The 57,671-nt window shown below is 40.3% G+C and carries 41 protein-coding genes (2 of these 41 running past the window's edge); 35 read left to right on the top strand and 6 right to left on the bottom strand.

From position 1 onward, the window contains the following. Nucleotides 1–263, bottom strand: partial view of a cold-shock protein gene (locus tag B4Z47_RS01850; RefSeq protein WP_159333099.1) — the start only. The gene continues 604 nt to the left of window position 1, outside the view; only the first 263 of its 867 coding nucleotides appear in the window; it begins with the start codon at nt 261–263; the stop codon falls past the left edge of the window. Between the two features lie 300 nt (nt 264–563). On the opposite strand from B4Z47_RS01850, the gene B4Z47_RS01845 reads away from it, so the two are divergent. The 15 genes from B4Z47_RS01845 (at nt 564) to B4Z47_RS01775 (ending at nt 19,128) form a co-directional block, all read left to right on the top strand. Beyond that, entirely contained in the window at nt 564–1,463 is a 900-nt protein-coding gene (locus B4Z47_RS01845) for an SPL family radical SAM protein (RefSeq protein ID WP_159333098.1), read from the top strand. Nucleotides 1,464–2,125: 662 nt separating this feature from the next. Next, a complete protein-coding gene (locus tag B4Z47_RS01840; RefSeq protein ID WP_201638956.1) occupies nt 2,126–5,392 on the top strand; it encodes a SusC/RagA family TonB-linked outer membrane protein in 3,267 nt (1,088 codons plus the stop codon). A 4-nt stretch (nt 5,393–5,396) separates the two neighbouring features. Continuing rightward, complete coding sequence (locus B4Z47_RS01835) at nt 5,397–7,139, top strand: RagB/SusD family nutrient uptake outer membrane protein (protein ID WP_070567962.1); 1,743 nt, start codon at nt 5,397–5,399, stop codon at nt 7,137–7,139. Nucleotides 7,140–7,622: 483 nt separating this feature from the next. Next, on the top strand, nt 7,623–8,864 hold the full coding sequence (locus B4Z47_RS01830; RefSeq protein WP_046675375.1) for a quaternary amine ABC transporter ATP-binding protein: 1,242 nt from the start codon (nt 7,623–7,625) through the stop codon (nt 8,862–8,864). A gap of 2 nt (nt 8,865–8,866) precedes the next feature. Continuing rightward, complete coding sequence (locus B4Z47_RS01825; protein WP_159333096.1) at nt 8,867–9,694, top strand: ABC transporter permease; 828 nt, start codon at nt 8,867–8,869, stop codon at nt 9,692–9,694. Nucleotide 9,695: 1 nt separating this feature from the next. After that, a complete protein-coding gene (locus tag B4Z47_RS01820; RefSeq protein ID WP_159333095.1) occupies nt 9,696–10,535 on the top strand; it encodes a glycine betaine ABC transporter substrate-binding protein in 840 nt (279 codons plus the stop codon). Between the two features lie 125 nt (nt 10,536–10,660). Then, nucleotides 10,661–11,425 carry a response regulator transcription factor gene (locus tag B4Z47_RS01815; protein ID WP_236560243.1) on the top strand — a complete coding sequence of 255 codons (765 nt, stop codon included), beginning with the start codon at nt 10,661–10,663 and terminating at the stop codon, nt 11,423–11,425. 10 nt (nt 11,426–11,435) lie between these two features. Next, entirely contained in the window at nt 11,436–12,794 is a 1,359-nt protein-coding gene (locus B4Z47_RS01810; protein ID WP_159333094.1) for a HAMP domain-containing sensor histidine kinase, read from the top strand. Nucleotides 12,795–12,918: 124 nt separating this feature from the next. Further along, the gene (locus B4Z47_RS01805; protein WP_159333093.1) at nt 12,919–13,401 is read left to right on the top strand and encodes a hypothetical protein; all 483 of its coding nucleotides are present in this window, start codon (nt 12,919–12,921) and stop codon (nt 13,399–13,401) included. Nucleotides 13,402–13,469: 68 nt separating this feature from the next. Beyond that, a complete protein-coding gene (locus B4Z47_RS01800) occupies nt 13,470–14,471 on the top strand; it encodes an ABC transporter transmembrane domain-containing protein (RefSeq protein ID WP_201638959.1) in 1,002 nt (333 codons plus the stop codon). Further along, the gene (locus tag B4Z47_RS01795) at nt 14,461–15,822 is read left to right on the top strand and encodes an HlyD family secretion protein (RefSeq protein WP_070567940.1); all 1,362 of its coding nucleotides are present in this window, start codon (nt 14,461–14,463) and stop codon (nt 15,820–15,822) included. The genes B4Z47_RS01800 and B4Z47_RS01795 overlap by 11 nt, the downstream gene beginning before the upstream one ends. A 7-nt stretch (nt 15,823–15,829) precedes the next feature. Further along, a complete protein-coding gene (locus tag B4Z47_RS01790; RefSeq protein ID WP_159333091.1) occupies nt 15,830–17,260 on the top strand; it encodes a TolC family protein in 1,431 nt (476 codons plus the stop codon). A 129-nt stretch (nt 17,261–17,389) separates the two neighbouring features. Next, nucleotides 17,390–17,908 carry a hypothetical protein gene (locus tag B4Z47_RS01785; protein ID WP_112376064.1) on the top strand — a complete coding sequence of 173 codons (519 nt, stop codon included), beginning with the start codon at nt 17,390–17,392 and terminating at the stop codon, nt 17,906–17,908. Beyond that, nucleotides 17,895–18,395 (top strand): hypothetical protein, encoded by a 501-nt coding sequence (locus tag B4Z47_RS01780; RefSeq protein ID WP_046675389.1) that lies wholly within the window; start codon nt 17,895–17,897, stop codon nt 18,393–18,395. The genes B4Z47_RS01785 and B4Z47_RS01780 overlap by 14 nt, the downstream gene beginning before the upstream one ends. Further along, nucleotides 18,379–19,128: a YoaK family protein gene (locus tag B4Z47_RS01775; RefSeq protein WP_201638960.1), complete on the top strand. Its 750-nt coding sequence runs from the start codon at nt 18,379–18,381 to the stop codon at nt 19,126–19,128. Before B4Z47_RS01780 ends, B4Z47_RS01775 begins: the two co-directional genes overlap by 17 nt. Before the next feature lie 10 nt (nt 19,129–19,138). Here B4Z47_RS01775 and B4Z47_RS01770 read toward each other — a convergent pair whose 3' ends face one another. After that, nucleotides 19,139–21,649, bottom strand: a complete 2,511-nt coding sequence (locus B4Z47_RS01770) for a kelch repeat-containing protein (protein ID WP_286726633.1) — start codon at nt 21,647–21,649, stop codon at nt 19,139–19,141. Nucleotides 21,650–22,011: 362 nt separating this feature from the next. On the opposite strand from B4Z47_RS01770, the gene B4Z47_RS01765 reads away from it, so the two are divergent. The 5 genes from B4Z47_RS01765 (at nt 22,012) to B4Z47_RS01745 (ending at nt 32,222) form a co-directional block, all read left to right on the top strand. Further along, the gene (locus B4Z47_RS01765) at nt 22,012–23,469 is read left to right on the top strand and encodes a glycoside hydrolase family 76 protein (protein ID WP_201638962.1); all 1,458 of its coding nucleotides are present in this window, start codon (nt 22,012–22,014) and stop codon (nt 23,467–23,469) included. Nucleotides 23,470–23,593: 124 nt separating this feature from the next. Beyond that, a complete protein-coding gene (locus B4Z47_RS01760; protein ID WP_286726631.1) occupies nt 23,594–26,773 on the top strand; it encodes a SusC/RagA family TonB-linked outer membrane protein in 3,180 nt (1,059 codons plus the stop codon). Nucleotides 26,774–26,877: 104 nt separating this feature from the next. Then, complete coding sequence (locus B4Z47_RS01755; RefSeq protein WP_201638964.1) at nt 26,878–28,938, top strand: RagB/SusD family nutrient uptake outer membrane protein; 2,061 nt, start codon at nt 26,878–26,880, stop codon at nt 28,936–28,938. A 156-nt stretch (nt 28,939–29,094) separates the two neighbouring features. Further along, nucleotides 29,095–29,907 (top strand): DUF3823 domain-containing protein, encoded by an 813-nt coding sequence (locus tag B4Z47_RS01750; protein ID WP_201638965.1) that lies wholly within the window; start codon nt 29,095–29,097, stop codon nt 29,905–29,907. A 137-nt stretch (nt 29,908–30,044) separates the two neighbouring features. Then, complete coding sequence (locus tag B4Z47_RS01745) at nt 30,045–32,222, top strand: hypothetical protein (RefSeq protein ID WP_201638966.1); 2,178 nt, start codon at nt 30,045–30,047, stop codon at nt 32,220–32,222. 230 nt (nt 32,223–32,452) lie between these two features. Here the strand turns inward: B4Z47_RS01745 and B4Z47_RS01740 are convergent, their stop codons facing one another. Next, the gene (locus B4Z47_RS01740; protein ID WP_286726627.1) at nt 32,453–33,220 is read right to left on the bottom strand and encodes a response regulator transcription factor; all 768 of its coding nucleotides are present in this window, start codon (nt 33,218–33,220) and stop codon (nt 32,453–32,455) included. Between the two features lie 2 nt (nt 33,221–33,222). Next, a complete protein-coding gene (locus B4Z47_RS01735) occupies nt 33,223–36,378 on the bottom strand; it encodes a sensor histidine kinase (protein ID WP_201638968.1) in 3,156 nt (1,051 codons plus the stop codon). Nucleotides 36,379–36,551: 173 nt separating this feature from the next. On the opposite strand from B4Z47_RS01735, the gene B4Z47_RS01730 reads away from it, so the two are divergent. The 6 genes from B4Z47_RS01730 to B4Z47_RS01705 all read left to right on the top strand — a co-directional run bounded on the left by B4Z47_RS01730 (nt 36,552) and on the right by B4Z47_RS01705 (nt 46,675). After that, on the top strand, nt 36,552–37,712 hold the full coding sequence (locus tag B4Z47_RS01730) for an aldose epimerase family protein (RefSeq protein ID WP_201638969.1): 1,161 nt from the start codon (nt 36,552–36,554) through the stop codon (nt 37,710–37,712). Nucleotides 37,713–37,908: 196 nt separating this feature from the next. Then, nucleotides 37,909–39,954 (top strand): beta-L-arabinofuranosidase domain-containing protein, encoded by a 2,046-nt coding sequence (locus B4Z47_RS01725; protein ID WP_286726623.1) that lies wholly within the window; start codon nt 37,909–37,911, stop codon nt 39,952–39,954. 40 nt (nt 39,955–39,994) lie between these two features. Continuing rightward, nucleotides 39,995–41,839, top strand: a complete 1,845-nt coding sequence (locus B4Z47_RS01720; protein WP_286726622.1) for a glycoside hydrolase family 2 protein — start codon at nt 39,995–39,997, stop codon at nt 41,837–41,839. A 90-nt stretch (nt 41,840–41,929) separates the two neighbouring features. Continuing rightward, nucleotides 41,930–44,404, top strand: coding sequence for a glutaminase family protein (locus tag B4Z47_RS01715; RefSeq protein WP_201638971.1), 2,475 nt, complete (start codon nt 41,930–41,932; stop codon nt 44,402–44,404). 53 nt (nt 44,405–44,457) lie between these two features. Beyond that, nucleotides 44,458–45,546, top strand: coding sequence for a family 43 glycosylhydrolase (locus tag B4Z47_RS01710; RefSeq protein ID WP_201638972.1), 1,089 nt, complete (start codon nt 44,458–44,460; stop codon nt 45,544–45,546). Between the two features lie 67 nt (nt 45,547–45,613). Beyond that, entirely contained in the window at nt 45,614–46,675 is a 1,062-nt protein-coding gene (locus B4Z47_RS01705; protein WP_201638973.1) for an acyltransferase family protein, read from the top strand. On the opposite strand, the gene B4Z47_RS01700 is transcribed toward B4Z47_RS01705, so the two are convergent. Continuing rightward, entirely contained in the window at nt 46,667–47,611 is a 945-nt protein-coding gene (locus B4Z47_RS01700; protein WP_201638974.1) for an alpha/beta fold hydrolase, read from the bottom strand. The two genes, B4Z47_RS01705 and B4Z47_RS01700, sit on opposite strands and share 9 nt — an antisense overlap. Before the next feature lie 424 nt (nt 47,612–48,035). Here B4Z47_RS01700 and B4Z47_RS01695 point away from each other — a divergent pair, with 424 nt between their 5' ends. From B4Z47_RS01695 to B4Z47_RS01660, 8 genes are all read left to right on the top strand, one after another. After that, nucleotides 48,036–49,541 (top strand): ankyrin repeat domain-containing protein, encoded by a 1,506-nt coding sequence (locus tag B4Z47_RS01695; protein WP_201638975.1) that lies wholly within the window; start codon nt 48,036–48,038, stop codon nt 49,539–49,541. 118 nt (nt 49,542–49,659) lie between these two features. Beyond that, nucleotides 49,660–50,145 carry a DUF2271 domain-containing protein gene (locus tag B4Z47_RS01690; RefSeq protein ID WP_070567915.1) on the top strand — a complete coding sequence of 162 codons (486 nt, stop codon included), beginning with the start codon at nt 49,660–49,662 and terminating at the stop codon, nt 50,143–50,145. A gap of 13 nt (nt 50,146–50,158) precedes the next feature. Further along, nucleotides 50,159–52,357: a PepSY domain-containing protein gene (locus B4Z47_RS01685; protein ID WP_201638976.1), complete on the top strand. Its 2,199-nt coding sequence runs from the start codon at nt 50,159–50,161 to the stop codon at nt 52,355–52,357. Between the two features lie 85 nt (nt 52,358–52,442). Continuing rightward, nucleotides 52,443–53,423 carry an FAD:protein FMN transferase gene (locus B4Z47_RS01680; protein WP_201303556.1) on the top strand — a complete coding sequence of 327 codons (981 nt, stop codon included), beginning with the start codon at nt 52,443–52,445 and terminating at the stop codon, nt 53,421–53,423. A 326-nt stretch (nt 53,424–53,749) separates the two neighbouring features. Then, complete coding sequence (locus tag B4Z47_RS01675) at nt 53,750–54,307, top strand: RNA polymerase sigma factor (RefSeq protein WP_201303555.1); 558 nt, start codon at nt 53,750–53,752, stop codon at nt 54,305–54,307. Nucleotides 54,308–54,319: 12 nt separating this feature from the next. Next, entirely contained in the window at nt 54,320–54,658 is a 339-nt protein-coding gene (locus B4Z47_RS01670; protein ID WP_046675405.1) for a hypothetical protein, read from the top strand. A 238-nt stretch (nt 54,659–54,896) separates the two neighbouring features. Further along, nucleotides 54,897–55,190, top strand: a complete 294-nt coding sequence (locus tag B4Z47_RS01665; RefSeq protein ID WP_070567901.1) for a hypothetical protein — start codon at nt 54,897–54,899, stop codon at nt 55,188–55,190. Nucleotides 55,191–55,265: 75 nt separating this feature from the next. Further along, a complete protein-coding gene (locus B4Z47_RS01660; protein ID WP_070567899.1) occupies nt 55,266–55,721 on the top strand; it encodes an Hsp20/alpha crystallin family protein in 456 nt (151 codons plus the stop codon). Between the two features lie 658 nt (nt 55,722–56,379). On the opposite strand, the gene B4Z47_RS01655 is transcribed toward B4Z47_RS01660, so the two are convergent. After that, on the bottom strand, nt 56,380–56,964 hold the full coding sequence (locus B4Z47_RS01655) for a DUF4126 domain-containing protein (RefSeq protein WP_112376080.1): 585 nt from the start codon (nt 56,962–56,964) through the stop codon (nt 56,380–56,382). A gap of 266 nt (nt 56,965–57,230) precedes the next feature. Between B4Z47_RS01655 and katG the strand changes: the two genes are divergently transcribed. Beyond that, a protein-coding gene (katG, locus tag B4Z47_RS01650) for a catalase/peroxidase HPI (RefSeq protein ID WP_112376560.1) crosses the window boundary here: on the top strand, nt 57,231–57,671 show its 5' portion. The gene runs 1,839 nt beyond the window's last position; 441 of the gene's 2,280 nt are visible here — the first part of the coding sequence; it begins with the start codon at nt 57,231–57,233; its stop codon lies off the right edge, out of view.

Here is a 57,671-nt window from a genome sequence, read left to right as displayed (position 1 = left end):
GGCCTTTTGAGAATCCTGCAGTTCTGAGCGAGATAACCGCGTCTTTTTGGGTCAGGTTTCTTGTCTCCGACAATAACTTCTCCAGGTTGAATAACATGTTCTGGAGGAACTTTAAACCTGCGTATATGCACAAAGAGTTCTTCTCCGGAAGGTAACGCAAGAGTACCAAATCCTTTGTTATTGTCGAACCATTTGACAGCGCCGATAAACATGGCTGGAGTTGAGTTTTGTTTCAATAGCATAAAGGTAATGAATAAATGCATTTATTATGCATTGAAAATGAAATATTTGTAATTATTTGCCGTGAAAGACTTTTAACGGATCCGATGGATTCTTAGTCTACATGGTTAAGAACGCTTTCTAAACAGCCAAAATGTTCGTAATTTCAATAGAAAGCGACAATCAAATTAGTGGGACGGAATTGGACAGGAGTCAAAAGGCGTTTTGAAAAATCGATTGAGAGAATAATTTCATAGCATTTTTTGTCGCCTAGGCGTAATTTTGAGTTAACTTAGTCTGTTGAAATCTGTTCTATAAAATCGTTCATTAATATAACGTACCCTATGCAGTCTGTAATTGTCAAATCTATTCTCAATAAAACAAAACAAAGAGATCCTTGGTTTCTTGACGATTACACCGTCAATCCTTATAGCGGATGCTCGTTCAATTGTTTATATTGTTATATCAGAGGTAGTAAATATGGTATTAATATGGCCGAAAAGCTAGGTGTAAAGCGCAATGCGGTGGATTTGTTGGACCGAGCCTTAGCGCTCCGTGCCCGTAAAAAACAATATGGAATAATTGTATTGTCGTCTGCAACGGATCCTTATTTGCAATTTGAGCAAACGGAGCTACTGACGCGCCAATTATTGGAAATTATAGTACATTATCGCTTCCCAGTGCATATTATCACCAAATCGGATCTAGTAAGTCGGGATTTTGATTTGTTGAAGCAGATCGATGCTGAAGCGATACTTCCATTGGATCTGCAGGGTAAATTGACACATCGCGCTTTTATTACTTTTTCCTTTTCAACCATCGATATGGAAATTGCCAGCATATTTGAACCAGGTGCACCATCGCCTGAGCTTCGTTTGAATACATTGAGTGAAGCACGTAAGATGGGATTGTGTAGTGGCGTAAGTTTAATGCCTTTGTTGCCCTTTATTTCGGATACCGGAACTCATCTTGATCAGATGTTTGGGACTTTTCGATCCATTGATGCAAATTATATTTTTCCAGCAACCTTGGCCTTGTATGGTTCTGATCCTGGTGACAATCGGACGTTGGTTATGCGTGCGGTTGAAAAACACTATCCACAACTCGTGGAAAAATATCAACGATTGTTTGGTGCGGACGGCAAACTTCCTAGCTATTATCGACAGGCATTTGCGGAAAAGGCTAAGGGACTATGTCTGCAATATGGACTTAGGGACCGGCTGACGAATAATGATCCCTTATAAATTCCTGGGTATTTTTGGCGGTTGATCAATACCAAAGTAGCTTTTTCTCCTTCTCTGTGATGTGTGTTAAGTTGAGCCTTTTGCATTTTTTCCTTATTGATAGGCCATTTAAGTTGAATGTGACGGTCTTGATTCTAATCTTTTTAATAAGCAATCTTATTCCGTAGTAAATACAGGTTTTTAGGTATGCTAACTGTTTGAATTTTAGCTTTTAATTGTATGTTTTCGCCCTGACTAAAACCGATAGAAAACAGATGTATTGGATAAAGGATTTTTTATGACGAAGTTTTACGTTAAAACGAAGAAAATAATTAACCTAATTGTTTAAGTGTTTTGTGAAATAAGTGATCCCTCTCTTTGTTGTTTTTTGTATTGTATTGTTTCAAATATGTTACATTTTATTTCGTATAAGGTTTTTGTGAATATTATTTGTTTAATATTATTTAACATGTTGATTGATAGTGTTTTGATTCATTATGTCAAACTGATTGGTTCTTTGTTTTATTAAAAAATTAAAAAAGACATTCTGTTTCGTGTTAAAATTGTATTATCTTAATATTGATTTAACCAATTGTCGTTTAATTGTTTAGTAATGCTTTGTTAATAATTTACAAATATTAAATAACCTTTCTTTGTAACCGAAGAAAAACAAAACCAAATTCATGAAAACGAAACACGTATTACTTCCTGTAATGATCGGGATGTCTCTCGGCGCGTGGGCCAAGAGCAAACCTGTCTTTCTGACATCTATTCCGGATGTTGAAATTTCCGCCAAATTTCAGGGGCCTATTCGAGGCATTGTAAAAACAGCAACCGGTGAACCTATCTCGGGTGTGTCAATTTTTAATTCAACTACTGGCAAAACTACGCAAACTGACCAAGAAGGTGCTTTTGTCATCGAAGGGAAAACTGGGCATACATTGCGCTTGTCGATGATCGGTTTTGAAACACAGCACGTAAAAGTAGAGGCAATACCTTTAACCATTCAGTTAGTTTCGACAGATCAATCCCTTGATGAAGTAATTGTTGTCGGGTATGGTAAGCAAAAAAAGGTAAACTTAACAGGTGCTGTTACACAGATTGATGCGAAGATACTTGAAAATCGCCCAGTTGCCAATGCAACTCAAGCTTTGCAGGGAGCAATACCAAATTTGAATATTACATTTACCAATGGCAGGCCAGGAGGGGAAGGAAACGTTAATATCCGGGGTTTCGCTTCGATAAACTCAGCTAATGCTCAACCTCTTATTCTCATAGATGGAGTTCCAGGAAATATCAATACGATCAATCCCCGTGATATTGAATCGATATCCGTTTTAAAGGATGCTTCGGCAGCAGCGATTTATGGCGCTCGGGGGGCATTTGGTGTTATGCTCGTAACAACTAAAAAAGGAAAGGCCGGAAAAATGAACATTAATTATAGTAATAATTTTGGTTGGTCTGGACTGACGGTGCGGACAGATTTTATGACGAGCGGTTATGATGCTGCTAAACTAAATGATGAAGCTTTTATTCGTGCCACCGGTAATAGTTATACGGGATATACAGAAGATGACTATGCTGAACTATTGAAACGAAAAACAGATCCTAGTCTGCCTTCCGTAGTGGTTCAGAATAGAAATGGAAAAGATCAATATGTATATTATGGCAATACAGATTGGTGGAATGAGATGTATCGAAAAACACAGACCTCAATGGAACATTCGTTAAATTTCTCTGGCGGTAGTGAAAAAATTGATTACTATGTGTCGGGGCGACTTTATGAAAAAGGGGGGCTAATGAAAATTAACCAAGATAAATTCGATGCTTATAATGTTCGATCGCGCATAAATGCGCAGGTGACCCCTTGGTTGAAGGTAAGTGCAAATACCCAGCTGAATTACCAAAACTACACCTATCCAGGATGGGCGACAAGTCCAGATAATAACAATAATTTTATTTCAACAACGGTACACGCTTTACCATCTTATGTGCCCATGAATCCCGATGGTACCGCAACCTATAGGACGGAACTGAACAATTATAATATTGGCGATGGTATATATGCAGATTTGTTGCATGGAAAGTCAAAAGGTGGCGAGGATAAATATGAGTTTATCAATATGTTTGAGACTGTATTTCAGTTGGCGCCAAACTTGACCTTAACGGGTAATTATACCTTTACTTATAATCCGATCCATAACTGGAATAGAAGAACGGCCGCTCCTTGGTCTGTTTTTCCTGGTGTGATCAATTACTTGGGAAATGATACATATACCGAAACGATCATCAATAGGCCAAAACATTCACTCAACCTATTCGCCAATTATAGCAAGCAATTTGGAGATCATCAGTTTGCCGCCACGGTAGGCTTTAACCAGGAAACCACAGGATACAAACGAATCGGCGGTACGCATACTAATTTGCTGTCGGAGGATTTGAATGATTTTGCGCTGGGGACTGGTCAAATGCAGTTACTCGGGAATGCAAATACCTGGGCATTACGAGGCTATTTTGGAAGGTTGAATTACAATTATAAAGGGAAGTACCTGTTGGAGGTGAATGGTCGCTACGATGGAACGTCTAAATTTCCATCCAGTCAGCGATATGGTTTTTTCCCCTCTTTCTCGGGCGGATGGCGGATTTCGGAAGAGTCGTTTATGGCTAATCTGAAACCAGTTTTAAATGAAGCTAAATTTAGAGTCTCCTATGGGGCGTTGGGTAACGCACAGGAAGCTACTGAGTATGGTTACATCCAATTGTTGAATGCGGGATTGTCCAATTACATAACCAATGGTACAAAAACACAATATCTGAGTGCACCAACTCCAATTTCGGCTGATTTAACCTGGGAGAGAACGAATACATTAAATTTCGGAACAGATCTCGAATTTTTTAGAACTCGATTGAGTGTATCTGCTGACTATTTTATTCGAAATACGCTCGATATGTTGATCCCGGGCAAAACCTTGCCAGCGGTTTTTGGTTCGGCGTCGCCTCGGACAAACGCTGGAGACCTAAGAAATAAAGGCTGGGAGATTTCTGTGGCTTGGCGTGATCAATTTGACTTGGATGGAAAATCTTTTGGCTATAATATTGGGCTGGGATTGTCAGATTCTAAAGCGAAGATCACACGTTTTGACAATAAGGAAATGTTGCTAAGTAACTATTATGTCGGCCAGACTTTGGGCGAAATTTGGGGGTATAAGGCTGATGGTTTTTTTCAGTCCCAGACGGAAATCGACAATTGGAAAGTTAACCAGGATTATGTGGATAAACAACGGTTGGCAGCACCGGGAGACTGGTCCAAACTTCATCCTGGAGATTTGAAATTTGTTGACATTGGTGGAAAGGATGGCGTTCCGGATGGAAAGGTTGATGCTGGAGACAATACATTGATGAACCCTGGGGATCAAGTGATCATTGGGAACAACAGAGCCCGTTATACATTTGGTTTTAATTTGGGGGCAAATTGGCAAGGATTCGATATTTCGGCCTTCTTTCAGGGGATAGGTCGACAACATTGGTGGCCTGGAGCAAATGCAGATAAGTTTTGGGGACCATACTCAAGACCGTACTATTCGTTTGTGCCGAAGGATTTTGAACAGGATATTTGGACGCCAGAAAATACAGATGCCTATTATCCATTGTTAAGAGGCTATATTGCCTTGAATGATCGTGGATCTTTGAACGTCAAATCGGATCGTTACTTACAGGATTTGGCCTATATACGACTAAAAAATCTAACCGTAGGCTATACGGTTCCTCAGGCCTGGCTAAAGCGCGTGAAATTGGCCAATGCGCGGATTTATGTGTCTGGTGAAAATATTTGGACGGCGACTAAGCTCCGTTCCAAATATATTGATCCCGAACAGTCGGCTCAAGAGGTCAACGGAAGATCATATCCAATCTCTAAAACATTTTCATTTGGTCTAGATTTAACATTTTAATAGTATGAAAAAGATAGTATATATATATGCATTGTTGAGCTGTGGCATGATGGCTTGTAGCAAAGATTATTTGGAACGTTTGCCTGAATCGTCGGTTACTCCTGAGGCTTCCTTTAAAACAGAAAAGGATTTGGCGTTATTTACAAAGTCATTTTACGATGCCGCACTACCTTCGGCCGAAGGAGTTTATAACGAATCGGTCGATAATATCGTTAAGACAACATTGGATGATGAATTGACCGGAAAAAGACAGGTTCCGATAAGTGGCGGTGGATGGACTTGGGCAAATCTTCGTAATATCAATTACTTTTTGGCGAATTGCTTTAATACAGTTTCAGAAACGACTGCTGCGCCCTATGCTGCCGAGGCGCGCTTTTTTAGGGCATATTTTTATTTCGATAAACTGAAACGTTTTGGAGATGTGCCCTGGTATGACAAGGTCATTGATCAAAATGACGAAGAACAACTTAAGAAGGCGAGGGATCCGAGAACTTTGGTTGTATCAAACATTCTCGCTGATCTGGACTATGCGATTGCCAATCTACCGGCTACCAAAAGTGATGAAAAAGTGACCAAATGGACTGCATTGGCCTTAAAGTCCCGGGTCGCACTTTTTGAAGGAACATTTCGTAAATATCATACAGAATTTAATTTACCCGATGCAAACGGCCTGTTGGAGAAGGCGGCCGATGCAGCCAGCAAGCTTATGGAGGGAGCGCAATACAGCGTATACAATGCCGCGGGAACAGACTCTTATGGTGCATTGTTTTATAGTGTTAATAGTTTGCCACAAGAGGTTATTTTAGCGCGGAAATTCTCGGATGCTTTGCAAATCTGGCACAATGTAAATTATTATACGATTACAGCTTCCTACGGAAAACCCGGATTGGATAAAAATTTGGTGGATTCTTACCTGATGAAAGATGGAACGAGATTTACCGATAAATCAAATTACCAAACAATGACGTTTAAGGAGGAGGTCCTAAATCGCGATCCACGTCTAAGCCAGACGATTCGTACGCCGGGCTATAAGCGTATTGGAGGTGCCGCTGCTGTTGCTCCGAACTTTGGGAATTCAGTGACGGGATATCAATTGATCAAATTTGTGGGAGATGTAAAGTATGATAACTTCAATCGTTCTGAAAATGATATGCCGATTTTTAGGTATGCCGAGGTTTTATTAAATTATGCTGAAGCGAAAGCAGAGTTAGGCACATTGAGCCAGGCCGATTTGGACAAATCAATTAAGTTGTTGCGCGATCGTGTAGGCATGCCAAATCTAAATCTGCAGGCGGCTAAATCAAATCCAGATGCATTTTTAGCGAAAGACTATCCGAATGTAGTTGGTGATATGAAGGGGGTACTATTGGAAATAAGAAGAGAACGCCGTATTGAATTGGTGATGGAATCTTTCCGTTGGGATGATATCTTAAGATGGAAAAGCGGCCAGTTGGTCACGAGACAATTTAAAGGGATGTATTTTCCGGGTACAGGCAAGTTTGATTTAGATAATGATGGTAAAGATGACGTTTGGATTTATGAAGGTGACAAGCCGAGTGCCTCGGGAATTCAGCTATTGAAATTGGGCTCGGAAATCTTATTGGAAAATGGGAATAAAGGAAATGTGATTATTAATGCGCATATCAAAAAAGTTTTCGATGAAAAGAAAGATTATTTATATCCAATTCCTGTCCAAGAACGACAATTAAATCCTAACCTTACCCAAAATCCAAACTGGGGAGAATAATACACCTTAAAAAATGCGATCAGTGGTCGAGTGCTTCTCCCGCTGATCGTATTTTTAATATTACTATATATTTTTTTTTAACTAGCTGTATTTTAACTATATAGGTTGTGAAAAATGCGTTTAATTTATTTTTCGTACCTTTGTATCGTCAAAAGACAGAATGGCGTGAGTTTATTCCGCTATGGCTTTGTGCCTTTGGCACAGCCTAGGTTGTTCGTTATACTTGTTGAAGTATATTTTGGAGATGCTTTATAAATGGAGCATTTCGTCTTTAAAAGATTAGTTTCTTTTTCATCATTGCTCTTACCGAACCGAGAGTAAAGTATGTTAGTTAATAAGTTGATTGAACTGTACGAGTAAGATTTCGATCAAACGGACTCAACTGTAGGGATATTTTTTATTTGTAAGAAAATAGCGTAGGCGTATGGCCTTAGTGGATCACTTATGCCCTTTTGGTTTATTTATGTTTAAAAAAATTAAAGAATGGATAAAACAAGCAAGGTAAAAGTAAAAGTTGAAGACTTGGTACTTGTTTTCGGAAAGCAAAAGAAACAAGCTCTGCACTTACTGAACGAGGGTTTCTCGAAGAAGGATATTTTAGCGAAAACGGGCTGTACTATTGGGATTAACAAAGCTAATTTTGAAATCTTCGAGGGGGAATTTTTCGTTATAATGGGGCTTTCGGGAAGTGGGAAATCTACCCTGCTCCGTTGTCTGAATCGATTGAACGAACCGACATCAGGAAAGGTTTATATCAATGGTGAGGATATAACAGGGAAAAATAATAAAGATCTTCTTGAAGTCCGTCGAACAGAAATGAGTATGGTCTTTCAAAAGTTTGGTCTGTTGCCACATCATACCGTGTTGAGCAATGCTGCTTTCGGTTTAGAACTACGAGGGGAAGAACGGGACAAACGGGAATCTAAAGCGCAGCAAGCGCTTGATGTCGTCGGGCTCAGTGGATTTGAACAACAGCTACCTTCTCAGTTATCGGGTGGTATGCAACAGCGGGTTGGACTGGCTCGGGCACTTGCAAATGATCCTGAAGTACTACTGATGGATGAGGCATTTTCAGCTCTGGATCCCCTGATTAAAACAGAAATGCAAGATCAGTTACTGGAGTTGCAGGATAATCTACAAAAAACAATCGTATTTATTACCCATGATCTCGATGAAGCGATCAAATTGGGCGATCGTATTGCTATTATGAAAGATGGTGTCATCGAACAGATCGGTACTGCGGAAGATATCTTGACAAATCCAGCAAGTGAGTATGTTAAAGCCTTTGTTGAAAAAGTGGATCGCAAGTCGATCATTTCGGCAGGTTCACTGATGTTTGAGAAACCTACTGTTGTACGTTTCAAAAAAGATGGCCCTGAGGGGGCGCTGCGGAAAATGCGGGCGACAGGAATTGAAATTCTCCCTGTAGTCGATGCGCATGATACTTTCCTTGGTTTTGTTCATATGAGTGAAGTCATTCAATCGGCAAAGCGTAGGGAACCCACCGTAGAATCCATTATACATGCCAACGTTCCAACCGTATCAAAAGAGGTGACCGTTGAAGAAATGTTGCCCCTGATATCGGAGATCCGGTCGCCAATCGCTGTGGTGAACGAACATAATCGTTTATTGGGGATCGTAACACAGACGTCGTTGATTATTGAAGCGACAAAGTATAATGAAGAGGAAATTATTGAATTAAAAGAGAAAGCAAATAATCAGTAGAAATGAATAAAGTAATCGATATAGGACAATACATCACTGTAGCCGTCAATTGGCTGACAGATCATTTAGAGCCATTTTTTAACCTGATAAAAAATACAGGGAATGCATCCATTATTGGACTGGAATGGGTGTTAACAACGATACCTTTTTTTATTATCATCGCATTATTTACAGCATTAGCCTGGTGGAAATCTGGGAAAGGGGTCGCACTGACGACATTGTTGGGATTAACATTGATCTATCTGATGGGATTTTGGATTGCAACAATGGAGACTTTGGCGCTGGTATTGGTCGCTACCTTGACAGCCTTGGTTATATCAGTTCCTTTGGGTGTGTGGGCTGCAAAAAATAAGCTAGCGGCCAAGATCATTCGTCCCTTGCTTGACTTGATGCAGACAATGCCGGCCTTTGTCTATTTGATTCCGGCAGTGTTATTTTTTAGTATTGGTAAAGTCCCAGGAGCTTTTGCGACCATTATTTTTGCTATGCCACCTGCTGTACGTTTGACGACCCTAGGGATTGATGCGGTTCCAAAAGATATCGTGGAAGCTGCACGTTCATTTGGAGCAACCAATAGCCAGATCTTATTTAAAGTAGAATTGCCCTTGGCTACCAAAACAATTTTAGCAGGGATCAATCAAACCATATTACTGTCTTTATCGATGGTTGTTATTGCCGGAATGATTGCTGCCGGTGGTTTGGGAGAAAAAGTACTTGAAGGTATAAACAACTTGGATATTGGTCTTGGTTTTGAAAGCGGTTTGTCCGTTGTGATTCTCGCTATTATTTTGGATCGGATCACACAGGGCTTTGTAAAAAAGAAAGCATAGTATGAGGAAAATAAAAAGTATGGTATTGTGCCTGATGGTGTTATTACTTGGGGCATGCAGCAAGGGCCGGAATAAAAATATTATTCATATCGGCATGGTCGATGGCTGGGCAGAAGGAGTTGCAATGACAGAGGTCGCAAAAGTAATTATGGAAGAAAAGGGGTATCATGTCGTTATCCAACGAGCTACGCCTGATATGATCTTAGCCTCTATGAACAATGGCGATACAGATCTATATATGGATGTTTGGCTGCCATTGACCCATGGAAGTAAAGTGGCTAAATTTCCAAATATTGAAGAGCTCGGAACGAGTTATAGCCATGCGCGAAATGGACTTGTTGTGCCAGATTATGTAACAATTGATCGGATTGAAGAGTTGAGAAAACATGAACGAGAATTTGATAAAAGGATTATCGGTATAGAAAAGGGTGCTGGAATAACACGTGCTGTAGATCAAGTGATCAAAGAATATGAACTCGATTATAAACATGTGAATTCATCTACGGTTGCCATGATTACGGAATTGCAAAACGCGATTAAAGCAAAACGATGGATTGTGGTAGCTGGCTGGCAACCACATTGGATGTTTGCTAAAATGAAATTGAAGTTTTTGGAGGATCCTAAAAAGACATTGGGTGATGCCGAGCAAATCAAAATTTTTGCACGAGGAGACTTTCGCATGGAGCAACCGGAGCTTGCCCAATTTTTTTCCAAAGTCTACTTTGATGAATCGACAATGGCTGATTTGTTGTCACAAATGCAAGGAAGCCAAAACAAAACAGATACGGCAAAAGAATGGATCAAGAAACATAACGATCTCGTAAAGGGCTGGTTAGAGTAAACTGCGGCAATTCATAGTTATGGATGAACACAGCGCTTTTGCTTTTGCAAAATAGCGCAAGATTCTTTTCGTGTGGATTTTGGCAAAAATGGGATTTGTGTCTCTTGAGTCAAAACGTTATTTTTATGGTTTGGATCGTAGTTCCTTACTGCGAACTACACATCATGACGAATATGGAGGAGCAAAAAATTATTTTGGTTGAAGATGAGCAGGATGTTGCCGATTTGATCGTACAAGGCTTAGGCGAGGATGGTTATAGGGTTATTCATCTGGGGCGTTCGGAAGGTCTGGAACAGCTCTTGGCGAAGCAAGATGTCTCCCTTGTGTTACTGGACATTCTTTTGCCAGGAACTAATGGACTGGATATTTGTAAGCAGATCAGGCAGTGGGGCTATACAGATTTACCTGTTATGATGCTGACTGCACTTGGAACTCCAGAGAATGTGGTGCTCGGACTCGATAATGGTGCTGATGACTATCTTTCCAAACCCTTTAAGCTCATTGAATTGAAGGCTCGGATACGTTCATTGATCCGCAGACAACAGTCTATCGTACAGGCAACGCAACGTGAATTGCTACCTTCGAAAGACACATTTAGTTATGGTTTTCTGCGTATCGATGATTATAAAAAAATAGCCTATTGTGACGGGCAGGAACTCAATTTGACAAGTACCGAGTATCGTTTGCTTTTGTTGTTTATTCAGAGCCCCAAAAAGGTATTTGAGCGCACGGAGCTTTTGGACAAAATATGGGGTATAAATTTCGATATCGGATCAAATGTTGTCGATGTTTATGTGAATTATCTGAGAAAAAAGATTGAAAAAGTAACGAGCAAAAAAGCGATCCATACGGTTATTGGTATGGGATATGTTTTAAAAATAGAAGACTGAATATTTAAACATGCACAATTATAACCGAAAGCTTACTTATCTCATTGCAATTCTAGTCATTTATGTGAGTTGTTTTGTTGGCTTTATTTTTTATTCCATTACGAATTTTGCTTTTACAGATTTTTATAAGCGGCTGGACCTGCGGCGAAATATTGCTGCAGAGAAATTTCTGAATAGTAAATCTGCCTCCCAAACTGATCAGTGGAGCCTTGATTTTATTGAAAATCTCAATAATCAGCATGAATTTTTGGTGGAATTTGATAGCAATGGTGCTATTGTAAGAAGCCAGGGATTCCATCAAGAGCTTTGGGATAAAATCAATAAAAAGGGAAGCTCAAATTTCAAGTCGGGCAATCAATTCTATTCAACTAAATACTTTTCGCAAAATGGTCGAAAGTATATCGTGGGCGCTTCTGCTGAAAATTACTTTTATACACACCATTTGGCCTATCTTCGTAATCTCCTTATTATAAGTCTGATTTTGGGAATTCTCTTTATATTCGTTGTTTCGGTTTTTATGAAGCGCTCGTTTTTAAAGCCCATATTGACCATGATGAAAGAGGTGCAGGAGATTGGTTCTGAAAATCTCTATAAACGATTGGATGAGGATAAATATAAAGGGGAGCTTCATGGTCTGGCACTCACCTTTAATCGGATGTTGACGCGCTTGGAAACCTCTTTCGAAACACAAAAGAACTTTATCAGCAATGCATCACATGAACTGAATACGCCATTGACATCCATCATAGGACAGGCAGATCTTGCTTTATCAAAAGAACGCACAACGGAGGAGTACCAACGAACATTATTTAAGATCATTGAGTCGGCAGAGCATTTGGAAAAGAAAACAAAAGCACTTTTATTGCTGGCGCGTACAGGTTTTGTTAATAATGCGACTGCATTTAGCCCCGTTCGTATTGATCAGATTGTGATGGATGCCGAACTAACAGTTAAGGCCATCAATGACAAGTTTAAGATTATTACAGATTTCAGTCTATTACCAGATGATAGTATGCGACTTAAGGTGAATGGAAATGCAATTTTGCTACAGCTTGCGCTATCCAATATTATCAGCAATGCATGTAAGTATTCATCGGATAGAACAGCATACATTGCTTTGGGTGCATTGGACAATAAAGTCTTTATTCTAATAAAAGACAAAGGTATCGGAATACCTTCCCGTGAATTGGACCATATTTACGATCCCTATTTTAGAGCTTCCAATACGAGTGGGATAGATGGTTATGGTATAGGACTTCCCTTAGCCAGAAATATTATTAAGCTGCATGGTGGGACATTGAAAGTCAATTCTGTTGTGAGTGAAGGCACCACTGTAGAAATTGAACTACCCACTTACCTTCGATTCTAATGTAGTTTTAATTTAGATGGCATTTCTAATCTCATTTTAATACAGTTGCGAGCTTTCTAATGGAAAGCTAATTTTAGATTCATTCCGTTGCCATATGTGCGTTTTAACTTTGCTAAAAAAAAGCATGGCTAAAACAACGCGTATATTAATACCCAGTGATTTTACAGTCGACTCCCTTCATTTTGTGCGTCAAAGTATTGAAGAGTCAACGGCAGATTCTATCGATATTATCCTTGTGTATGGCAATAAAAGCAGTACTTCTGCGAGTGAATTACTCGGAATTGGATTGGAAGATCAACTGGAGACACTTCAATCGGATTCTTTTTTAAAAGGCTGCAGCGTAATCTATCAGCGCTATAAAAACCGTGGGCTCAGTATTTTTGCAGATATCTTGGGTACCGATAACAGTCATTATTTGCAGCATTATCTTAGGGGACAGTCTGTTGATGAGATCATAATACCGCGAGATTATACCTATAAAAAGAAAACACGCAATTTTTTTAATGTCGCTAATGCACTCCGTAAGGTTGAGGGCCAAATTTGTTCTACGATTATATTTAAAGAGCAATCAAGTATCGGAAACAGAGCAACCGGACTAGTTGAATGATCGCTCGGAGTTTTTTACTATTGTTTTAGCTGAAATTATCATTTCTAACTTATCTTCTATCTATTTTTATGGGGCATATACAAGGCGGACCATCCCCCTTACAGCGGTTGGCAAGCCTATTACATACTGAACGGAAAACGATCAATTATATATTTATTTATGCTATTGTGATCGGTATTTTTAGTTTGACTATTCCAATAGGGATAACAGCAATATTTAATTTTTTAAGCAATGGAGCGATGTATAGCTCTACCTATATCTTAATTGCTTTTGTGTTATTTGGCGTGATCGTAGGTGGAGTATTATTGATCGGACAATTGACCTTGGTCGAGTATTTGGAGCAGAAAATCTTTCTAAAATCAGCGATTGAATTTTCGTATCGACTGCCAAGAATTAAACCTAAAAAGTTACTTGGAAAAAACCTAGTGGAGTTGGTCAACCGATTTTTTGATGTCATCATTATTCAAAAGGGAATTATCAAACTTTTGATCGATATCATCGCCGCGGTCGTGACAATTTTCTTCAGCGTGGTTTTATTATCTTTTTATCATCCCGCATTTTTGGCCTTTGGCCTTATTGTCATTTTTTCTGTCATTACGATACTTGTTTTATATTATAAAAGAGGCTTGAAAACAAGTATTGAAGAGTCTGAATACAAATATGAGACGGTAGCCTATTTGGAAGCTGTTGCCGGACAAATCGACCATTATCGTGGAGATGAGATGAAAATGAACGAAGTGACGAGAACAACAGATTCCATTGTCAGTAAATATTTATCGGCGCGAAACGATCATTTTAAAGTTTTAAAGCGTTTTTTTCTAGGGTCTGTCCTGCTTCGGACCCTGTTGTTTGGAGCGATGCTCTTGCTTGGATCCTATTTTGTTGTCGAGCGGCAAATGACTTTTGGTCAATTTGTAGCTGCTGAAGTTGTGATCGTTCAAATTGGTTATGCCATTGAAAAACTGATGACTAACTTAAATACGATTTTTGATATGCTTACGGGAGTTGTCAAACTGGCTGCTGTAACCGATCTTGCGTTGGAGGAGGACGCTGCGGTTTATGTTGATTAATAAGGATCATTCGAATCGGACAACGCTCTCTTGGAGAGATCTTTCTCATGATGCTGTTGATAGCTTATTGAAAGAGCGGGGATCCTTAGTTTTGGGGCGGATCCTTGTGTTATCTGGGATTGTTTTTGTACTGGCACTTTTTCTCCCCTGGCGGCAAACAATTCTTGGAGTAGGAACGGTTACCGCTTTACGTCCACAAGATAGACCGCAGACTATCCAAAATCAGATTGGTGGCCGCATCGAGTATTGGGCAGTTACCGAAGGGCAGGAAGTGAAGAAAGGTGACACAATTTTGGTCCTTTCGGAGACTGCACAATCCTATTTTGATCCCATGCTACCTGTAAGATTAGAAGAACAATTGCATGCCAAAAGGAGTGGAGAAGATGCCGCTAATCAAAAGATGCAAGCTACCCAAGCACAGATTGAAGCATTGAAAAATGGGCTGGATTTTCAGCTTGCATCAGCTAAAAATAAGGTGGTTCAAGCACAAAATGTGGTAAAAATAGATAGTGCAGAACTTGTCGCTGTCATGAGCTTTTTTGAGACCAGTGAAAAGCGGCTTAAACGGTACGAAGAAGGGTATCGTGATGGCTTATTTTCGTTAACGGATATTGAGACAAGACGCTTAAATCTACAAAATGATCGAGCTAAAGTAGTAAGTGCAGATAACAAATTATCAAATTCAAGACAATCACTAACAAATGCGAGCATCGAATTAAACAACATCCGTGCAAAGTATAATGAGTCATTAGCGAAAGCGCAGTCTGATTTAAGTTCCGCTTTTTCTTCCAAGGCCTCAGTACAGGGCGATATCGCTAAACTGAGAAATGAGATCTCCAATATCGATGTCCGACGAGGATTATATGTCGTGAGGGCTCCACAAGATGGTTTTATTGTTAAAACCTTTAAAGCTGGAATCGGTGAAAATATGAAGGAAGGGGAGTCCGTTGCGACATTGCAACCTAAAAAACCACTGCTGGCCGTAGAGCTTTATGTAAATGCAATGGATGTACCATTGATAGCGCCGGAGAGTGATGTAAGGCTGCAATTTGATGGCTGGCCATCAATCCAATTTTCCGGATGGCCTTCTGTCGCGGTGGGTACCTTTGCCGGAAAAGTTTCAGTCATCGATAAAGTGAGCAGTACGAATGGTCGATTTAGGATTTTAATACGCGCGACCGATCCGGTTCCTGAGGGTGACGAGCCTTGGCCAATCCAGTTAAACCAAGGTTCAGGTGCTTATGGAAGGGTTATTTTAAACAAAGTTCCTTTGTGGTATGAGATATGGCGACAGTTGAATGGTTTTCCCCCGAGTTTGGAACGAGAACCAAAAGAAAGTGAGAAAAAGTAATTGTTATATGAATAAATTGAATTTTATTTTTATTGTGTTCTGCTTTTTTTTCTATTCTCATCTTTTGGCTCAGGAAAAGGAATATGGAGCACCGAAGACTTTTACAGTTGATGACATGGAAGAGCTTTTAATGGCTAATCATCCCATTGTTAAACAAGTAAATCTACTGAGTGAAACTGCAAAAGCCCAAGTAACACAAGCGTTAGGGAAGTTTGATCCAACACTAAATTCGAGCTTTAAAAATAAGCATTTCGGTCATACGGATTATTACAATGAGTGGAATAGCGAGTTGAAAATCCCACTTTGGTTAGCAGGAGCAGATCTGAAAATAGCTTATGATCGAAATGTAGGTGAATATACAAACCCACAATCCCGAACGAATAATGCGGGGCTCTCTGCAATCGGTTTAAGTATTCCTTTGGGGCAAGGTTTAATCGTCGATAGCCGAAGGAATACGTTACAGCAGGCAAAGGCGATGATCAGCTATCTGGAAGGCGAAAAGATCAAGCAAATTAATGCCATTTGGTTTCAGGCACTTTCAGATTATTGGAACTGGTATTTTGCTTACCAGCAATACCAACTTTTATTAGAGGGCGTTAAATTAGCGGATCAGCGGTTTAGCGCAATCAGTGAGCAGACTATGCTGGGGGACAAACCTGCAATCGATTCTATCGAAGCTTCGGTCGTCGTAAAAGAACGACGGATAGAACTTTCAAAGTATGAAGTAGAACTTAAAAATGCGAAAATTGTATTGTCCAATCATTTGTGGAATGATCAACAATTTCCGGTTGAACTTCCCGATCACGCCATACCACATAAGCTCGAAGACCAAGTTATTTTGCCGGATAATCGTGTGATCGAGGCACTACTGGATTCGGCAAAAATTGCTCATCCCGAAATGATCAAGTTGGCTAGTAAAAATCAGCAACTGCTATTTGAAGAACGTTATCGAAAAGAAATGCTTAAACCTAAATTGAATGTGTCGGGTACGCTCATTTCTAGCCGTCGCGGTTTAAATGATTTTGTACCACCGCAGTATGATTTTAATTGGCAGAACTATAAGCTAGGTTTTGAATTTGCATTTCCACTTTTTATTCGCGCCGAACGTGGGAAGCTCAAAGAGGTACGGATTAAGCAAGATCAACTACGATTTGAGCAGGTAGCGACTGAAAGAAATATTTACAATGACGTCGTTAAAAAGTACAATGATTTAAATGCTTACAGTAAACAGATTGAACTTCAATCGATCAATATAAGTAACCAGGAATTGCTCCTTAAGGGTGAATTAAATAAGTTTGAGCTGGGTGAATCAACCTTGTTTGTTGTCAATAGCAGGGAAAACAAGCTGATTGAAATGCGTATCAAGCAAGAGAAGCTTTTTACGGACTATCGGAAGGCACTGGCAGAGTTATACTACAAGGCCGGAACTAAATTTTAATCCCATTTTAATCTACATTTTATTTTTAATCTCATTTTAATACAAGTCCTAAAATTCTAATAGAAAGTTAATTTCAGATTCATTCGGTTGCCATGATGACCTGTTAATTTTGTATAAAAATAATTGGATATGGCAAAGGCAACGCGTGTATTGATTCCAAGTGATTTTACGATTGATTCGCTCTTTTTTGTGATTCATAGTATAGAACAATCGTCAGCTGAAGAGCTAGACATTATTTTGGTCTATGGCAATAAGAGCAGTACTTCGATTAGTGAGTTATTAGGGATTACACTGGAAGATCAGCTTAATAAGCTGCAATCAGAAGATTTTTTGAAAGCCTGCCAGATGATCTGTCATCGTTATGAAAATCGTAAGCTAAATATCTATACAGATATTATCGGCTCTGACAATCTCAATTATTTACAACATTATTTGCGCGGAGCTCGGATTGATGAAGTCAAGGTTCCCACAGATTATGAATTTGAAAAAAGAACAAGGCATTTTTTTGACGTCGGACGGGCTTTGCTTCACTTGAGTAAAAGTAAGCAGAAGAATGTCTCGATCGTAGAAAAACCCGGGACAAACAAAACCGGCAGAAATGTCTTGGCGGATTTATTTTTTAACAAGAAATGGGATGTTAATTATTAAGAGAAAAATATTGGCACAATTCAACTTTGTCTTGTTGTCCTTTTTGCTTTTAGGGGCTAGTTCAATGGTTATGTTTTATGAAAACCCTGAGCGGCTTTTAGAAGGGGAGTGGGAAGAGCAGGGTTGGTACTTTGAGAAAGTGGAGAAGTCTCCAACATTCAAAAAACAGGCGGTTATCCATGAAGGAATAAAAGATGCTGCAATCGCGCACCTTCCACCCCTGCAGGATGGATTATGGCATTTTGAAAAAATGGGTGATAAAAATTTTATTGCCCATCATGAGGACAAACAATACAATTGGTTTTTGAAGGGACGAGGCCATATTCTTGAGCTTCGTAAGAATGACGAGCTAATAGAGAGTTTCGTTATCCAAAAGTTGAATAAAAACCAGTTGGTGCTGCATCTTAATTTGGATATGCAGACGAAAGGAATTGCACGTATCGTGCTGAAAAAAGGAGGAAAGGAAAAGTATGCTGAGAAAATATAGTAACCATAGGACGATTCAAGATAACATTAGGCTGGGGGGAATTACCGCGTTTTCTGCAGGAATGGTCAATGTCGCATCTGTCATTGTCTTTTTCTCGTTTACCTCGAATGTAACGGGTTATTATGCTGTTTTTGCACAGGAGATAGCGAAAGGGAATTGGTACCAAGGTGCTGTGGTGCTTTTTTGGATTTTACTTTTTCTAGTAGGGAGTATGCTTTCTAATCTGATCATCATTCATGGTAAAGGACGTTTTAGCTCCTATTTGACACATTCCATTCCCTTGGTATTGGAAATATTGAGTATATTATTTGTTGGGATATATCTTGATGTATTTTATGAGGATTCTTTGAAAGAAACTGAGATACTTGTCGGTGCATTGCTCTTTGCGATGGGGCTACAAAACGGTTTGACTGCGAGCATATCGAATTCTGTTGTGAAAACAACACATTTGACCGGGCTAACGACAGATTTGGCCATATTGATTTCGATGTTCACCAAGGAGTCTAACCGGAGCAATAAGGCATTGGTCGACAAATTCCATTTGCTATTGAGCATCGTGAGCGCGTATGTCGTTGGCGGACTTGTGAGCGGTATTTCATTCACTTACCTATCAAATAAAACATTTTACGTGGTTTGTTTTGTTCTTTTAGTCATCGGTTTATACGATCACTACAAATTGTATCTGTTGAAAAAGCAATTTGTGAATCGTCATCGTGAGAGGGTGGCGACTTAAATTGGAGGGACTATATAATTTTATCCAGTTGGTATGGGAAATCTTCGTTCATGAGCTGTTTATAATTGAGGCAGAATTGTTGAAATTTTATACGGGCATCCTCTTGCTGATGTAAAGCAAACATCGCTCTTACTTGAGAGAATATAGCCTGTTCATTTAAGGGATCCAATAACAATATGGCATGTGCTAACGCAATGCTTTTTTTATGTTGATGTTCGAGATCCGCTTGCTGAAGTTTCGCCAGAAAAATAGGAAGCAAATTTTGTTCAACTTCAGTTTTTAGGGTATCAAATACAGGGTGATCCAATCCCTGCAAGAACTTTCCCCGCTGGATGACTTGAGTTAATTTGCTTTCATTGATGTACGAAGGATCAGCCATTAACTGGATACATGCTACATAATCACAATAGAATTCTTCCGTTGTTTCAATAATAAATCGGCCCTTCTTATGCACAAGTTTTATTCCTGTAAATTCGTTTAGTACTTTTCTTAAATGGTTGATCGTCACTCCTCGTGAGTTCTTGACCTTATCTTCTGATTTGTCAGGCCACATCATCTGGCTGAAATATGGAGAACTTATACCCGATCGGTGGGATAGAATGAGACAAAATGCCTGCTTAAGCTTTGTGCTAAATAAATAGGAGACATCCCGTTTGTTTCGGTCAAACGCACGAAACTCACCGAATAGAAAAATTGCATTCGGACGAACAAAATCGTCTTTTTTTGGCAATTCAGCGGTTACTGCTATTGGATTAATGATAAGGGCGGTTTCTTCTAATAGATTAGTTAATTGTCTTTTTCCTTTTCTATGCCTCCAAATAAAGTAAGTACTCAATCCAACTATCCCGAATATCATCAAGAATAGGAATGCCTTGCGGTGAGAGCCATATCTAGGAAAGCTGTTTAGCTCTTCCAAAGTTATAGGAGTCATGTTTAATGAATAAACCTTTAATGTCGATTGGATATCATCCTTTGATTCCTGAACCAACACTAGGAGTCTGCCTAACTGCTTATCCATATAAAGTTGGGCATGCGTACTTATTTTATCCGAGTAGATCGGGACGGAGTCGCCTACTATGGCAAAACTTCCGTCTTGAATCGAAAAGCGATAAAGTTGAATATTGGATTTTGTTAGATACTCTGGGTAGCATAGAGCATAAAAGTGCGCCTCATCTGGAAAGACCAAACCTCGGGCTGGCACGATATGCTTGTCTTTCCACATGATGTCCCATTTTTTAATGATTTTCTTACTGTTCAAATTAATCTGATAAAAATCATACAGATATTTTCGCCCAACAATATGTTCTCCCGATTCATTGCCCATACCTCCGAATATATAGGCGGTATGATCTTCGGTACCTTTTCCAGCGGTAAGAAAATAACGCGGGAAGATTTTATCACCTGACCATCCCTCTACGGTTTGCCATTTGTTGGAGTCGACATCGTAACGTCTAAATTCATCACTGTATGTCATATTGCCATAGCCCCCGAAAATATAGAACTGCCGACTTCTTTCGTCATAAAAAGAGCCATGATGATTTAGCTCCTTCTTGATCAGGTCGTAACTCTCGACTTTCCATTCGAAATTTTTTAGATCAAGACTGGCAACTGTAGGACCTAAATAAGATTGCGTATAAAAAAGTTCATAAACATAGAGTTTATTTGTCGTAGAGTCGATGAAATTATTTCCTAAAACCAGTTTAACAGGACAGGGGTTTTGAAACGCAACCTTATTCGTTTGATTGGTTTTTACATTGTATATGGTTATGGAATCCTGATTAAAATAATAAATCTCTTTCGTTCGCTGATTGTAACATGAGCCAGCTTGTGACGGTGAACTGTTCGAAAAAATATTTTTCCATTTGTAAGAATCTAGAATCAGCCATGTTGGATTGGAAACACTCCCGTAAGCATTGCCGTCTTCATCGTGGACAATATGTCCCGCATTCTCCTTTAGCGGAAAGAAGTACTGATGCGTTGCATTTCCAATACGTACATTTTTGATCGACATCATGGGTACATCAATCAGATAATCACTTTTTCCAAAAATAATCCGGGGACTGTATACTCGCGGTAGCTTGACCTTTGGCGATTCAAAGGCCTGATCCTGAATCTCGAGCTTAAAGACTTGCCCTTCAAGATCAAAGGTCAACTGAATGTTTATCCATTCCTCCTTAAATAATCGTTGTTGATTTATTTTCGCGATGATCAGACTAGTTTTACCTTCTTCATTCAGGCGGAATATACAGTTTTCTCCCTCTTCATCATAAAACAGATTATAAATTGTGTTGTTGTCTTTATTCTTGACACGGAAAATATTACCTAATGAGTTTGATGCGTAAATGGATAATTGAAATGCTAAGGTAAACTGCTTCTCGAATGAAATCTCCTTTTTATTAAATAATTCATAGGAGGTTCGTTTATCTATAGGTTCATGGCCGGCGCTAAACCTGAGCCCCTGAGATAGGGATAGTATCGGAATTAAAAGCAAAAAAACAATATATAGTATACAGCGTGGCATAGCACAATCAAAAACTTAAACCAATTAGTCGTCGACAATGAGCTGCTTGATATTACATGTTGTCCCTTGTCGGCTTTTAATGAAATCGTAACGGTTAGGATATCCCTTATCAATATCTAACAGCGTTAAAAGTATGCAAAAAAATGCGGCCAATAAAATAAAAGCTATGTTACAATCAACAAGTGGTATTTGTATCATTAATGATAATATAAAAACAAATAGCGGTTAGGGTTATCGTTTTATTTTTGCGTTTTAACCCAAATTTAACCCAAAAAATAATCATTCAATACTACCTTGCGTTCGAATTCCTACAGGTATTTCCGGTAGTAACTCGAACTAATTATAAATCGAAAATCTTACTTATGAAAGTCTTTAAAAAGCTGCAATTTTTGATTGTTGCTTCCGTATCAATGATGATTGTTCCGTATGGATATGCGGAGGCGCAAACATCTTTTTCCGTTGCCGATATCAAAAACAGTCACACTGTTCAAGAGCAAAACTTGCTCCGTGCGATGGAACTTTTTGACCGATCAATGGAAGTTTATTTCTCGTCCGATCGACAAGCTATGTATCGTTTTTATAACCCGGATACAAAGGTGCGCTCCCAAGAAAAAGCAAGTGTATGGATGTATTCCGCTTCGATAGAAGCTGTCAATGCCATCTTAGGTGGGCTCAAATCGCAAAAAGAAAAGGGGAACCATCGTTTATTTGATCACAACTATAAACGCTATGTTAACCTTTTGGCCGAGCTCCATGGTAATGCAGCTTATTATTTAGGTTCCTTCAACCTTATTTCCTTCACACAAACAAAAGACTGGACAGTGTACGCTGTGGATCGTGTCGGAGAAAAAGGCAAAGCCAATGTAACAGGCGTACTCAATGTTTATGACGATCAGATGTGGATGATACGGGAGTTGATAGAGGGATACCGTCTGACTGGTAAAGATACTTATCTAAAGGAAGCTGAGTATCTGACTGCTTATGTCCTGGATGGATGGGACTGCACGCGCGATAATCGGGGGCATGAAAATGGTGGAATACCTTGGGGACCGGGCTATGTCACAAAACACGCCTGTAGCAATGCACCAATGGTTAGCCCGCTGGTTTGGTTACACGAAATTTATAAAACCAAGAAGGACCTGATAACATATCGATATATTGATATAGAAGACAAACAATCCCGCCGTTCGAAAACGATTCGGAAGAGCGAGTATTATTTGGATTTTGCTAAAAGGATTTATGCTTGGCAAAAGGATCATCTATTGAACGATAAAGGTGTATATGATGATATGCTGGGCGAATGTTATCCAGATTGCAGTGTTGCCTACGAAATTGTGGATGGCATAAAGTACCGAAAAAATACCCAATTGAGGAAAGCCGTTGGGACCTCTTTTTCTTATAACAGCGGTACAATGATTTCTGGAGCTGCCGATCTGTATAGGGCGACTCAATCAAAAATCTATTTGGAAGACGGAGAGCAGTTGACCGATGCGAGTTTCCAATATTTTGCTACACCGGGTTCGCAGGTTCCTGCACACTATACTTATGCGTCGGATGGGTTTAACAACTGGTTTAATGGAGTATTGCTTCGAGGATTTCTTCAGATTTCTCCAGTTTTCAAAAAAGCTGGAAGCTATAAGAAATCCTTTCAACAGAATTTAGACTATGGATATACACACTTTTTGCGTTCAGGCTTATTACCGCAAGATCTTCTCGGGGGGTGGCATGCAGACACAGGTAAAAACAACCTAGAGGGGATGTTCATGTTTGCCTATGCGGCACAGTACGCAATGCTGGCTCATGATCATGGGGGGAAATAACCGGAAGAGATGGAAGATCAACAGAAGCAAGATTTATTTGAGAAACAATAACAATAAAAACCGAGCATACACGCTCATGAAATACTTCAAGAGCACAATCACTATTTAAAACCAATTTATTAAGATGAAAAAGGATATAGGGAAATCGAGGCGGCGACTCAGCACACTGCTTGTGCTGATGGCGCTGGGTATTCCGTCCATCGGATGGGCCCAACAACGGAATGTCAGGGGAAAAGTATTGGATAGTAACAATAAGCCGATTGCTGGAGTGACGATATCGGTTCAGAACGCAGATAGTCGTATAGAGACAACGACCAACGCGGACGGAAGCTATTCTATTAATGTTCCTGAAGGTAAAAAACTATTATTTAAATCCCTCGGCTTCAGTGCAAAGGAGGAGGTTACTGATGGGAAGTCCACGATTAATGTCGTATTGCAAAGCGATGACATGCAGCTGGAAACAGTTGTCGTAGTCGGTTATGGTACGCAGCGTAAACAATCACTAACCGGTGCCATTGCATCTGTGAAGGGGACAGAAATGAGGCAGACGAAGAACGAAAATCCACAGAATATGCTAACTGGTCGGGTGGCCGGTGTACGCGTTTGGCAGAAAAGTGCAGAGCCAGGAGCGTATAGTGCTAATTTTGATATACGTGGTATGGGAGCTCCCTTAGTCGTAATTGACGGGGTACCCCGTACAAGTGAAGACTTTCAGCGTCTCAATCCAAGTGATATCGAAGACGTTTCGGTACTAAAGGATGCATCGGCGGCTATTTATGGAGTGAGATCGGCAAATGGTGTTGTACTTGTAACGACAAAAAAGGGAAAAGAAGGGAAGACGATCGTCAATTATAATGGATCTTATACTTTTCAAAGGCCTTCGGGACTGCCTGTATTGGCTGATGCAATCAGTGCCATGACGGTCTACAATGAGAAATCAATGAACAATATCAATGGTGGTAGTCCCATATATACCGAAAAGGATTTTGAAGATTTTAGAAATGGTACACGACGTTCGTCCGATTGGACGGGTCTGATTTTTTCAAAATATGCGCCGCAGACTCAACACGATGTTAGCTTTTCTGGTGGAAGTAATAAAGTTCAATATTATATTGGGGGTGGTTATTCCTACCAGCAAGGCTTTTTTAAATCAGGCGATCTCAATTATAATAAATACAACTTGCGGTCTACTATTTCTGCAGAATTGGCCAGGGGATTGAAACTTGACTTAAATATCAGCGGCATGGCCGATCAGCAAAATAATCCTTACAACAGTGCTGTTGATATCATTCGGAATTATTGGCGTCAGGGTGTCTTGTTTCCTGCATACGCAGATCCCGAAAATACCATGTTAAATTATGAGGGACTAGATTTAGAACAAAATACAGTCGCGATGATGGATGCATCTATTTCCGGCTATCGCAAATTTAAAAAGAAAACCTTTCAATCTTCCGCCGCGTTGAATTATGATCTGAGTAATTTATCTCCTTTTCTTCAAGGATTTTCGGCGAAAGCATTGATTAGTTACGATTACCGTGCAGATAACAATTCCCTATTCAGAAAGGAATATTATCAGTATGCGTTGAATAAAACAACGGGTAAATATGATCAGAAACTCTATAACTTGAGTAGTCCAAATCAAATGAAGCGGGAGTTTTATGATAAGCAACAGGTATTGGGACAATTTATTTTGAATTATGATCGAACTTTTGGGGATCAACATAAGCTAGCTGCACTTGTCGGCTGGGAATCACAAAAAAACGATGGCGATAACTTCTATGGATTGAAAAATCTTGCTTTTGGTTCAGATCAATTGCTCGCTGGCGTAGAAGATGGACAAATGACTTCCATGTATGGTGGGATAGGTGATTATTATAATGAAGCGAAGTCTGCGCTATTTGGACGTGTTAACTATGATTTTGCTGGACGTTATATTGCCGAATTCCAGTTTCGCTATGATGGATCTTCCCGTTTTGCAAAAGGGCATCAATGGGGTTTTTTCCCTTCCGCTTCTGTAGGCTGGCGTATCTCTGAAGAGCCGTTTTTCAAATCGATTGACGCTCTCTCTTTTGTTAATCAGCTGAAATTACGAGGCAGTTATGGTGTGCTGGGCGATGATTTGTCAGACTCATGGGATTTTGGTTGGGTACCAGGTTATGTTTATCCTGCAACCAGCGGAAACGCTGAAAATGGATACAACAATCAATATGCACCAGGCTATATGTTCGGTGATAAATACATTACGGGTGTAAGTCGAAAGGCTATCGCCAACGAGTTAATTACTTGGTATAAAGCGAAAACCTTTAATGTAGGTTTAGATTTTGAAGGCTGGAACGGATTGTTCGGTTTTACCTTGGATTATTTTGAACGTACGCGATCAGGATTATTTCAACGGCGTACAAGTGAATTCCCTACAGTAATTGGGGCCATAGCCCCGATGGAAAATGCCAATAGTGATCGTCATATGGGATTAGAATTGGAATTGAAACATCGTAATAAAATCAACGATTTCTCCTATAATATTCGCGCGATTGCCACGGTGACTAGAAATAAATATCTCACAGTTGTTCAAAATGGCCCATACAAAAACTCGTACGACCGTTGGCGTAATGACAACTTCAACGACCGGTATCAAGGGATACAATTTGGCTATGAATCGGCAGGACGCTTTGAAAATTGGGCCGATATCTGGAGTTATCCAATTTACAAGGAACGTGATGTATTGCCTGGAGATTATAAATACCTAGATTGGAACGGGGATGGTGAAATCAACGATCAGGATGAACATCCATTTGCCTTTGACCAGACGCCATGGGTAAATTATAGTTTGAACCTCGAAACCGCGTATAAAAATTTCGATATGAACCTCTTGTTTCAAGGCTCAGCATTGGGGTCAATGGAATATAAGGAACCTCTTTATGCAATATGGGGCACAAATGGTGGCGGAACGCTTGAACAATATCTTGACCGTTGGCACCCTGTTAATCCATTGGCAGATCCTTATGATCCCACAACTGAATGGGTTCAAGGCTATTATGGTTTCACCGGACGATATCCAAAATCCAATTCTGAATTTAATCGGGTGAGTACAGCTTATTTACGTCTCAAAAGCATTGAATTGGGCTACACCTTTTCGAATTTAAAACAATCCTCATCGATGCGATTACGTGTTTATGCAAATGCTTACAATTTATTTACAATCACGGGCGTGCGATATGTGGATCCCGAACATCCAGACGATAATTTAGGTCGGATGTATCCATTGAATAAAACCTATTCATTAGGCTTATCGCTTACTTTTTAGCACGCAAAAAACTGTTCCGATGAAACCATAATGATTCATTCAATCTTATTGGGGAATGAATAAATCGGATAGGTTCATCACAATTGAAAAGCAAATTTATACAGATGAAAAAATTACTTGTTATATTATCGTTAGCTGGCTCCATCGGATTTATAGGTTGTGCCGATCTGGATATCACGCCCAAAAATATTGTCACAGACCAAGATCTATTAAATACCCCAGCCGGTATGGATATCTATATGGCTCGGATGTACAGCCTAATGCCATTTGAAGATTTTAAATATATGGCACAATGGGGGATAGAGTTCAATGGTTGGCTGGCTGCCATTGGCATTGAAGGAACGGGGGAAGCTGTGACTAGAGATGGGATCAGTACTTCGTTTACTGGCGAGCGGACAGCTTATTGGGAAAGAGCGTTCGAATTACTTCGGGATGCCAATCATCTCATTGAAACTTTACCCAATTACAAGGATAAATTTTCTGAAGAACTTTATAATCATTACTTAGGTGAGGGATACTATGTTCGGGCAACCGTATTTTACGCCATGGCACGACGCTTCGGGGGAATTCCTTTGGTGACGAAAGAACTGCAATATCCGAACACATTGGATAAACTGGAAATACCTCGTTCCAGTGAGGAAGATACGTGGAACCAAATTCTTAAAGACTACGATGAGGCCATTAAATTACTGATGACGAAGAGCCCGAAAACAGGTTATTCCAACAAGTTTGTAGCACTGTCTTTTAAGTCCGAAGCCATGCTTTATGCTGGAAGTGTGGCCAAATATAATGAAACTGTTTCTGGTCGCTTGACTGGTCTTGGAAGGAAAACTGGTGTACGTGTGATCGGTTTCGATGTCACCACAGCAAGGGCTGCATCACAAAAGTACTTTGGAGAAGCTTACGCCGCAGCTCGACAGGTAATAGCAGCTGGGGGCTATTCGCTGTATAAAAAGAAATGGGCAGCGAACGATAAAGAAGCTCAGTATCAAAATATGGTGGATATGTTTAGTGACCTCAGTAGCCCGGAAAATATTTACGTCAAACAATATACTTATCCGACATTGACACATAGTTTTGATGCGTTTAGTTCGCCCTTCACTTTTCGATCGCCACTTTCTGCGGGTACTTGTCCAACGGTAGATTTTATGGAACTGTTTGATGGATTTGACAAATACGCCGACGGGACAGTTAAAGTGACTACCGGACAAAGCAGCAAGGACGGGGAGTATAGACTTTACGACAAACCGATGGACTTCTTTAAAAATGCGGAACCCCGCTTGCGTGCTTATGTTATCTTTCCTGATGATATCTTCAAGGATCGAAAAATGGAAATACGGGCAGGCATATACACCGGTTCAGCACCCATAAAACCATTGTTCACGGATTATTCTTATGCAAACGCGGATACACGTTACCAACAGCTGGGTGCTTACACAGGCTCACCGAAGACGCTGTACCTGAGTCCAAGAGATGGTAGTGGTCAGCAAACTGTTGATTATAATGGACAAAAAATGAATGCTGCCGGAAACGAAGGGCCATTCTTCGATAATGGTGAAGCGACATTAACTGGTTTTTATGTACGTAAATGGCTGAATACAAATCCTGCAAAAGAAGTGGGGGAAGGGAAGTCTGATCAGCCCTTTATTTTAATGCGTTACGCTGAAGTTTTATTAAATGCAGCTGAAGCAGCTGTCGAACTCAAAATGCTAGGTGCTAATCCTGCTGATGGAAGCGACCCTTTACAGATAGCAACCAGTGCTGTCAATGAGATTCGCTCGCGGGCGGGAGCAGATTTGCTAACAGGTGCGATCTCCGGAGATAATACCGGAAGAGATATTGTCCGAAAAGAGCGTCGCAAGGAACTTGCGTTTGAACATAAAGCAAAATGGGATTTGCGTCGATGGCGTGTGCTGCATTTTGAAGGCCGGGATGGATTTTGGGGAATACAAAAGGATAAAAATCTATATAGCAACAATGAAAATTTTAGGTTCAGGGGTTTATATCCATTTTTTTCCACCTCAACGGGTAAATACTTCTTTGATGCACGATTTCAATGGGTAAGTACCAAAACATTCCGGTATACACCTATAGACTATTATTTTGAAATTCCCGGAGGAGAGGTAGCGAAAAGTCCAGTGATTGACCAGCAACCTAACCGATAAACAAGTATGCTGTGCTGAGCGCTTCGAGGCGCCAGGCACAGGTCACTTGCAAGGCCTGAAATTCTAATAACAAAGTGAATTACTGATGGAGCAGCGTTCCGGAAAATAGCAAGCAAATAAATTCGGAACATTCAAACCATCATTAAACGTAAAGAGATGAAAAATAGTGTTTTCGGCGCGATAGGCGTCATATGTATGCTAAGTTCGTGCAGCCTTTTTGAGGCAGATAATTATGAAGCCCCTTCGGTGGCATTAAAAGGTATTGTGGTCGACGCATCGACCGGCGAACCCATATTGACCGATCAGGGAAGTGAGGGTATCCGCGTTCGATTGACAGAGCTCAGTTGGGGTGACAATGTGGAGCACAATCCTGATTTTTATTGCATGCCTGATGGAACGTTTCAAAACACGAAATTGCTTAAAGGTAATTACAATATCACTGTTGATGGACCTTTTATTCCATTGGTGCGTACCGATGGCGATGGGAAGGTGCTATCAGATGACAGCAAAAACATGGAGCTGAATGGCTCGCATGAAATCAAGATGGAGGTACATCCTTTTCTCAAAGTCGAATGGGTAGGAAATCCGGTTGTGGAAAACGGAAAGGTAAAAGCCAAGGTAAAAGTTACCCGCGCTATAACCGAACAGTTTTTTCGGGATAAAATTGAACCTCTAGGAAATTATAATGTGGATTTTTTAAATGTGACAGATATACAATTCTTTGTCAGCTATTCCTCCACGGTAGGGTATAGAGCGCGGGACGAACGTTGGTCTAGCAAGATCGAGTATGGGGGCAACAGTTTTAACGCAAAATTAGGGCAGGTTATTGATCTCGAATCTGTGGGAGAAATCCCAAAAGGGCGGACGGTTTTCATTCGGGCAGCCTCGCGAATTAATTACGATACGCCCCGCGGGACGGGAACGCGCAGATGGAATTATAACGAAGCCAAAAGGGTCGATATTCAATAAGCACATCTTTCCATGTTGAGCGAGCCTGTTAAAATCATAGGCTCACTCTTCATTTGCTGGATCTAATGGATTAAACCTGTTGAATAGTAGGGGGAATATAGGCGTAAACCTTACGTAATAGAAATAGACAATAAATTATGATAAAAACGAACATACTCTCGTTAATGATGTTGGCGGCGCTGACGACAGTCGCCCAAAAGAAAGATCCCGTAAAGACGACATTTCAAAGCGCCAGAGAGTGGCGTCCAACAATTGATAACCGGGCGGATGCGGTAATGGTCTATGGAACAGGAGGGAATCCTTCCGACAAATCCCGAAAGGTACCCTTTGAAGAACGTGTAAAATCTTGGCGTGATAAGGGATATATTGCTCATTTTATGACTGGGATTGCTTGGGGCGAGTACCAAGATTACTTTACAGGGAAATGGGATGGGAAGATGCACCTGGATGAGGGACAGGTCGATGTCAAAGGCGATACGATCTGGCATGGTCATATGGTCCCGTATATCGTTCCCACTGAAAATTATTTAAAGTATATTAAGGAGATGCATGTCAAAAGGGTCATTGATGCTGGCATCGATGCCATATTTATGGAAGAGCCCGAATTTTGGGCACGTGCCGGATACAGCGAATCGTTTAAAAGTGAATGGAAAAGGTACTATGGTTTTGATTGGCGGCCGCAACACGAATCGCCTGAAAACACTTACTTGTCGAATAAATTGAAGTATGCTTTATATCTCCATGCGCTGAATGAAGTCTTTACTTATGCTAAATCCTACGGTAAAACCAAAGGGATGGACGTAAAATGTTATGTGCCGACACACTCTTTAATCAACTATTCGCAGTGGATGATCGTTAGTCCCGAAGCCAGTTTGGCTTCTCTTCCCTGTGTGGATGGTTATATAGCGCAGGTATGGACAGGAACTTCACGTGAGCCTAATTATTTTAATGGCGTCGCAAAAGAACGGGTTTTCGAAACGGCATTTTTGGAATATGGTGCAATGGAATCGATGACTGCACCAACTGGACGGAAGATGTTTTTTTTGACAGATCCGATCGAAGATTGGCCTCGGGATTGGGCCGACTACAAGAAAAACTATCAGGCGACATTCACAGCACAGCTTTTATATCCGAATATCGCCGATTATGAGGTGATGCCCTGGCCAGAACGTATTTATGAGGGGCTGTATAAAACAAGTCCTAATAGTGATCAAAAAGAAAAAATACCAAGACATTATTCGACACAGATGCAGGTGATGATCAATAGCCTGAACAGTATGCCCAAATCAGCCGGCAAGGTCTCTGGGTCGACAGGGATCAGTGTGCTCTTGGCAAATTCACTGATGTTCCAGCGTTTTCCTACACATGAAGGATATGATGATCCACAATTAGCCAACTTTTATGGACTCGCCCTTCCTTTCCTAAAACGCGGGGTACCTATAAAAACAGTTCATTTGGAGAATTTAGCTGTCAAGAATGCCCTCGCGGACACGAGAGTCCTGCTCATGTCTTATTCCAATATGAAGCCTTTAGCCCCTGAAGCACATCATCACCTCGCGGATTGGGTGAGAAATGGTGGCGTCTTAATTTACTGTGGAACGGATCTCGATCCTTTTCAATCGGTACAGGAATGGTGGAATAGCAATGGTAGACAGTATCAAAGGCCATCCGATCATCTATTTGAGCAGATGGGACTGAAGGACGAAATGGCAAGAGAGGGAAAATACAGGTATGGGAAAGGTACTTTGTACGTATTACGATCCGATCCTAAGGAATTTGTGATTAAACCTGATAACAGTCAGAAACTGCTGGATGTGACCAAGAATCTTTATGAAAGTATTGGTCAAGGGAAAAAGCTGCAATTTAAAAATTATTTTACACTGACGCGAGGCAATTACGATCTGGTCGCTGTATTGGATGAGAGTGTGAGCAATCTTCCTTATCAGGTTAAGGGAAATCTAATTGATCTTTACGATCCAGCTTTGCCCATTATCACGTCCAAAAGTATACAGCCGAATGAGCAGTGTTTGTTTGTGAATATCGATCACATAAAGAACAAACAACAACCACAGGTGTTAGCTTCCGCAAGTCGTATCGACAACGAAAGAACGGCTAATCATCGGTATTCATTTACTGCAAAAAGCCCGATTAATACGACTAACATTTCGCGTATATTATTGCCTAATAAGCCAAGGCGTGTTTTGGTAGGTAAACACGATATGTTTTTGGAAGTAAATTGGGATACGAGGACAAAAACCTATTTACTGGAATTTGAAAATAGCCCTGATGGCGTGCAGGTAGATATTGAATGGTAAACTCGATAGCAAGATAAAAATGCCAATCTGTATCAGGAAAACCTGAGCCGAAATATGCTTCAAATAGCAGATCCAATTCTTAAAAGAGAACCAGATTCCTAGCGAATCTGGTTCTCTTTTTATTCAAATTGAAGAGCAACTTGAATAAAATTTTGGACAGATGTATTGGAAGGCTTACATGTTCACCTAAGTTTTGTATCTAGAATGTAGGTTATGGCTCAAATAATAGGTCACCTCGATTGTGATTCCTGAAATTTAGTCGGGCTTTGGCCAAACTGTTTTTGAAAATTGCGCGAAAAATGTGTTGCGGAACTGTAACCTAGTAAATTTGAAATTTCGTAGACCTTATGCTGCTTTTGGATAAGTAGTTCTGCCGCTTTTCGGAGCCGAGTTAAATTAATCAGTTCATTGGGCGATAGGCTCGATACCACATTGATTTTGCGGTAGAGTGTAGGTCTGCTCATACAGAGTATATCGGCCATTCGGTCCACATTAAACTGTGGGTCATCGAGGTGTTGCATGATGATTTCTTCAATCTTCAACAAAAACTCTTGTTCACTTTGATTTTGACCGATTTGCTGTATTTGCGACATCGGATTTTTAATAAAAAATTCCTTGACTTTAACTCTATTCTTTAATAAACTCGCAATTTGTGCTCTTAAAAAGGCAGGTGAAAAGGGTTTTTCAATATAAGCGTCGGCACCATACTCCAAACCCTGAATTTTTGATTCAATACTGTTTTTTGCCGTTAAGAGTATAACTGGAATGTGTGCATATGCGATATCTTCTTTAATTTTTTGACAGAGTTCAAAACCATCCATTTCTGGCATCATCACATCGCTGACGATCAGATCAAAATATTCAGTGGCTAATAAATCCAGCGCTTCCCTACCATTGGAACTCGTTGTTATCTGATAATCCTCATTGAGATCATCCGCAATGAATTCAAGTAGTTCAGTATGATCATCTACTAATAATAAATTGGATTTGGCATTCATAATTATGGGTTTGTATTGTGATTCAAAGGCAATGTCAAACTAAATACGTTCAATTGGAGGTCGTTTGTACTGTATAACAGGGTACCTTGGTGTTTTAACGTTAAGGACCTTGTCAATGCCAAGCCTAGGCCGCTTCCAGGAACATTCTTATTTTGTTTTAAGCGATTGAATGGTTCAAAAATTCTTTCCCTTTCTTCTGAAGGAATTAAAGCTCCGTCGTTTTTCACGGTCAATATAAAGATATTTTTCTGTTTATCCATATTCAAATTCACTTCAATATAGGATGAAGAATATTTAAGGGCATTATTCAAGAGGTTGTAACATATCTTGTCGAAAGCATCGGTATCTACTTGACCTATTATATCTGGCATAATGTGCGCTACCATCTGCTTTCCCTGAGCCTGGAGTGTAACTGTAAAATTGTTGATAATTTCCTGTACCGTTTGGCTTATGTTTTCCGATTCAAAGTGTAATTTGAAACCTTCCGTTTCGACCTGTCTAAAATCCAGTAATTGATTACTAAGGGCAATCAACTTCTCCGTGTTGTTTTGCATGGTCAATAGTAGCTTGTCTGTTACAGGATTATGATCTACTTTGTCCATAAGCTTCTCTAAGGGGGCCTTGATCAATGTTAATGGTGTGCGTATCTCGTGAGCAACATCGGTGTAAAAATTTATTTTTGAACGATAGAGTTCTTGCTCGCGTAGATTTTGTACGGTTAAAATGTGCTGTCGATTGCGCTGCTTGATCTTTTCATTGAAATGATAAATAATAAAGGCAATCAGTCCGGTAAAAAACAGTGCGTAGCAGATAAAAGCCGGTACACTCGCCCAGATTGGGGGAAGAATGGTGATTTTAAGAATGGCAAAAGTAGGAATCGTATTCCCATTGGGGTCTTCCGCTTTTACGGTAAAAACATAATTTCCTGGAGCAAGTTTGGTAAAATAAGCCCTTTGATTGCTTGTAATGTCTATCCAATTGTCGTCAAGACCGTCCATTTTATAACTATAGTGAATAGAGTGGGGGGCTTGGTAATGTAATGCTGCAAAATCAAGACTGAAGGATGATTCGTCATGTTTTAGTTTGATATTCTCAGTGAATAAGATTGATTTGGATAGAATATTTGGATCCGTATATTGATTGATTGCTCTATTGTTGATGTAAAAATTAGTAATATAAATCGGTATTTGATTCCTATAATCAATTTGGTTTAGCTTTTCCGGGTTGAAACGAATAAGCCCATTGATGGTACCGAAATAGAAGTTCCCATTGTCGTCATCAAAAGATGAATTGTAATTAAACTGAATTGTCGGTAGACCAGACTCCAAGTTGAAGATCCGTTTTCTTCCGTTGGGAAGATGGTAGCGTACCAGGCCTTTAGAAGTACTTACCCAGAGATTGTTTTGTTTGTCCTCTAAAAATGCGAGCGTGACGTTACTAGGCATTCCTTCCTCCAAACCAATGTTCTCAAAACTGTCCTGATTTGATTTTTTCTTTGCCATTCCGCCTTCTGTGGCTATCCAGATCTGGTTGCGCGAGTCCTCAAATAAGCTATTGATCCTATTGTTAGGCAAGGAATTGGAATCATTCTGACGATGTGTATAATGTTTGAAATAACGCGTGGACGGATTATAACAAAATAGTCCATCACGCCATGTTCCGACCCAGATATTACCCGTTTTATCTTCCAAAATAGTCGTATAAAACATGTATTCAGGGACATTGTCAATGAGGTGAAAAGACTTTTTTTCAAGGTTGAACTGGTATAAGCCACGAGTAGATGCAGCTATAATGTCTCCTTTTCGAGTTTTATAGAGATAGAAAAGAAAATTGCTTTGTAGATCAGAGGGGTTTGCATTGTTGTTGCGATCAATATGATAAATAACTTTTTGAAGCTTGGGCTCAAAAATGTCCAGGCCATTAACAAAGGTGCCAATCAGTAGATTGTTACCAATAGGAAGAACACCATGAATATTATTGTTTGCAAGATTCCCCTCTTTATCGGAGAAATTCTGGATATAACCAGATTTAGGGTCCAGTTTAGATAGACCTCCGTTTTCGGTACCTATCCATATATTTTGGTTGATGTCTTTTTTGATAATGCGTACGACAGAGCCTTTTAGGCTCCCGGGGCGATCTTGTGGAAGGAATTTTTCGATTATACTATTGTTCTTATGATAATAGTTAATCCCACCAAAATAAGTGCCCAACCAAATACCCTCATCTTTATCCTGTAGGATGTTATAAATGGCATTGTCAGATATTCCCCAAGGGTTTTCTTGTTCTTTCTGAATGTTGATGTAATGTCGGCTAGCAATTTGATAAATGAAGAGGCCAGACTCCGTTGCAAACCAATATTCATGATCATTTGGCTGTATAATATCTCTTACATAAAGAAATTGATGCAATTGATCTGGACCTAGGATGGATTTGAGAGATTTATCTCTAAAGTTGTAACTGTAGACACCCGTTTTTGACGTACCAATCAATAAGTCTCCGTCCCGGTTTTCCATTATTTTCTCAATACTAAACCAATCCTTGGCGCCATATTTTGCTTGAAAGTCAAGCATGAGTTCGGGTTTTCCAGAGGAACCTATCTGAAAGATCTTACCTTCGGGAGTTCCAAAAAATACAGTTCCATTTTTTGTGCAGCTTAGAGACGTAATATAGAGGTTGGATTTTGTAAATTGTTGGATTGTGTGACTAACTAAATCATGGCAAAAGAGCATTCCATTGGATATAAACCAAATCCTTTTGCGTTGATCGGTAATAATAACGGGAACATCCGCATTTTCAAATTGTTTGCTCAGCAGTCTAAATTGCTCGTCGACGGGGTCGTAGCAATAAATTCCCTGATCTGTTCCAATCCAAATTCTTTTTCGAAAGTCTTCTTTCAGCGAGATAATATTATTGCCCCCTAAGCTGTTTTTTCCAGATTTTGATGCATCAAAATGTTTGAAATTGTTACCGTCAAAGCGATTTAATCCATCTTTTGTACCGAACCAAAGAAAGCCTTGACTATCTTGCATACTACAAATGACAGCATTATTTGACAATCCTTCATTGATTTGATAATGATTGAAATAATAAGGTTGCGCATGTAGCAACGAAGGGAGCAACAAAAAAAATAGAAATCGTAAAGGCTTCAGGTTGATCATGATCATTTGGTTATTGATACAAAATAGTGCTAAAATGAAACAATTTAATCTTAAAATTTCTAAAAAAATTAAGACTTTAGCCTATATATTGTAATCGCTAAAATTATAAAAAATCTAGAAAAGGACGTAAGTTCTATCTAAACAAAGATTATAAACCATTTAAAATATTACGAATGAGAGGAAAATTGACCTTGCTTGGTCTTTCTGCAATGCTCGCTTTTTGTGTGTCTTGTCAGCAATCGACTGGTTCCAAAACTTCAAAAGCAGATTCTTTATCGGCCTTCATGGATACCGCACAGTTCAGCGGAACTATTGATCAAAAACAGGCTTATCTATATGAACTGAGCAATAAAAATGGCGTACAAGCTTATTTTACCAATTTTGGTGCACGTTTAGTGGGATTATGGGTGCCTGACAATAAGGGTGAGTTATGCGATGTGGTTTTGGGTTTTTCTAAAGCGGCTGATTATAATAATCCCAAAGAACCCTTTTTTGGTACTATTGTAGGGCCTTTTGGTAATCGGATCGCCAAAGGCAAATTTAAGTTGGATGATAAAACCTATACATTGGCAGTAAATAACGGTCCTAATACGCTGCATGGCGGTTTTAAAGGTGTGCATTTTGCCAATTGGACATTAAAATCGTCAGATAAATCATCCCTTACATTTGCTTACACCTTACCTGACGGACACGAGGGCTTTCCAGGAAACATCCAAATGGAGGTGACTTATACGCTGAACGATAATAATGAATTGATGATAGCTTATCGTGCTACTTCCGATAAAAAGACGGTGATCAATTTGACCAACCATGCTTACTTTAATTTAAACGGTGAAGGAAGTGGTACCATTCTGGATCATCAGCTTCAATTGTTTGCCAATGAATACACACCAGTAGATAGTACACTAATACCCACAGGGCAATTAGGACCGGTAAAGGGAACAGCTTTTGATTTTACAACCTTGAAACCGATAGGAAAAGATATTAATGCCAATGACCAGCAGCTTAGTTTTGGAAAGGGCTATGACCACAATTTTGTCTTAAGTAAAGAGAAAGATGGCGACTGGTTTAAAGCGGCACATGTGATCGGTGATAAATCAGGGGTGGTCATGGATATTCTGACAACCGAACCTGGTATTCAATTTTATAGCGGCAACTTTATGAACGAACAAGTACAGTTGAAGAATGGTAAAAAAGATTCCTTTCGTACGGCTTTTTGCCTTGAACCGCAGCATTTTCCGGACGCTCCGAATCAGCCAGCTTTTCCAACAACAGTCCTAAACCCGGGGCAAGTATATCAAACGAAATCCCTGTATCGTTTTTCAGTAAAATAATACATATTTAATAATGATTGGTTTGAAAGTATACCACTGAAAAGAGGTGTACTTTCTCTGTTTAATAGACTTTAAAACGTTTTAGGTTGTATTAATTATTTGATACAAATAGGCAGTTTTTTGAGAAAAATCAATCATCCAACTCATTCATTAAACCTTATTTTTGGATAATCTGTTATAAACTAATCAAGCAATAATGACAAAAAAAATCGGTTTATTATCTTATTTAATTGGAATTTGTTTTCTAAGTTCAGCGCAAAGCCATGTCGTAACTGCTGTTGATCATCTGCCGGTGGAGGGGAAAAATTTAAGTTATATTAATAACCGATTGCCTTTAAGACAGAATGCCTTGATAAAATTACCCGTGGGCAGTATCGTCCCCGAAGGTTGGCTTGGGAAGTATCTGGAGCTACAGAAAGATGGTCTCACAGGCCATCTGGGCGAAATTAGTGCTTGGTTGTCCAAAAAAAATAATGCTTGGTTAAGTACGGATGGGAAAGGAGATTATGGCTGGGAAGAAGTTCCTTATTGGTTAAAAGGCTACGCTAATTTGGGCTACATCTTGAAAGATCCTAAAATCATAACGGAGTCAAAGATCTGGTTAGAAGCAGCGCTAAAAAGCCAGCGTCCTGATGGATACTTTGGACCATTGATCCTACGTAATAACAAACCGGATCTTTGGGGAAATATGTTGATGCTATGGTGTTTGCAATCTTACTATGAATATAGCGGTGACCAACGTGTTTTAACGTTGATGACCAATTATTTTAAATGGCAGACCAATTTGCCGGATAGTTTTTTTCTCAAGGACTACTGGGAGAATAGCCGTGGTGGCGACAATTTGCTATCCGTATATTGGCTCTATAATAGAACACAGGGGAATGAATGGCTGATGGATTTAGCGGATAAAATCCATCGGAATACCGCCAATTGGCGCCAGAAAGATGATTTGCCGAATTGGCATAATGTTAATGTAGCGCAGTGTTTCAGAGAGCCGGCAACCTATTATCTGAAAAGCCAATCGAGTGAAGACCTGAATGCGACCTACGCTAATTTTCATTTTGTCAGGCAGGTATTTGGTCAGGTTCCAGGCGGTATGTTCGGTGCCGATGAAAATGCACGTCCAGGATATACCGATCCCCGTCAAGGGGTGGAAACCTGTGGTATGGTCGAACAGATGGCGTCCAATGAAATCCTTCTTGGGATAACAGGCGACCCATTTTGGGCAGATCATGCGGAGGAAGTCGCTTTCAATACCTATCCAGCAGCCGTAACAGCAGATTTCAAGGCCTTAAGGTATATTACAAGTCCAAATATGACCATCAGCGACAGCCATAATCATGCTCCCGGGATTGATAACAATGGGCCATTTTTAATGATGAACCCCTTTAGTTCACGTTGTTGTCAACATAATCACAGTCAGGGCTGGCCATATTATGCGGAGCATCTGTATATGGCAACGAATGATAATGGTGTTGCGGCAGTACTTTATGCCGCATCAAAAGCTGAAGTCAAAGTCGGAAACAATCAAGCCATTCAGATCAGACAAGAATCCAATTATCCGTTTGAAGAATCGCTGCGATTTGAAATAGTAACACATGGTAAAACGGTTGATTTTCCCTTTTATCTCCGTATACCAGCCTGGGTGAAACAAGGAAAAGTAACCGTTAATGGTAAAAGCCAGGCTGTGGAAGGCGGTGCAAAATATATTCGGATTGAACGGAAATGGAAAGACGGTGACAAAGTCGAACTTTCCTTACTGATGACCATAGATCTGAAAACATGGACAGCCAACAAGAATTCAGTTAGTATTCAGCGTGGACCATTGACCTATGCACTCAAAATCAAAGAGAATTATGTGAAAAAGGACAGTAAGGCTTCGGCAATTGGGGATTCCAAATGGCAGGAGACTGCAGATCCATCAAAATGGCCATCCTATGAAATCCTTCCTGCAAGTGAGTGGAATTATGGACTTGTACAAAATCAGTTGCAAGCTGTTGATCAATTAAAAGTTGTCAAACGACCATGGCCTAAAGATGCATTTCCTTTCGACGCAGAAGCAGTACCCATTTCGATTCTTGTGAAAGCGAAACGTATTGATGGATGGAAAATTGATGAAAATGGACTAACGGGCGTATTGCCCCTGAGTCCTGTGGAAACAAAGGGTGAGGTGCAGGAAGTTGAACTGATTCCCATGGGTGCAGCACGTTTGCGCATTGCTGCTTTTCCAACGGTGAAATAATGTAAATACGATATATAAATAAATGACTTAACGATTTTTTATGATGAAGAAAACCCTATTTTTTGCCAGTTTGATGATAGCAGCACAATTGAACTTTGCTCAGGATTGGAAACCCGCAGGGTCACATATATTAACCCCTTGGGGCGAGAAAGTAACGGCCCAAAAGCCACATCCTGAATATCCTAGACCACAATTAACCAGAACCAATAACTGGCAGAATTTAAATGGACTATGGAAATATGCTGTCACTCCAGTAGGCACTAAAGAGATTCCTCGTCAATGGGACGGAAATATCCTTGTTCCTTTTGCTATTGAATCGGCATTGTCTGGTGTTGGTAAAGAGGTCGGAAAAGATAAAGCCTTATGGTATAATAATACCATAACATTGGACAAGTCTGTCAATAAAAATAAAGTCCTGTTGCATTTTGGCGCGGTAGATTGGCAATGTGACGTTTATATAAATAACCAATTGGTCGGAAGACATGAAGGGGGCTTTGATCCTTTTTCGATGGATGTGACAAGCTTTCTAAAGAAAGGAGCAAAACAAGAAATAGCCATTCGGGTATGGGATCCGACTGATGATGGACCTCAACCACGCGGTAAACAGGTAAATAAGCCGAATGGTATATGGTACACACCAGTTACGGGAATTTGGCAGACCGTTTGGTTAGAAAGTGTTCCACAAACTTATATAGTGAGCACCAAACAGACTCCGCGATTGGATGATGCTGTCTTGGCCTTTCAAGCTTCCGTAGAAGGAAGTCAAGCCGGTGACGAGATAAAGGTGCGTGCATTGGATGGCGGAAAGCTTATTAAAGAACAAATAGGACAACCCAATACATCTTTTGATCTTTCGGTACCCAATTTGGAGCCCTGGTCGCCGAGTAACCCTAAGCTCTATGATTTGGAAATTCAGCTAATTCGAAAAGGAAAAATCGTAGACCAGGCGAAAAGCTATTTTGCCATGCGGAAAATAGCTATGCAGAAAGACGAAAATGGTGTTCAACGTTTAATGTTAAACAATAAGTTTACCTTCCAATATGGTCCCTTGGATCAAGGCTGGTGGCCAGATGGTCTACATACAGCACCCACGGATGAAGCGCTGAAGTTTGATGTTGTTAAAACAAAGGAAATGGGATTCAATATGATCCGTAAACATATCAAAGTAGAACCGGCGCGTTGGTATCGATACTGTGATAGTATAGGTATGCTTGTCTGGCAAGACATGCCTAGCGGCGATCTTGGCGGAAACCATTGGGATATGCAACCAGGAAAGATTTCAGGAGGAAATAGGGATAAAGTACGTTCGCAGGAATCTGAGGGTTACTACAGAAAAGAGTGGAAAACCATTATGGAGGTATTGCACAACTACCCAAGTATTGTCATCTGGGTACCTTTTAATGAGGCTTGGGGGCAATTCAAAACAAAAGAAATAACGGAATGGACAATAGCTAATGATCCTTCTAGACTCGTAAATAGTGCCAGTGGTGGTAACTTTATGGAAACTGGACATATCTTGGATATCCATAATTATCCAGATGCAGCCATGCCTGATCCAAATTTGTTTGGCGCTAAGCAAGTGCTAGCATTGGGTGAATTTGGTGGTCTGGGATTACCAATAGACGGACATTCCTGGCAACAGAAAGACAACTGGGGATACCAAAGTTTTAAAAATAAAACGGAATTATTGGAGCGCTATAAACGCCTGATCCATGACTTGACACGTTTAATTCCTATGGGATTGTCTGCCGCTGTTTATACACAGACAACAGATGTGGAAGTAGAAACAAATGGTTTGATGACCTATGATCGTAAAGTTGTCAAAATGCCTGAAGCGGAATTGAAAGCTGCACATCAGGCGCTTTATAATGCACCTACCAAATAATTGATAGCGATATGGCCGCAACCCGAGTTGCGGCCTAAATTTATCGCTGAAAGTATACCTGTCAACCTAAACCTATTTTATACGAAATCAATGAAATTAAAATTACTAATTGCAACGGCTATTGTATGTCAATCGGTATCGTCGTTTGCACAAAAACAAGTCCTTAAGAATGAGCTTCGCGCGCCTGCCTATCCTTTAGTAACAATTGACCCCAATACAAGTGCCTGGTCCTATAGCAACGAATTAAATGCGGATGTTGTACGACATTGGACCGGAAAATCCTTCCCCTTATTGGGTGTCCTTAAAGTGGATGGGAAATCCTATCGCTTTTTGGGCAAAGAAGAAGCGGAACTCTTGCCTCTGGCACGGATGGGGGAACATGCAGCATGGAGGGGAAGTTACGTTGTCAGTGAACCCGCCTCCGACTGGATGAAACCTTCATTTGATGCACGGCAATGGAAGACGGGGGCAGCACCATTCGGTACCAAGGACAAAGAACCCAATGTGGAGACTGATTGGCAGGAACCTAAAATTTGGATTAGAAGGGAAGTTGAACTGACTGAGGATCTGACAGGAAAATCTGTATATATAGAATTTACACATGACGATGACGCTATTTTGTACGTCAACGGTATTGAAGTTGTTAATACAGGTAATTCGACAGGTAAAAATAGTCGGGTCAAACTGCCCGAACATGTCGTAAAAACATTGAAAAAAGGAAAAAATATACTGGCGGGTTATTGCTATAATAGGGTAGCGAACGGATATTTTGATTTTGGACTCTTTACAGAAAAAGAAGGTAGCATTCATTTTGACAATGAGGCGAAGCAGATCGCTTCCAATGTGCAGGCAACACAGACACATTACACGTTTAATTGCGGGCCCGTCGATTTAAATATTACATTTACTGCGCCGATGTTTCTGGATAAATTGGACTTAATGGCTAGACCCGTAAATTATCTTTCCTATATGGTCCATGCGAAGGATGGAAAGAAACACCAGGTACAACTTTATTTGGAGGCAGCACCAAATTGGGCACTGAATTCTCCACTTCAAGATGCGGCAAGCAGTTCCTTTATCTCTGGAAATCTCCAGTTTGTAAAGACAGGAAGCAAAAGCCAGCAGATTCTAGGAAGGAAAGGTGACGACCTACGGATAGATTGGGGGTATTTCTATATGGCTGGTGCAAAATCAAAGACAAAGTCCGCGGTCGGAAGTAGCCATCAATTACGCTCTAATTTTTTGAAGAGTGAAAATAGCTCTTCTTCAAATGGAGGTCAACAATTGGCACTGATGCAAACTTTTGATGTTTCATCGAGCTATCAGGATAAGATCTTGTTGGGCTATGATGATCTGTACTCCATCCAATATTTTGGGCAAAATTTACGGCCTTATTGGAATACTAGTGGAAATAGTACGATTGAGAAGCAATTTGAACTGGCCGACAAAGAGTATGCTGCTCTTAAAAAAGCTGCTGATAAATTTGATGCCGAATTATGGGGTACAGCGCTGCGCAACGGAGGCGAGGACTATGCAGCACTATGTGCCCTGGCCTATAGACAGGCAATCGCTGCCCATAAACTTGTCAAGGCACCCAATGGTGATCTGCTTTTACTGTCCAAAGAAAATGATAGCAATGGGTCAATAGGAACGGTTGATGTAACCTATCCTTCAGCTCCGATTTTCTTATACTATAATCCGGAATTGGCAAAAGCACTAATGAACGCTATTTTTTATTATAGTGAAAGCAATAAGTGGACAAAGCCTTTTGCGGCGCATGACGTTGGAACCTATCCTTTGGCGAATGGTCAAACCTACGGAGGGGATATGCCTGTCGAAGAATCAGGCAATATGCTGATATTAACTTATGCTTTATCCAAAGTTGAAGGCAATGCAGCTTATGCCAAAAAACATTGGAAAGTTCTATCTACCTGGGTAGATTACCTAGTCGATAAAGGTCTCGACCCCGAAAATCAGTTGTGTACAGATGATTTTGCAGGCCATTTTGCGCATAATGCCAATTTATCAATTAAAGCTATTTTAGGTATCGCATCTTACGGTTATCTGGCCCAAATGCTTGGTGAAGAGGCTACGGCGAAAAAGTATCTGACCGAAGCAAAAGCAATGGCGATGAAATGGAAAGAGATGGCCGAAGATGGGGATCACTATAAGTTAACTTTTGATAAAAGTGGAACCTGGAGTCAAAAGTATAATATGGTCTGGGATAAATTGCTTAAGATGGATGTTTTCGACCCTTCTATCCGTGAAACTGAAATTAAATACTATCTCGGCAAACAAAATAAATACGGACTTCCCCTGGACAATCGTCAGCCTTACACCAAAACGGATTGGATTATTTGGACGGCGACCATGGCAGATGATAAGCCTACCTTTGAGGTATTTTTGAAGCCAGTCTACCGTTTTATGAACGAAACAACCGATCGCGTTCCCATGTCGGATTGGACCTATACAGACCGTCCTGAAAGAGCTGGATTTAAAGCAAGATCCGTTGTCGGGGGCTATTTTATCAAAATGTTGGAAGAGAAATTGGGAAAAGCAAAATAGCTTTCCCATGATATAGAAAATAATATAAATAGAATAATAAGATGTTGAATGCAATGTTGTTCAGATATTGGATTGGCGGAGTTGCCGTACTGAACCTGTTGAGCTCCTGTGGAAGCGCTACAGGTTCAGTGAAGCCGTCGGGACAAATAACAAATGCTACGGCTCAGCATAAAACCTATAGCAATCCGGTTTTTGAGCCCATACTTGCTGATCCTACAGTCGTTAGAGACCCACAGCGCAAAATGTTCTATGCGTACGGGACAGCCGACAATTGGGGCGACGGAAAGGGGCAACGTTTGGTGTCTATTCTACAATCGGCTGATCTTGCTCATTGGACTTGGATTGGTACGGCCTTCAGCTCAAAACCAGGTTGGAAAGTTGAAGGCGGAATCTGGGCACCCGATGTGGTGCAGTTAAATGGTAAGTATCTCTTATATTATGCCTATTCCACATGGGGTGATCCCAATCCCGGCATCGGTGTAGCCCTAGCAGCTAGACCGGAAGGCCCCTTTATCGATCAAGGTAAACTTTTTGATAGCAAGGAGATCGATGTGCCGAATTCAATAGACCCTTATTTTTTTACGGAAAATGGGCAGAACTATCTATTCTGGGGCAGTTTTAGCGATGCGAGCACGCAGGGTACATATGGTGTTGAACTGGATAAAAATGGGACAGTGGTACCCGATTTAAATAAAAAATTTAAAGTTGCCGCAGGAGATTTTGAAGCCGTTGTGATTCATAAACGGAAAGGGTACTATTACTTTGTCGGGTCCAAAGGCTCCTGTTGTGAAGGAGAAAAAAGCAGTTATCATGTTCTTGTGGGGCGCTCTCGTGATCTGAAAGGACCCTATGTGGATCAAGAAGGCCGCAACCTTACACAGCGGGGGAGTGGAACGCTGTTGTTAAAAGGAAATGATCAATTTGTGGGGACAGGTCACACTTCGCGCATTATTACAGACGACAAAGGAAAAGATTGGATACTCTATCATGGTATTGATCCAAAGCAGCCTCGTGTCGCTACGGGGGGAAATCGCCGGATGCTATTGTTGGATCAGGTTGTTTGGGATAGGGACTGGCCCAAAATTGAAGGGGCAACCAGCAGTGTTGCGCCGCAACCGGCACCAACGTTTAATACTAAATAGAATTTTCAATAGCTAGCAGCGGATCTCCGATCTTCGTCGGTCTTAATTTTCGCTGCCAATAAAAAATATGATACATCAAACGAAGAAACATTTTGAACTTCTTGACGCCATGCGTGGGGTAGCCGCAATCGCAGTCGTCCTGTTTCACTTTATGGAAATTGCACAACCGGATTATCGCAATAGTTTTATTCCACATAGCTATTTAGCCGTTGATTTTTTCTTTTGTTTATCGGGTTTTGTCATTGCCTATGCCTACGATCAGAAGCTGGCCACAATCGGTCTAAAACGATTCTTTCTCTTGCGTTTGCTGCGATTGCACCCATTGGTTATCATCGGTACGTTGATTGGTTTATTCGCATTTATTTACGATCCATTCAGCAGTTTGGCTGGCTCATTTTCTGTTTTGCAAAAGATGGGGATGTTTATTAGTGGGATAACGTTGATTCCATACCCGGTTGTACCAGAACGCTATTTTAATCTTTTTCATTTAAACCCACCTACATGGTCGCTATTTTGGGAGTATATCGCCAATATAGCCTATGCTTTGGTACTGGTACGGATTCCAAAAAAGTTTCTTTGGGGGATAGTGCTCCTTGGTGCAGCAGCGCTATGTGCCGAATCATTTCGTTCGGGCTATTTAGCTGTCGGTTTTGGAGCAGACAACTTTTGGGCTGGTGGAATTCGTTTATGGTTTTCGTTTTCAATGGGACTACTTATTTTTAGATCGAACTGGACCATTTCCAACAAGCTTCCTTTTTTCAGTGTTCTAGGTCTACTTGCCGCCGTATTTTTTATTCCATTTTCTGAAGCTTATGGTAAATACATTGATCCTATTGTCGTTATCTTCTATTTTCCTTTATTACTCTTACCGGGGATAGGAGGGCAGCCTGTGTTTGGAGGGGTCAAGAAGTTATGCAAGTTTTTAGGTGATATCTCCTATCCGCTCTATATCATTCATTATCCATTTATCTGGATTTTTATGAGCTATGTAGAACTTAATCACCCATCGAATAAGCAAATGGCTGTGATTATTGTTATTGGAATGCTGTTGTTGATTTTTTTATCTTTATTAGTCTTTAACTATTTAGATGAGCCTATTCGGAAATATTACAGTCGGAAACTAAAGTAAATGGCGATGAAGCCAGCTACTGATGAACTGGAATACCTCCATTTTGCAGTCTTCATTAAGAATTTCATGCCGCATGCCTGCATATAATTTAAGGGTTATATCGGTCTGTCCCTGTGCCCTTAACTGTGCCGCACTTTTTTCAACGCCTATTCCAAAATCTCCAATTGGATCATCCTGTCCGCTGATAAATACAATTGGTAGGTTTTTTGGGATATTCTTGGTAGCCTCGATAGCTGTCGCTTGCAAGGAAAGGTCTAATACGGTATGAAACCCATTGTTGGTAAACAATCCCCCACAAAGAGGATCTTCCAAAAATGAAATACGGTTTGCCTTACTTATGCTTAACCAATTGCTATTATTTTGGTTTGGCTCGTTCTTAAACCGGGCATTATTGCGTTTGTCAAAAATACGATTGATCAATTTACTTCTTCTTTTAGGGGCAATACTATTGAGAAGAGTGAGTAGAAGGCGAAAAGCTGCGGAACCTTTTTGACGTTGGCCTGTCCCCACGATAATGGCCCCCTTAAATTGCCGACCAATTTTTTGTAAAACACAACGTGTAACAAAGGATCCCATGGAATGCCCTAAAATAAATTGAGGCAGTTGCGGATAGGTTTCACGTAAGAAGTTGCTCATTGTAATGGCGTCATCAATAAGTTGTTCTTTAGCCCCATGCTTTTTAAAATAACCCAATTGATCGACCTGTAGCGCCGTTTTTCCATGGCCCAATTGATCGTAGCTTAAAACCGCAAAATTCTGTGTAGTCAGATAACTGGCCAATTCTTCGTACCGACCACTATGTTCCTGCATGCCATGAACCAAGAGTAATGTTGCCACTATTTGATTGTCGTCGGGTAAATACAGACGATAGAAAATTTTATGTTCAGGTTCAGTCGTTGCGCTGATTGTATAAAAATTGGAAACTACCTTGCTCATTATACCACTTTATTTTAAGTAAAGTAAGATAATTTTAGTGCATTTGCAAGTTTAACAATCTTCTTTCAGATGTTGTTCGGATGAAGCCGAAAGCCTTTCAGGGCAATTGATCAATAAAAATTAGCACGATTAATTTTTGTGGTTTGGGAATATTTTTTAGATTTGCATTAATTTAGAATTAATTTAAATAAAGTAGTTGGTCTATTTTAAACATGGGCTTGTCTGTATGCAGAAATTGTTGCAAACATCGAATTCGGAACGCATCCATGTTCTAAAAATATACGCGTTTACACATATTCTGATGAAACCAACACGATATATTCCGACCCGTGTTATCGTATAATTAAAGCTCAATTTGCAGAATAATTGAGTAGGGAATGAATAGGTTATGTTGCTCCATCACCTTCAAAAGACAAATAAAAGAATGAAAAAGACACTTTTGGCAGCTTTATTATTCGCTGCATCTTATGCACAGGCGCAGACAAACTCGTTGATGAACGGCGAGTTCTGGAAGGGCAAACCTACATTGACCGTTGTTAAAGTAGAAATCAGCAAAGGAAATAGCCCTTCTCAGCCGAATGCGGCATCCTTTGATCCGGTCACTATGGCTATATTAAATGGTGCTCCGACTGATGTCGTCAAATTCATGATCGAACAAGAAGGGAATAGTGTAACCAAGAAGACACATCACAGCCGTAGTTATTTACACTGGGCAGCGTCAAGTGGAAATGCTGAATTGGTCGATTTTTTAATAGCGAAGGGATCTGATGTCAATTACCAAGATAGCCATGGTTACCCAATTGTCGCTTATGCAGCTTCAACAGGAAATACAAATACTGCTGTGTATGATGCCTTGTTTAAAGCAGGTGTGAATCCCAAACAGAAATATGAAGGTGGTGCAACTTTGATGATGCTTGCAGCGTCTGCAGACAAGGACCTGGCATTGACGGATTATTTCATAAAAAAAGGATTATCTATTCAAGATAAAGATGAGTCGGGCCGTACGGTAACGGATTATGCTGCTAAACTTGGAAATACCGCGCTTATGGAGAAATTCATCGCCCGTGGTGTAAAGCCAACCAACAATGCGTTGTTTTTTGCGACTCAAGGTTCTAGACAAGCTTCTAACGGTTTGGCGGTTTATACCTATTTGGTTGAAAAGTTCAAATTGGATCCTAAGGCGGTAAATAAGGAAGGTGCTACGGTACTGCATGCTTTGGTTCGTAGGCCAGATATGGATGTGATCAATTATTTTTTGGATAAAGGTGTAGATGTCGCAAAAGCTGACAACGAAGGAAATACGGCACTTATGGTGGCTGCTAGTGGTAAAGATGCTAAATTGGTCGAGTTGCTGCTTACTAAAGCGAAAAATGTGAATGCTGTAAATGAAAAAGGAGAATCTGCATTGACTAAAGCAATAGCAAATGGAACTCCTGAAGTAGCTGCGGCATTGGTTAAAAATGGAGCCGATACCAAGGTATTGGATAAGGAGGGCAATAACTTAGCGTTCTATTGGTTTAATTCTTACAAGGAATTGCCACAGGGGGGCAGACCAGGTGGTCAGGGAAATGTGTCACAAGGGGATGAGTTTAAAGAAAAATTAGCGATCCTTAAGACGAACGGATTGGACGTTATTGCTCCGCAAAAAAATGGTAGTACATTGTATCATTTGGCAGTAGCCAAAGAGAATGTGAAGCTTATCCAGAAAGCTAGCGAACTTGGAGTAGACATTAACGCACAAGATAAAGAAGGAACGACGGCACTACATAAGGCAGCTCTCCTAGCTAAAGACGATTCCATATTAAAAACATTGGTTTCGCTTGGTGCAAAAAAGGAATTGAAAACAGAATTCGATGAAACAGCTTATGACCTGGCGAAAGAGAACGATTTCTTAGCTAAGTCCAATGTGCAGCTTGACTTTTTGAAATAAGACAACATCGTATTTCAGTGGTATTTCTAATCATATCGATGAAATATCCCGATAAATAATAGAAATATTGGTAACGCTGAACGGACTACGGATACCTTAAAATTAGATACAATTGAAGATGAATAACATATTTAAAACAACGATAGCCACTCTTTTATTTTCAATGGCAGCCCTAAGCTCTTTCGCACAGGCAGCTAAATATAAGTGCATGATCCAAATGAATGCCTACGAAGGTGAGAAAGCCTACGTCGTGATTTCACTGATTAATCCTAGTGGAGCTTACGAAAAAACACTCGCCGTATTGGGATCTGATAAGCAATGGTATAATACGATCAAGGAATGGTACAAGTTTCAAAATAAGACCAAAGAGAAGCTAAATGCGGTGACGGGTGCGTCAGTTGGTGGCGGTGACCGTGCCATGCGTACATTGGATATTGACGAATCGAAGTTCAACAAAGGGTATAAACTCCGTTTTGAATCTGCTGTAGAGGAACAAAAATATCATACTGCCGATGTTGAAATCCCTTTAACAAAAGAAGCCATTACCGAAAAAGCGAACGGCAAGGGATACATCAAACTTGTCAAGTTAAATAAAATACAATAAAAGAGGGGTAAAAATGCTGGTATCTATTTGGAGGTATGCACATTTAGCCTTAGCTATTGTTTCTTCTGTCTTTTTACTTTTATTATCGATAACTGGCGTAATATTGGCCGTTGACGCTGTAAACGAAAAAATTCCACCTTATCGGGTTGAACATATTGAAACTTTAAACCTTGCGCAGTCCGTAACAGCCTTGCGCAAGGTTTATCCCGAAATCATAGCGATTTCGGTAGATCACAATCAATTTGTGAGTATTGATGCCATAGACGCTGATGGCAATACCGTGAAGGGTTATATTGATCCGAATACCGGGCGTCTGCTTGGTCCCCAATTGAATAAGTCCCAATTTATTCAATGGGTTACAGCTTTACACCGCTCGCTCTTTCTGAAAGTGACCGGCCGGGTGATTATTGGTGTGGTTTCATTTCTGTTGTTTCTTATTACTATTTCAGGAATTGTTCTGATTGTTAAGCGTCAACAGGGCGTTCGACACTTCTTTGCCAAAATCAATCGGGACTTTTTTGCCCAGTATTTCCACGTTGTTTCAGGACGTTTATTTTTGATACCAATTTTGATATTGGCCCTAACTGGTACCTATTTATTCCTGGTACGTATTGAAATCTTAAAGAAGCCGAATCAAACCATCGAATATCCCAATAAGATGAAGGAAGATATCGAATTGGAGGTGGCAAAATTTTCAATATTCCAAAATACAAAACTTGTTGATTTGAAGACCTTGGAGTTTCCGTTTATGGAAGGCGATCCTGACGAATATTTTGTATTGAAGCTTCGCGATCGGGAATTGACCATCAACCAGTTGAATGGAAGCTTGCATAAAGAAGTCAAGTACCCCTTTACTGCATTGGCCGAAGAGTTGTCTTTGGACCTTCATACGGGTAAGACCAATATTATATGGGTTATTGTACTGGGGCTCGCATCGTTGAATATTGTGTTCTTTATTTATACAGGGTTCGTCATTACATTCAAGCGCACGCGTACAAAAATCAAGAATAAATATAAACCTGAAGAAGCGGAGATTGTTATTCTTTTCGGAACGGAAAATGGAAGTACGCTGTTTTTCGCCAATCAGATCCATAAACAGCTCTTGGCGGATGGGCAAAAATCGTTGCTGCTCGGAATGAATCAATATCAATGCTTTCCAAAGGCAAAACACTTGCTTGTGTTTACTTCGACATACGGGCTAGGAACAGCACCCTCCAATGCACTTCAATTTGAACAAAAGCTCAATAGCCATCCACAAAAACAAGATGTACAATTTTCGGTTCTCGGCTTTGGTTCAAAAGCCTATCCCGATTTTTGTGCTTATGCGCGCGAAATTGATTGTTTACTAGAAAAACAAGGTTGGGCTTCGCGTTTAACAGACTTACATACCGTTAATGATAAGGATGTTGATGAACTTATTTCATGGATACATGACTGGTCTTCGCAGGCCACTATTGCACTCGCTTCTGCACCAGCTATTTATAGTGCTAAAGTTGTCGGACTGACGAAATTTAAGGTGGTAGCGAAGTCTGCTGTTTCAGCGACTAACACGACCTTTACTTTAGTGCTGAAGCCTGCAAGTAAAATTAACATGCAATCGGGCGATTTATTGGCAATCTATCCCGCGCAAGATCAACGTGAACGTTTTTATTCGATCGGCTACAAAGATGGAATGGTGCAGCTCGTGGTGAAATTGTTTCCTGATGGATTTGGTTCTAGCTTCCTCTATCGATTGGAAACTAATCAAACCCTCCAGGCACGTGTCATGGTTAATCCAAGTTTTCATTTCCCGAAAGCAGCAAATGCAGTCGCTTTAATTGCGAATGGTACAGGGGTAGCACCCTTTCTTGGCATGATTTCAGAAAATGAAAGTAGGACGCCTTTGCGTCTGTATGCTGGTTTTCGCCATCGAAATGAAATGACTGCGCACTATGTGGATTTTGCTGATGAGCAGATAAAGCTGGGACATCTGCAGCAGCTTGAACTGGCTTTTTCGCGCGAGGAAAATCCACAATATGTCATGGACCTGATCCGTCGGGATGCGCTATATTTTGTCGAATTGCTTGAAAAAGGAGGTTGTGTATTGCTTTGTGGTGCATTGCGTATGCAGCATGATGTTGAACATACTTTAAATGAACTTCTCCTGGCGCATGTCGGCAAAACTATTGCCGACTACAAAGAAAGTGGACAAATCTTAACGGATTGTTATTAGTAAATTGATGGTACAATGGTAAATCCCGTCACGAAGACTACTTTTGGTATAGATCGACTTTATAATTCCTTTTTGGATCAATCTCATGAAGAACAATAAACAATGTGCCCTGCTTTTAATGCTCTGCTTTGTGTCCATTACTTCGGGGATTGCGCAGGTCTTGGTCAAGCGGCAGGTTACCCTTATGGGCTCTGTTTTTGAAATCAGCTTGGTAGATCGGGATAGCGCGATTACAAATCAGCATATCGATGAAGTCATCTCCGAAATAGATCGAATAGAAAACCTGATTTCAGAATGGCGTCCGCAAACCCAAATAGCAGCGGTGAACCGCAATGCAGGAATTAAGCCCGTTAAGGTGGATAGGGAAGTATTTGAATTAACAAAGCGAGCGATCCAGTATGCCCAAAATTCAGGCGGAGCCTTTGATATTAGTATTGTTGCCTTGGATAAAGTTTGGGTATTTGATGGTAGTATGACCACGATGCCTACGGAAGATCTGGTTAAAAGGTCTGTCGCCAAGGTGGGCTATCAACACATCCGTCTCGACAGTGCATCTTCGACAATTTTTCTGGAATTGCCCGGTATGAAGATCGGTTTCGGCTCGATCGGGAAGGGCTATGCTGCTGATCGTGGCAGGGACATGATGAAGGCAAAGGGAATTGAAGCAGGTATAGTTAATGCTTCCGGAGATCTTTCGGCTTGGGGAAACCCACCCCGGGGGGACGCCTGGAAAGTGGGTGTAAACAATCCGTTCAAACCCCATCAAATGGTCAAAGTTCTTCATTTGAATGAAATGGCCGTAGCAACTTCAGGCAGCTATGAGAAATACGCGGAGATCAATGGGAAACGGTATTCACATATTATAAATCCAGTGACAGGTTATCCAGCTACGGGATTAACTTCAGTGACGATTTATGGACCTTCCGCCGAGATTGCAAATGCCCTCAGTACCTCAATCATGGTACTTGGTGAGAAAGAAGGAAAAAAATTAATTCAGCGTTTCCCTGCATACCGTTATATTTTTATTACCGATAACGGTAAAGTCATTCAGCAGCGGTGGAAGTAATAGACCACACAGCATCATTTTTTTTCTGAAAGTGTCTGATCTTATTGGCCAGAAAGAACCTTCAGTTTGCTTTCATTGCTGTTGGTGTCTGCGAAGTCATGAAGGTTTTGTTTTATTCCCGATAAAGTAGGTTGAATGCATCAGCTATTAGCTGATTATCTCGTATCTTTATCCGAACAAAGCGTATACGAAAGAAGACGGTAGAGAACGTGTGCTTATTGGTCAGAAAGTTGAAGTCAGCAAGAAGAAAGATTCATGAAAATAATTTAAAGTAAAAGTTTGACTAGTTCGTCTATGCTGCTATGGACATTGCATACCAAAATCATATGGCAGAAAAAAATTCCAGATCATTTACGGATATCGTTAAGACTTATGGAAGTCAGCTGCTACGTTTTGTTAAGGGAAGGGTAAAGAAAACGGAGGATGCAGAAGATATCTTACAGGAAGTCTGGTATCAATTTAGCCGTTTGACCAATATGGACGAATTGGAGAATGCGGGAGCATGGCTCTATGCTGTCACACGAAATAAGATTACAGACAGCTACCGGAAAAAGAAAAGTGAATCGCTTGATGAGCTTATAGCGGGTGACGAGGATAGCGAAAGTACGTTTCCTATTCGTCAGCTCCTTTTAGCTGACGACTCCAATAATCCTGAGCTAAAATTATTTAAGGATATTTTTTGGGATGAGCTGATGAAAGCATTGGAGGAATTGCCGGAAAAACAACGTCGGGTTTTTGTGCTCAATGAACTGGAAGAGAAAACTCTTCAGGAAATTGCAGTCATGGAAAATGAGAACCTAAAGACGATTATCAGCCGAAAAGGGTATGCAGTGAAGCACCTGAGAATACGGTTGCGAAGTTTGTATGAAGAATTAAAATTTTAAAAGGATTAAGCTATGAATGGAAGAATGAAAAGACAGCGGAAGGGTAAATTCGCTTTTATGGTTGTCGCTATCATCGTTGGTGTTTTTTTGTTGGTAGCATTACTACAATATTTGTGGAATACATTAATGGTTGATATTTTCAATCTGAAAGCAATTACCTATTGGCAGGCGCTGGGACTCTTTGTCTTGTCGAAAATCTTGTTCGGCAGGGGCTTCGGTAAACCGGGAGGTGGCCGATTCCGACGGGATTTTCCGCCTCAGATGGAAAAAGGAGAAGATCTTTCCGATGAGGAAAGGGAACGTTTGCGCGAAGAATGGAAGCGTCGTTTTGGAGGACGATGCGGGTTCTGAAAAAAAGAATAAAAATTTTAAAGTAAAAACTGTTGTTGGGCGTCTTCTTCTATAAAGGCGCCTTTTTTTATGCCGATATCCTGATGGTAAACAAGTAACAGAACGCGAGGATCTGTCAGCAGGGATGTTGGATAAAACAAATAGTTAATTACAAATACCAAATGATCTAGGAAAATTCTATGTGCAATGTGCTGAAAATAGATATAATCCGCAATCATTTTTAAAAAAATGTATTCAAATGAAAAATAAACTTCGATTTATATTGCCACGCCTTATTGTGCTTACGGCAATAGCAGGATTAGCAACATTGATTATTGGGACGATCTTTAAGCTCTTGTTGTTTGGGACAATTCTCTTTGGTATAGGAAGCTTTGCCGCGGCAAGAATGCGTAGAAGAGATAGACAAGCATTCAAAATGGATAGGGCTCCGGTATATCCGAACGTTCACCGTCATTATAACACTGTGGTTGCAATTGTTCCATTACAAGGGCAAAAACGTGCTAAGAAAGCAACAATAGTTCCAGTTTACTAAGGTTAAAAATTGCAAGACGAGGAAATTCATCCCACATCAGTTTACACGTATTATTCAATATTAAAAATTAAAGACATGTTTAAAAGAAATCATTATACCAACGGATATTCAAATCATAATAAATTTTGCGGACAACATTTCAAAGACCGCTTTGAAAAATTCCAACAACAGTTTTTTGATGGTGAAGCCGGGCACAATGCTGGCGTACAGCAAGCTGTTCCTGTAAATATTGCCGAAAATCAAGAATTCTATGAAGTGCAGCTTTTTGCCGCTGGACGTAAGAAAGAACAATTCCAAGTCAGCATAAATGACGGGATACTGAAGATTTCATGTACAGAAAACACCCAGGACAATGCCATAGATTATATCTATAAAGAGCAGGATGGATTGGCATTTGAACGTGAATTCCAATTAAATGAACAAGTACTTACAGATAATGTGCATGCAAGTTTCGAGGATGGGGTATTGACGGTTATCCTTCCAAAAGATCTTGAAAAAGTAAAACGGCCACAAGAGGTTGTTATTGATTAGTAAAAACCAGTTTTGATCTGGGCGCACATCAAGGCTGCTGATGTGCGTAGCCTTAAATCAGCGTAAGAGCTGATGTTGAAAAAGGACAGCATCGAATTTTGCTGTCCTTTTTCTGTCTCTTAATTTACCGCCAACCGGTGCCCAAAAGCAGTGAACAGTAAACGAATTTCGAATAGCTGTTTGGCACTATGGTCCTTATATCCGTACTGCTTTTCTAAGTATTCCCAGAATTTGTCTCGATTGTTGATCATTGCCATAATAACCTATTTGGTCTTAGATCAAGATAATCTCAAAACGGAAATGTACTAACACCAGATTATAGGTAACAACAATTTTTAATCAATTTTTAAACAGTATTCAATCATTGTTTATTCAGTATGCACTGAGCGATCACTGAACAAGAACTGAGCGAGCACTGAACAAGCACTGTCAAAAGGCATAACATGATACCTGCCAGATATTCGCTTGATTGAAAGGTATAAAGGTTAGGGATTTGGAGTTTACGCAGCTATAGATCAGCTAGGGCTATAAGATGGTTACAATATCCCTAGTTGGTTTGTGCATGCTAAACTGGCTTCTATCTGTGCTGGTGAGGCTTGGCTTTATTGTAGCTCGTATGGCACTGTGTGAAGTTTATTTAGATGTTATGTTGTGAAAGCTACTCCGTTCTTTTAAGTTTTTTATTGAGTTGCTCTTTGCCAAATCGCCAAAAGAAATAGAATAAGCCTATAACAACTATAATTGCCATAAAGGGCACAAATATGGCGAGTATGGTCAAAATGGTTGAACCGATGGTTTCCATGGTCGAGATCATAAAATTGCCAAAACCTGCCGTCCCAACAGACGAGACTGCACGGGTACCAGCTAGCGCTGTGCTGATGGTCGCCGCGGTACCGCCACCAGCGATGATTGCCATAGCCCAGCGGAAAAAGGGTGAAATATCTGTAAACTGTATGGCAAAAAGTAAGGTGCCGGCTATCGTCGCGAGAGGAATTGAAAGGCTGTCCAATATATTGTCAATAAAAGGAATGTAATATCCTGCTATTTCCAGGATCATGGCTAGGCTTGTAGCTGCCAAAACAATAGGTGAGCCCGCCCAGGCCAATTCATTGCCAACCTGGAACAATTCAAGCCGACAGCCAAGGCTCAATAAGAATAGCGGCATGAAAACCCGGAAGCCGGTAGCTGCAGCCAGACTCAAGCCTATAAAAGCACTTACCAAAAATGTGGATAGCTCACTCATGGTCAATATTTTTGATACAACCTAATTATAGAATAGTAAAAGAATCGCTTTTGTTTTTCAGACTTCCAAAAATCGTCATATTCTAGCTGCTCATTAAAAGATGATTTTTAGCATTTTATATAATTATATATTGTGTATATAGATTTTGATTATAGTGTATCGAATCATTCGATGTACAAGTGGGATCTCATTTGTGTAATTTTATGAAAGTGGGAGTCAAACAATTTGATCACTTAAGATATTATATAAATAAACTTTCTTTTCTTATGGACAACAACGAAAAAGACATTAGCAAATGCCCATTTCATAATGGTACGATGCGCAACGCCGTTGCGGGAGGGGGAACTCAAAATCAGGACTGGTGGCCAAATAGACTTCGTGTAGATCTGTTGAGACAACACGCGAGCAAGTCAAATCCGATGGACGAGGGCTTTGATTATGCGGAAGCATTTAAACAATTGGATTTAGAAGCCGTAAAAAGAGATTTGCATGCCTTGATGACCGATTCGCAGGACTGGTGGCCTGCTGACTTTGGACATTATGGACCATTATTCATCCGGATGGCTTGGCATAGTGCAGGAACCTATCGGGTAAGCGATGGTCGAGGCGGAGCTGGGTCTGGGCAACAACGTTTTGCACCACTGAATAGCTGGCCTGATAATGTGAGTTTGGATAAAGCACGTCGCCTGTTGTGGCCTATCAAACAA

Origin of the sequence: Sphingobacterium sp. UBA2610 (assembly GCF_002339225.1) — a bacterium.
Taxonomy (GTDB): Bacteria; Bacteroidota; Bacteroidia; order Sphingobacteriales; family Sphingobacteriaceae; genus Sphingobacterium; species Sphingobacterium multivorum.
Note: the sequence above shows the minus strand (reverse complement) of the source record. Positions and strands in the feature narration are given on the sequence as shown.

Bases quoted from the DNA above. Each gene is read 5' to 3' on its own strand.
- B4Z47_RS01845 (WP_159333098.1), top strand. From the start codon at position 564: ATGCAGTCTGTAATTGTCAAATCTATTCTCAATAAAACAAAACAAAGA.
- B4Z47_RS01840 (WP_201638956.1), top strand. From the start codon at position 2,126: ATGAAAACGAAACACGTATTACTTCCTGTAATGATCGGGATGTCTCTC.
- B4Z47_RS01835 (WP_070567962.1), top strand. From the start codon at position 5,397: ATGAAAAAGATAGTATATATATATGCATTGTTGAGCTGTGGCATGATG.
- B4Z47_RS01830 (WP_046675375.1), top strand. From the start codon at position 7,623: ATGGATAAAACAAGCAAGGTAAAAGTAAAAGTTGAAGACTTGGTACTT.
- B4Z47_RS01825 (WP_159333096.1), top strand. From the start codon at position 8,867: ATGAATAAAGTAATCGATATAGGACAATACATCACTGTAGCCGTCAAT.
- B4Z47_RS01820 (WP_159333095.1), top strand. From the start codon at position 9,696: ATGAGGAAAATAAAAAGTATGGTATTGTGCCTGATGGTGTTATTACTT.
- B4Z47_RS01815 (WP_236560243.1), top strand. From the start codon at position 10,661: ATGGTTTGGATCGTAGTTCCTTACTGCGAACTACACATCATGACGAAT.
- B4Z47_RS01810 (WP_159333094.1), top strand. From the start codon at position 11,436: ATGCACAATTATAACCGAAAGCTTACTTATCTCATTGCAATTCTAGTC.
- B4Z47_RS01805 (WP_159333093.1), top strand. From the start codon at position 12,919: ATGGCTAAAACAACGCGTATATTAATACCCAGTGATTTTACAGTCGAC.
- B4Z47_RS01800 (WP_201638959.1), top strand. From the start codon at position 13,470: ATGGGGCATATACAAGGCGGACCATCCCCCTTACAGCGGTTGGCAAGC.
- B4Z47_RS01795 (WP_070567940.1), top strand. From the start codon at position 14,461: ATGTTGATTAATAAGGATCATTCGAATCGGACAACGCTCTCTTGGAGA.
- B4Z47_RS01790 (WP_159333091.1), top strand. From the start codon at position 15,830: ATGAATAAATTGAATTTTATTTTTATTGTGTTCTGCTTTTTTTTCTAT.
- B4Z47_RS01785 (WP_112376064.1), top strand. From the start codon at position 17,390: ATGGCAAAGGCAACGCGTGTATTGATTCCAAGTGATTTTACGATTGAT.
- B4Z47_RS01780 (WP_046675389.1), top strand. From the start codon at position 17,895: ATGTTAATTATTAAGAGAAAAATATTGGCACAATTCAACTTTGTCTTG.
- B4Z47_RS01775 (WP_201638960.1), top strand. From the start codon at position 18,379: ATGCTGAGAAAATATAGTAACCATAGGACGATTCAAGATAACATTAGG.
- B4Z47_RS01770 (WP_286726633.1), bottom strand. From the start codon at position 21,649: ATGCCACGCTGTATACTATATATTGTTTTTTTGCTTTTAATTCCGATA.
- B4Z47_RS01765 (WP_201638962.1), top strand. From the start codon at position 22,012: ATGAAAGTCTTTAAAAAGCTGCAATTTTTGATTGTTGCTTCCGTATCA.
- B4Z47_RS01760 (WP_286726631.1), top strand. From the start codon at position 23,594: ATGAAAAAGGATATAGGGAAATCGAGGCGGCGACTCAGCACACTGCTT.
- B4Z47_RS01755 (WP_201638964.1), top strand. From the start codon at position 26,878: ATGAAAAAATTACTTGTTATATTATCGTTAGCTGGCTCCATCGGATTT.
- B4Z47_RS01750 (WP_201638965.1), top strand. From the start codon at position 29,095: ATGAAAAATAGTGTTTTCGGCGCGATAGGCGTCATATGTATGCTAAGT.
- B4Z47_RS01745 (WP_201638966.1), top strand. From the start codon at position 30,045: ATGATAAAAACGAACATACTCTCGTTAATGATGTTGGCGGCGCTGACG.
- B4Z47_RS01740 (WP_286726627.1), bottom strand. From the start codon at position 33,220: ATGAATGCCAAATCCAATTTATTATTAGTAGATGATCATACTGAACTA.
- B4Z47_RS01735 (WP_201638968.1), bottom strand. From the start codon at position 36,378: ATGATCAACCTGAAGCCTTTACGATTTCTATTTTTTTTGTTGCTCCCT.
- B4Z47_RS01730 (WP_201638969.1), top strand. From the start codon at position 36,552: ATGAGAGGAAAATTGACCTTGCTTGGTCTTTCTGCAATGCTCGCTTTT.
- B4Z47_RS01725 (WP_286726623.1), top strand. From the start codon at position 37,909: ATGACAAAAAAAATCGGTTTATTATCTTATTTAATTGGAATTTGTTTT.
- B4Z47_RS01720 (WP_286726622.1), top strand. From the start codon at position 39,995: ATGATGAAGAAAACCCTATTTTTTGCCAGTTTGATGATAGCAGCACAA.
- B4Z47_RS01715 (WP_201638971.1), top strand. From the start codon at position 41,930: ATGAAATTAAAATTACTAATTGCAACGGCTATTGTATGTCAATCGGTA.
- B4Z47_RS01710 (WP_201638972.1), top strand. From the start codon at position 44,458: ATGTTGTTCAGATATTGGATTGGCGGAGTTGCCGTACTGAACCTGTTG.
- B4Z47_RS01705 (WP_201638973.1), top strand. From the start codon at position 45,614: ATGATACATCAAACGAAGAAACATTTTGAACTTCTTGACGCCATGCGT.
- B4Z47_RS01700 (WP_201638974.1), bottom strand. From the start codon at position 47,611: ATGAGCAAGGTAGTTTCCAATTTTTATACAATCAGCGCAACGACTGAA.
- B4Z47_RS01695 (WP_201638975.1), top strand. From the start codon at position 48,036: ATGAAAAAGACACTTTTGGCAGCTTTATTATTCGCTGCATCTTATGCA.
- B4Z47_RS01690 (WP_070567915.1), top strand. From the start codon at position 49,660: ATGAATAACATATTTAAAACAACGATAGCCACTCTTTTATTTTCAATG.
- B4Z47_RS01685 (WP_201638976.1), top strand. From the start codon at position 50,159: ATGCTGGTATCTATTTGGAGGTATGCACATTTAGCCTTAGCTATTGTT.
- B4Z47_RS01680 (WP_201303556.1), top strand. From the start codon at position 52,443: ATGAAGAACAATAAACAATGTGCCCTGCTTTTAATGCTCTGCTTTGTG.
- B4Z47_RS01675 (WP_201303555.1), top strand. From the start codon at position 53,750: ATGGCAGAAAAAAATTCCAGATCATTTACGGATATCGTTAAGACTTAT.
- B4Z47_RS01670 (WP_046675405.1), top strand. From the start codon at position 54,320: ATGAATGGAAGAATGAAAAGACAGCGGAAGGGTAAATTCGCTTTTATG.
- B4Z47_RS01665 (WP_070567901.1), top strand. From the start codon at position 54,897: ATGAAAAATAAACTTCGATTTATATTGCCACGCCTTATTGTGCTTACG.
- B4Z47_RS01660 (WP_070567899.1), top strand. From the start codon at position 55,266: ATGTTTAAAAGAAATCATTATACCAACGGATATTCAAATCATAATAAA.
- B4Z47_RS01655 (WP_112376080.1), bottom strand. From the start codon at position 56,964: ATGAGTGAGCTATCCACATTTTTGGTAAGTGCTTTTATAGGCTTGAGT.